This window comes from Pseudonocardia sp. ICBG601, from assembly GCF_020496245.1.
Genome location: NZ_JAHLJA010000148.1, coordinates 3,336,333 through 3,394,003, shown reverse-complemented (window position 1 = coordinate 3,394,003; position 57,671 = coordinate 3,336,333). Strand labels below are relative to the sequence as shown.

The following is a 57,671-nucleotide window of genomic DNA, read 5'->3' as shown; positions in this document are numbered from 1 at the left end:
GGGCGCGACCTGGACTCCGCCGGGTGGGTTGCCGGCCCGGACGGCATCCGGGCGAAGGACGGGAACCGGCTGTCCCTGAAGCTGATCTACATGAACACGTCGGGCCAGACCCAGAGCGCGGTCGAGGTGCTGCAGCAGCAGCTCCGCGCCGCGGGCGTCGAGCTCGTGCTCTCGGGTGGGGCGGCGCCGGACTTCCTGGCCGCCTGGCAGAGCGGCGCGTTCGACGCGGCGTGGATCGCCGGCGGCGCGTCGGACCCGGACATCCTGCGCACCGTGTACTCCGCGAGCGGCACCAACTTCTACAAGGTGAAGGACCCGACCCTCGACGGCCTGCTGACCCGCCAGCTCGCCTCCGTCGACCAGGCCGTCCGCTTCGGGGTGCTCGCGGACGTGCAGAAGCGGATCGCCGAGCAGTACTACCAGGTCCCGGTCTACGAGAACACCGGGATCGTCGCCACCGCCAGGGGTGTGCACGGCGTGGTGCTCGGCGCGGACTCGCGGCCCGACCTGCTGGTCGGCGCCTGGAAGGACCCCACCTGAGCGATCACCGGCTCCCGCCCGCACGGGAGCCGGTGATCCCCTGACGGTCACGAACTGGGAGCGCTCCGTTTGACTCGCTACGTCCTGGGCCGCCTCGGGCAGGCCCTGCTGGTGGTCTGGGCCGCCTACACCATCACCTTCGCGGTGCTCTACGTGCTGCCCGGGGACCCGGTGACCCTGATGGCGGGCACGGGCGTCGGGTTCCTCACCCCAGCCCAGCTCGACGGTCTGCGCCACGAGTACGGGTTCGACCGTCCACTCGTCGTCCAGTACGCGACCCGCCTGGGCGCCGCGGCCGTCGGGGACTGGGGGCACTCGGTCGTCAGCAACCGTCCGGTGCTCGACGTGGTCGGCGAGGCCCTGCTCTCGACACTGCAGCTGACGGCCGCCGGGCTGACGGTCGCCGTCGTCGGCGGGACCGTGCTGGCGCTGGTGACCGTCGGGACGGGTCGGCGGTGGCTCGCCCAGCTGCTCGGCGTGCTCCCGCCTCTCGGGGTCGCGGTTCCGGCCTTCTGGTTCGGGCTGCTGCTCATCCAGTGGTTCGCCTTCGGCATACCGCTGTTCCCCGCGTTCGGTGCGCAGGGCCCCGCCTCGCTGGTGCTGCCGGCGGTGGCGCTGGCCGTCCCGACCGGCGCCACGATCGCCCAGCTGCTGACCCGCAGCCTCGACGCCACGCTGGCCGAGCCCTACATCCACACCATCCGCGCCCGCGGCGCCGGAACCGGCCGGGTCCTGCTGCGGCACGCCCTGCGCAACGCCGCTCTGCCGACCGTGACCATGACCGGGCTGATCGTCGGCGGGCTGCTGTCGGGGGCGGTGGTCGTGGAGACCGTGTTCTCCCGGCCCGGTCTGGGCCGGGTCGTGGCACAGGCCGTCGAGCAGCAGGACGTGGCGGTGGTGCAGGGCGTCGTCGTCCTCGCCGCGATCGTGTTCGTGCTGACCGGGTTGGTGGTCGACCTGCTCTACCCGGTCCTCGACCCCCGGATCCGGGTCGCCGGCCGACGGCCGGCCCGTTCGGTGCCGGGAGGTGCGGCATGACGCTCGCCCTCGAGGATCCCCCCGTCACGGCACCGCAGCGACCGGCCGGGGGACGCCGTCGTCGCCGGCCGCCGATGGGCCTGGTCCTCGCCTGCGGATGGCTGCTCGCGGTCGCGGTCGCGGTGTTCGTCCCGCACCTGCTCGCTGCGGAGGACCCACTCGCCGGAGTGCCGGCGCTGAAGCTGGAACCTCCCTCGGCCGAGCACTGGCTGGGCACCGACGCGGTGGGGCGGGACCTCTACACCCGCGTGGTGCACGGCACCGGGCTCACGATGCGCACGGCGGTGCTCGCGGTGGCGATGGGCGTGCTGTTCGGCTCCGCGCTGGGGCTGCTGGCCGGGCTGGCGGGCGGGGCCGTCGACATCGTCGTCATGCGGGTGGTGGACGTCCTGTTCGCCGTGCCGGGGATCCTGCTGTCGCTCGCGCTGATCACCGTGCTCGGCGTGGGTACCGCCGCGGTCGCGTTCGCCGTCTCGCTCGGCAGCATCGCGGGCATCGCCCGGGTCCTGCGGTCGGAGGTCCTCAAGGTACGGACCTCCCCCTACATCGAGGCCGCGCAGGTCAGCGGGAACCGGCCGCTGCGGCTCACCCTGCGCCACGTCCTCCCCAACGCCGTCACCCCACTGCTCGCCCTCGCCGCCCTCGAGCTCGCCGCCGCCATCCTGTCCGTGTCCGCGCTCGGCTTCCTCGGTTACGGCGCCCAGCCCCCCGCCCCGGAGTGGGGGGCCATGGTCGCCGCCGGTCGCGACTCCCTCCGCACGGCGTGGTGGCTCACCACCTTTCCCGGCCTGGCGATCGTGGCCACCGTGCTGGCCGCGAACCGGCTGTCGCTGCTCGTCGGACGGAGACCGCGATGAACCCGGTGCTGACGGTCGAGGGTCTCGCGGTCCGCTACGGGTCCGTCGAGGCCGTGCGCGGCGTGTCCTTCCACGTCGACCCGGGTGAGACGGTCGCGCTCGTGGGCGAGTCCGGCTCGGGCAAGTCCACCCTGGCCCACGCCGCGCTCGGACTGCTGCCCCCGGGGGCGGCGGTCACCGCCGGACGGGTCGTGGTTCGCGGCACCGACCTCGCCGCGTCGGACGACCGTGAGCTGCGCCGGCTGCGGGGCCGCACCGTGGCCCTCGTCCCCCAGGACCCCGGCGCGTCGCTCGATCCCGTCATGCGGGTCGGACGGCAGGTCGCCGAGGTCCTGGAGATCCACGGTCTCGCCACGGGGCGCGCAGCCGCGGCCCTCGCCCGGGAGGGGCTCGCCCGTGCCGGACTCGATCCGGACCGGGTCGCGCACCGGTACCCGCACGAGCTGTCCGGGGGGATGCGCCAGCGGGTCCTCATCGCGGCCGCGCTGGCCGGGGGCCCGGCGCTGATCGTGGCCGACGAGCCCACCAGCGCGCTGGACGTGACGGTCCAGAAGCAGATCCTCGACCATCTCGCGGCCCTGACTGCGCAGAGCGGCACCAGCCTGCTGCTCGTCACCCACGACCTCGCGGTCGCCGCCGAGCGCGCGGACCGGGTGCTGGTGATGCGGGCCGGAGAGCTCGTCGAGTCCGGCCATCCCGCCCAGGTGTTCGACGCTCCGCGCCACCCCTACACCCGCGAGCTGGCCGCCGCCGCACCGCGGCGCGACGGCGTGAGCGAGCGTGTCGGTCGCGACGCCGACGAGCCGCCGCTCCTGGTGCTCGACGGGGTCGGCAAGACCTACCCGTCCCGCACCGGCCGGGCGGCCGAGCGACCCGCGGTCGAGGCGCTGGACCTCACCGTCTCCCGCGGGCGCACCCTTGCGCTGGTCGGCGAGTCCGGTTCCGGGAAGACGACCGTCGGACGGCTGGTGCTGCGTCTGGTCGACGCCGACACCGGCCGGATCACCCTCGACGGTCTCGACGTCACCACCACCCGTGGGCCCGAGCTGCGCGCGCTGCGCCGCCGGGTCCAGCTCGTGCAGCAGAACCCGTTCACGGCGCTGAACCCGCGCCTGACCGTCGAGGCGATCATCGCGGACCCGTTGCACGCGCACCGCATCGGCAGCTCCGCCGATCGTCGACGACGTGCGGCCGAGCTCGCCGACGTCGTGCACCTCCCCGCCGACGCCCTCCACCGGCGGGCTGCGGAGCTCTCCGGCGGTCAGCGCCAGCGGGTGGCCGTCGCGCGGGCCCTCGCCCTCGACCCCGAGCTCGTCGTCCTCGACGAACCGGTCTCGGCACTCGACGTGTCCGTCCAGGCACGCATCCTCGATCTGCTCTCCGGGCTGCAGCGTGACCGGGGCATCGGCTACCTGTTCATCACCCACGATCTCGCCGTCGCGCGCGAGATCGCCCACGACGTCGCCGTCATGCGCACCGGCCGTCTCGTCGAGCACGGGCCTGCCGCCACGGTCCTGTCCGACCCGCAGGACGCCTACACCAGGGCGTTGCTCGATGCGGTCCCCGATCCCCGTCGCCACCGGCCGGTGACGACGCCGTCCCACCCCTGAGGAGTGCACCCGTGCCCGACACAGCCGATGATGCCGCCTGGTGGGAGAAGGTCGCTCGCTCCTTCGCCGAGGACCTGCCCGACACCGACGGAGCCGCTCGTCGCCGGCACGCCGTGGCCGCACTCGCCGACAACGGCCTGACCACCCTGCTCGGTCCCGCCCGCCACGGCGGCGCGGAGCAACCGTGGCGCGTCGCGCACCGGGTCGTCCGTGAGATCGCCCGCGTCGACCCCACCATCGCCGAGCTGCTCGGACGCCACTACGTCTGGTACTGGATCGCCGAGTTCATCGGCACCGACGAGAAGATCGACCACATCGGTGAGGTCTCCACCCGGAGCAGGTGGTTCTACTGCGGCGCGTCCGACCCCTGCGCCGCGGAGCTCACCGTCGTCGACGACGGCGAGGCCATGCTCTTCGACGGCCGCATCGCACCCGCCGTGGGCGCCGACGTCTCGACGATCACCATTCTGCAGGGCGCCCGCTCCGACGTGGCGACACCGATCAGCGCTCTCGCCTACACCTCCCACCCGGGGATCAGCGTCCCGGGTCACGATGGCGCCCGCATCGAGGTCAGCGACGCGGACATCCCCTGGACCGGTGCCCTGGGACACGTGGACAAGCGGTTCGAGCCCCGCCCCTACAACGGGCTGCTGGCCCCCACCCTCGACCTCGTCCTGCTCGACATCGCCCTCGCCGCCCGCACGACCTACGGCACGACCGCCGCCACCGCCGCCGCGATACGACGGGCCGACCAGGCCGTCGAGCAGGCCCAGCGCCTGCACGACCGCCGTCGCGGTGTCACCGACGCCGAGGTCCGCGCCCAGGCCGTCCAGGTCTCCGAACTCACGGTCGCCGTCGGCGCCCTCCCCGGCCCGGCGGGCGTCCGCTCCGGAGGCCCCCGATGATTCCTCTGTCCCTGCTCGACCTCGCCCCGGTCGGTGAGGGGCAGTCCCCGGAACGGGCACTCGCCACCGCCGTCGACCTCGCCCGCCGCGCCGACCGGCTCGGCTTCACCCGGTTCTGGGTCGCCGAGCACCACGGCATGCCCGGCATCGCGAGCTCCACCCCCGAGGTACTCATCGCCGCCATCGCCGCACGGACCCGCACCCTGCGCATCGGTTCCGGAGCCGTCCTGCTCTCCGGGCGGCAGCCACGGGCCGTCGCCGAGGCGTTCGGGGTCCTCGCAGCCCTGTACCCCGGCAGGATCGATCTCGGTGTCGGGCGGGGCGGCGGCACCACGGTCTCCCTCGACGCGCAGCTCGACCAGCTCGGCGGCCATCTGACCGACCCGCTCGGATCGGCCCTGCCGCACGCGAGCGCCCCCGCCGAGGTCTGGCTCGTGGGCTCGAGCGTCGCCAGCGCACTCGTCGCCGCCGAGCGGGGTCTCCCGTACGCCTTCGCACACCACTTCTTCGGCCCCACCGACGCCGTCCGGGCGCTGGAGACCTACCGGAGCAACTTCCGTCCGGGGCCCACCCGCTCCGTCCCGCACGCCATGCTCACCGTCCACACCGTCTGCGGCGAGGACGACGCCCACGCCCGGTGGCTCGTCGCCCCTGCGCTCGCACCCGCGCTCGGTGTCGCGGGGCTCGGCCCTCGGAGCCCGTTCCCCGCTCCCGACGTGGCGGCCGCCCTGCCCTGGACCTCCGACCAGCTCGACGACGCCGCCCGGCTGCTCGACGAGCAGGCCGTCGGTTCGCCGGCGACGGTGCGACGACGCCTGCACGCACTGGCCGAGACCACCGGGGCGGACGAGCTCATGCTGACCTCCAACCTGACCGACGGCGAGGACAAGCTGGGCAGTCTCGGCCGCATCGTCGCCGCGCTCGGCGAGGGCGACCGCATCCGCTCCGCCGTGGCCGGTCCGTCGCGATGACCACGACCGTGCTCGACCCCGAGCTCCTGGGGAGCCCATCGACCACCTACCGGGCCGGACTGATCGGGTCCGGCATCACGACGTCCGCCTCACCCCTGCTGCACGAGACCGAGGCCGCCGCCCACGGCATCCGGGCGGCGTTCGCCCTCCTCGATCTCGACGAACTCGGTCACGGTGTCGAGGTCCTGGGCGGTGTCCTGCGGGAGGTCCGGGCCGCGGGCTGGCAGGGGGTGACCGTCACCCACCCGGCCAAGCAGACGATCATCCCCCTCCTCGACGCGATCACCCCCGACGCGGCCGCCATCGGCGCGGTCAACACCGTCGTCTTCGACCAGGGACACGCGATCGGTCACAACACGGACTGGTCCGGGTACGCGCGGAGCCTCCGTACCTGTCTGCCAGGGGGACTGACCGACGACGACCTGCGTTCCGTCGTGCTGGTCGGTGCCGGTGGGGCGGGCTCGGCGGTCGCCCACGCGCTGCTCTCGATCGGCGTCGCACACCTCTGGGTGGTCGACATCGACCACGACCGGGCGTCGGCGCTCGCAGCGACGCTCCGACGACGACACCGGGACCGGACCGTACGCACGGGTCGGCCCGACGACCTGCCCGCTCTGCTCACCGACGTCACCGGGATCGTGAACGCCTCGCCGGTCGGCATGACCGGCCACGAGGGACATCCGGTGCCCACGTCTGCGCTCCACCCAGGTCTGTGGGTCAGTGACATCGTCTACCGGCCACGCCGCACCGCCCTGCTGATCGGGGCCGAGCGGGCAGGCTGCCGCGTGCTGGGGGGTGGGCCGATGGTCGTGCTGCAGGCGGCGGACGGGTTCGAGGTCCTCACCGGCCGACGGGCCGACGCCGACCGCATGCTGAGGCGGTTCGAGGCGACTCACCCGTGAGAGGTCAGTGGGCCCCGTCGTAGTCGAGGCGGGACACCTGGATGTGCGTCTGGTGCCGCTTGGCCCAGTCGGTGAGCAGCGACAGGGTCTGCGCGAGCTCCCGAGCCGCCTCGGTCAACCGATACTCCGTCCTGGGCGGCACCGTCGCGTACACCGTGCGGGTCAGCAACCCGTCCCGCTCGAGGTTCCGCAACGTCAAGGTCAGCATCCGTCTGCTGATGCCCGGGATGCCGCGCTCGAGCTCGGTGAAGCGCGCGACCTCCTCCGCGCCGATGAGCGTGAGGACGCCGATCGCCCACTTCCCGCTGACCCGGTCCAGGACCTCGTTCAACGGGCACACATGGCGGACGGCGTCATGCCCGCCGGCTGGCCCGGTGCGACCGCTCTGGTCGGCCGCCACCTCGTGGTCACTACTCGACACCTCTGTAATCGTACGTAACCAAGCGGCGGATCCACAGCAGAACGAGGCAATCATGGCGATCACGACGACGTCGTCACCTACCACCTCACAGGGTCCGAATGCCCTGCTGGAGCTGACAACAGCGCCGACGCACGCATGGTCGGACGGTTCGGAATCCGGGACAGCGCAAACTGATCGTCCACGTCCCCCTCCACGAGATCGCGCCACCTGCAGAAGTGCAGGAACCCGGGTCACGTCCTGGGATCGGCGTGCATGCTGCTGCTCTCGCTCATCAGACCGGCCTGCCGAGAGTTCAAGCCGTACACCGGTAGGCGCGGCGTTCTCCCAGCGGGTGCATCCAAATGGGCGAGCGGTTGCTACACCTGGCCACCCGACTACCCTCACCGGCCACCGGGCGGTCAACGGTCATACCGCACCAGACCACTCGATAAGGTCGCGACGACGTCCAGGGGACACATGCAACTACGCCAGGAACGGCAGGCCAATCCGGTCGCGGACGACGTATCGGCCCTCATCGCCGTCACACGCCCGATCGTTGCCGGACTCCTCCACTCGGTGTCCGCGGAACAGCTCGAACCGCATGGCGGCCCCAAGGGCATCAAGCTGAAGCACCTCGGTCGCGTCCGGAAGGCCAACGATGGCGATCTCGGAGTGGCGTTCGAGTACGCCATCCACGAGGCGGTCGCCACGCATGAGCCGGTAGTCACGGAGCGCGTCACCGACGCCCTCGCGCTGTGCCGCATTCGACAGGGCGCCCCGGCATCGATCCTCTTCGCTATCGAGAAAGACGGCGCCAAGCAGATCATCGACACGAAGCGCGATCTCATCACCGCCGAGAGCTGAGTCCTGTCCGGCAAGCGCGGACAGCCGATCAAGCTCGCCCGGCATATGAACAACCTGGCAGCAGCGTTCCGACGCAAGAGCACGCACCCCGCCCTCCCCCGGAGCATCCAGGGCCTCTGGAAGGCCGATCTCTTCCTCGGGTCGCCCGAGCGCGAGCACTGGGTCGGCACCACCATCAAGATCCAGCCGCGTCGTCTCGAAACCGCGGAGGGCCTGCGCATTGCCATCGTGCCTGCGCAGGGTGAGAAGTCGGATGCGGTGCGTCTCGACGAAGGGAAGGGCCTGGTCATCTGCCCCATCCCGCACGACTACTCGTTCATGCAGACGTTCCACGAGGGCATGCGCATCGTTCAGGTGCTCATGGTGGACGACTTCAGCCCGCCCGAGGCGAAGAACCTCCCGAACCCGCAGCACCGCGAAGTCGGGCGGGCGTGGGCGGAGCGCCGAGACCTCACCGTTGAGGATGCCCTCGACTCCATGGTGGTCTTCGCACAGCCGCACCTGTTGGAGGCATCGACGGAGGAGCTCAGTGCCGACACCTTCGGCACTGTTGTCGCGGCCGCCAGCACGACGACGATGATTGGACCAGTCCCCCTGCGCAGCCCCGACGCGTAGAAGGAGACTAGGCCGCCGGTGCTTCCCCCCGTCGGCGACTGGGCCGCCCCCAAAGTGGCGATCGAACACAAGCTCGATTCGAGCCGGTGCTTCACCCGACCGAGCGGGGTCACATGCCAGCCTCGCCGGTCCCCTCCCGCTCCGCCCACGCCAGCGCCGCTACCCGCCCCGCGGACGACAACGTCATTCCACCGTACATGTTCGGGTCACCGTCGTCGCTCGCTCATCGACAGACCCATGCTCCAATTTGTTCAACTGGAGCCATCATGCTACTCGCACCGCTTGCCCTTGTGGCTTTCCGTCGCACCGGACGATGAGATAAATCGTATTAAACGAAACTCCGCCATCCCTAGATTCAGCCAGTTCGCTAACGAAGCATCGAGTCAAGCGGCGTCGCCACGACGGTGATGCGAAGTCGTCCGTCGAATCGCGTCCGGATTGCACACCAGGTCGGTTAATCAGCACTCATCCGGTGGGGCGCCGTACGCCAGTCCGGGACTTCTCCGCATTCAGCAACCGCCTTCTCCCATCGGTCTTGGAGTCCTTGGAGGAGGCGTGCGTCGACTTCGGCGGCGACGTGGGAGTAGGTCTGGGCGATCTTGTCGCAGGATCCGGTGTCGGTTCCTGGTGGGCTTGGAACGGCCGCGTCACTCTTGTCGTGGGGCAGCCCCCAGCAGCTCCACCGCGTCGAGTCAGGGCTCGACCTCTGGACGACGACGGTGCTGGACCAGGACATCGCCTCTCCCGGGCCCGACAGGCTGACCGTCGATGACCAGGTCACCGCCCTCAACCTTCCGGAGCCCCGTCCGGACTCGGCGAGTTCCGGTCTCCCGAGGACGCGAACGGCCGTCACCGTCTGGGAACCGCAGACGCTCCTCGGACGGTGGGAGGCCCGGATCCGGGTGCTGCCCGGTGACGATCCGGACGCTGTCGTCGGGATGGATCTTGCTCCCGCTACCGGTCCCACGGTGCAGGATCCGCACCCGAGTCTCGACTCACGCACCGTAACCCTGACTCAGGAATCCGACGTACCGACCGCGGGCTGGCACCACTGGGCAGTCGAGCGCACGGCATCCTCGACCCGGTTCTACCTCGACGGTCGGCTCCTCACCGACACGCCGTCGGACCCGAGCGAGGTGGGACCGGTTCAGCTCCGGTGGTGGATCCAATCGGCCGACGAGACCGCCCGGACCCCGGCGAGGGCCGAGGCCGAGTGGGTCGCCTTCTACGCCGGGGAAGGATCCTGACGTGATCGCCGTTCAGCGGCGGCGCCCCGCCCGGGCCACGAAGGAACGTCCGGAACGAGGCGTGTGGGTCGCGGCGATGGCCGTCTCGGCTGCTCTGTGTGCTGGTACCTGGCGCTGTTCCTCAGCCCCGCTCCGGGACAGCTCCCGACGACACTGGCCGCGGACACCACGGCAAGCGACGCGACGCCCCTCGCCCACACCGGCCGGCCGTTCGTCGGACCGGTCCTCGGCCCGGCTGCCACAGCCCTACCGATCCCCACCGCCGCTCCCGCCGACCCCGAGGTGCCTGCGGCGACCGCGGAGGGTTCGGTTCTCGTCGTGGACGGCTCGTCCGAGCAACGAGCGCGGATCGCCGTCGAGGTCGCCATGCGCCAGATCGGTCTCCCCTACGTCTGGGGCGGTAACGGCCCCGAGAACGGACACCGCGGTTTCGACTGCTCTGGGCTCACCACGTTCGCCTACGCCAAGGCCGGGGTCACGCTGCCGCGCACCGCACACACTCAGTTCCGCCACGGTCCCCGCCTCCCCGCCGGCGTCGAGCTGCGGCCCGGGGACCTGGTGTTCTACGGCACCTACGCGAAGGTCCACCACGTCGGCATGTTCATCGGACAAGGCCGCATGGTCAACGCCCCCACCTTCGGTCAACCGGTCCAGACCGCCTGGTACCGATGGTCAGGCGATGACTACCTCGGCGCGACCCGACCGACCGCCGAGCCCGGCACCACCGCCCCGCCCCTGCGCGAGGTCCCCGAGACACCGGATCCCTCCATCCCCGACATCACCGTGTTCCCCGCACCACCCGCACCGGCCCTGCCCCTCCCCCCGCCGATCACCCACCTGCCCGCTGTCACACCGTCGCCGACGAGCGGGCCACCGGCAGCACCATCGGGTCCGTCTATCGGACCGACGGCAGTAGCCGCTCCACCGCAGGCCCCGGGCCCGATCTCCGCGCCCCAGGCGTCGCCCTCACCGATCCCACCGACTACGTCGAACACGGCACCACCAACGCTGTCGGGCGGGCCGTCTGGCACCAGCAAAATCGGTGCGACACCCACTCCCTCAGCGATCGCGCCTGCCCCCGCCCTACCACCCGCAGTGGCGATCCTCGACGCAGGCACGCTCCGTCCACTCGACACCGTCGAGCTGGCCCCGAACCGGATCCCGACCGGACCGGGCAGCACCTCCGATCGAGGCCAGTGGCAGATCCGGCTGACCGCTCCGCTCGCGGCGAGCGCACCCGAGACCCCGATCGTCGTCCGCACAGCCCAGGGCGAGCACCACCTCACCATCGTCGCGACCGGTGAACGCGACGCCACCGAGATCGCCGCCCTGACGGAGCCGCTGGTCGTCCTCGTGCCGCTCGGCACGGATCGCTGGCAGGTGACCACCGCGACCCCGCGTGATTGGGTACCTTCACCCCGATGATCGTCCGCGGCACCGCCAAGGTCCTCGCGCTGGTGCGGCCACCCGACCCGCTGCCCGACCTCGATCCCGCACCCGACGACTGGTACGCGAACCTGCTCCGGATCCAGCGACGCAACTGCCTGCTCCTGACCCACGCCACGACGCTGTTCTCGGTGTTCCGCCCCGCCGTGACCGCCGCAGAGCTACGCCCTCTCGGCCCGTTCGTGAGCGCCGCGATCAGGACCGAACTGCTCGCCGAAGGGCTCCCACCCGACGCCCTGGGCTGCTCGGACACCACGCCGGTCCAGGTGACCCGCACCGCCAGCCGTCGCGTCCTCGGCGTGATGAACGACCACGCCTTCCACATCGAGCACTACATCGCCGCACACGGCGGCCTCGCCGGAACCGAACTACCCGCCCTGCACCTCCGCCTGCACCGGACGATCAACAGCCTCAACGGCTACGTCCCGCCGATCGACGCCGCCCGCGCCGCCTCCTCTTCCTGACCGCCGTCGGCGGCGGAACCGCACGCACATCACAAGTACGTCCTCGTGGTCCCCTGCCGAGGACACCGCGCCGGCCCAGACCCCGCCGAGCGGCGAGGCCACCACCGATTCCCGGGTCCGACCCCTTTACCCGACGCCCACACCCGATCGATCGCCCCGAGCGCGCGCTCACGGTCCGGCACCGATCTGCGCCCAACCGCAGCACACTGCGCCAGATTCACCCGAACGGCACCACAATCGTGGAGCAGAACCTTGACCCTGTTTCGCACCGTGGAGCAGCGTGCTCCACGTTTGCTCCACGATGGGACCACAATGGACTCACGCATGATCATCCAAGCCGATTATTCGACGATCACAGCAACTGACGAATCCGCAGGTCAGACGCAGAAAAGGCGGCACCACCCGAAGGTGATACCGCCTCGTTCCGACCGTCGGGACGACAGGATTTGAACCTGCGACCCCTTGACCCCCAGTCAAGTGCGCTACCAAGCTGCGCCACGTCCCGGCCACCCCTCGCGGGGCACGTAGAACCTTACCGTACCCACGGCAGCACCCCACCGGGGGTGTCGTCCGTGGCGTCGACGCTGCGCACGAGCGCGACGGCCTCCAGCTGCGACCCGACGTCGAGCTTCGCGAGCACCGCCCTGACCTGCGTGCGGACCGTCGGGAGCGACACGACGAAGTGCTCGGCGATGGCGTGCGCCCGCACCCCACCGGCGAGCAGTTCGAGGACCTCCCGCTCGCGGCGGGTCAGGGTCGCGATGCGTCCGCGGACGGCGCGCTGACGGCGGTCCCACTCGACGTAGCGCTGCACGAGCTCGTCGCGGTGGGAGGCGTGCAGCAGCGACCGCCCGACGCGGGCCTCCCGGATCGCGACGACCAGTGCGGGCATCGAGGCCGTCTTCGACACCCAGGTGAAGCCGCCCTGGTGCAGGGCCGCGCCGATGCGGGTGGGGCTGGAGCTGCCCGAGAGCACGAGAACCCGCCACCCCTGGGCGCGCAGCCCCGGGATGAGCGGGATGGTGTCGATCCGGCGGCCCTCGGCGTCGCGGCCGAGGTCGAGGTCGAGGACCAGCAGTCCGGGCTCGACCCCGGCGATCGCGCGGTGCACGTCGACGTGCGAGTGGGCGGGGCGGAACGAGGCCGGTTCGCCCTCGGCGCGCAGGGCCAGCGCCAGCGACGACCCGACGAGCTCGTGGTCGTCGATGATCAGCACCGTCCCGAGCGGCGCGACCGCCACCGGCCGGGGGTGTGACACCCGCCCGCCCCCCACTCGGGCGGGTGTCACGTCAGGGCTCCCAGCGTGAGCAGGCCACGCCCCAGGAGCGCGGTCCGGCGGTCGAGCGCCGCGACCTCGTTCTCGTACTCCATCGGCCGCGAGCGGAGCTCCCACAGCTCGAGGGCCTGCCGCCAGGCGACGTCGCGGGCCAGCACCACCGGCACGTCGGCGACGCAGCCGAGCAGCTGCTCGGACAGCGAGATCTCGCCGGGCTCCTTCCGGTCGAAGCCGTCGAGCAGGCGGACCATGTGCAGGGAGAACACGTCGTTCACGGCCCGGTAGTCGGCCCGCTCGGCCGGGCCGGGGGTACTGCGCCCGAGGACCGTGCAGGTACGCACGACCGCGGGCGCCAGATCGAAGTTGACGTGCGCGTTCACCCCGACCACCGCGTACTCCGCCGGGGAGATCCGCTCGTGGTGGCGGCGCTCCAGCAGCACCCCCCAGGACCGCGGCGGGGTCCCCCCGGTCGCCTCGGCGTGCAGGGCCCGGAAGTAGCGGCGGGCGAACTCGACGTCGAGCCGGACCAGGAAGTCCCGGTCGGCGAACAGGTCGTCGTCGAGCTGGTCGCGGATGCCGCGGGTGATGCGCAGGTAGAGCCGGTTGAACGAGGCGACGCCGTCGCCGGGGCCGTACTCGCACTCGAGGATCTCCTGGAGGTGCTCCAGGTGCGCGACGACGCCGTCGATCGTCTCCGGTGGCGTCGCGAGCAGCGCAGCGACGCGCGCCCGGCCCGCCGGGGCCGTGCCCTCACCGGAGGGCGTCTCGATGGTGGCCGTCATCGTTGCCTCCGTGTCGCTCGATCCGGTGATCAGCCTGGTCGAGCGGGCCCGGCGAAGGTATAGGGCGAATGACCTAGATGTCGGTGCGGTGCTCGCGGAGGACCGCCGCGGCGCTGGTGCGGTTGGTGACGTCGAGCTTGGCGAAGACCGAGGCGAGGTGGGCGCCGACCGTCTTCGGGGTGATGAACAGCCGGGCCGCGATCTGCTTGTTGGTGGCGCCGTCGGCGAGGACCTCCAGCACCTCCCGCTCCCGGTCGGTGAGCCGGGCCAGCGGGCCGTCCACGGCGACCGGGGCATGACCGTCCGTCGCGACCGCGGCGAGCTCGGGCACCTCGATCCGGGCCCGGTGGGCGACCTCGGCGATCTCGGTGAGCAGCGGACCGGCCCGCAGGCCCGCGGCGAGCTCGGCGGCGCGGCGCAGGTCCGCGGTGCCGTCCTCGGTGCGCCGGCCCGCCAGCAGCGCCTCGGCGCTGCGCAGCCGGGCGTAGGAGCCCGGGTAGGGCTGGCCGAGGCCGTCGAGCAGGTCGGCGACGCCCCGCCAGGTGCCCGGGTCGGACCCGGCGGTGATCCGGGCGTCCTCGGCGGAGCACATGGCCTCGTAGCTCGCGATCACCCCGCGCAGCGCGGGGGCGGAGCGGTCCCCGCGGTCGACGAGGTCGCGCCGGTGGCGGCGCAGCCGTCGCAGCCCGCTGGCGTCGGGGGGACGTCCGGCGAGGACGGCCTGGGCGTGCGCGCGGGCACCGTGCCAGAGCAGCGGCGCGACCGCGAAGACGTCGTCGATGCCGGACTCGACGACGTCGAGCCCCTTCCCGACGTGGGCGAACGCCAGCTCCGGGTTGCCCCGCCACATCTCCAGCCCGGCCCGCAGGATCAGCAGCGGCAGCCGCTGCTTGGGCAGGCCCGTCGACCCGGCGACGAGCTCGGCCGCGGTGAGGTCGACGTCGGACCCGTCGAGGTCGCCGCGGCCCATCCGCAGCCGGGCGCGGGCCAGGCGCAGCTCCAGCATCTGCGCCCCGGACGGGGCGGCCGACCACGCCGTCGCCACCTCCCGCTCGGCCTCGTCCCAGGCACCGGCGCGGAACATCCCGTTCGCCGCCACCACCCGCAGCGACACCGACGCGGTCCGGCCCAGCCCCAGCCCGGCCATCCGCTCGGCGCCCGCCCGGGCCGCGGCGACGCCGTCGTCGAGGGCGTTGAGCGGGCCGGTCAGCAGCTCCGCGCGCCGGGCCAGGCACTCCCCCAGCGTCTCCGGGTCGCCGTCGGCCTCGGCGACGGCGACGGCCTCGGTCAGCGCGTCGAGCCCGGCGGCGCCGTCGCGGGAGTGCGCGGCACCGAACCCGAGCGTCGCCAGCACCGACGCCAGTGCCCGCGGCTCCCCCACCCGGCGCGCCGCGACCAGCGCGTCCTCGGCGACGGCGCGGGCACCGGCGTAGTCGGCCCGGTCGAGCAGCGCGGCCGCGTACCCGGCGAGGACCTCGGCGCGGGCGGCGACGGCGGTGTCGGCCGGGTCGTCGCCGGCGGGCAGGGTGGCGACGGCGCGCCGGTAGGCCTCCTCGGCCTCGGCCAGCTGGCCCGCCGCGCCGAGGTAGCGCCCGAGCCGGGAACGCAGCACCGCCTGCTCCGTGCCGGGGGGCGCGTCGGGCTCGCCGAGCCGTTCGGCGAGCAGCGCCACGGCCGAGCCGTGGTCGCCCGCCAGGGCCGCCGCGGACGCGGCCTGCTCCAGGTAGCGGCTGCGGTCGCGGACGGCGTCGGGGACCGGCAGCGTCGCCGCGCGCAGCCAGTGCCGGTGCGCCTCGGCGTAGCCGCGCAGCCGTTCGGCCTCCTGCGCGGCGTCGAGGGTCGCCTCCAGCGCCTCGTCCGGGCGCCCGGCGAGCTGCCAGTGGTGCGCGAGGCGGGCCGCCGACCCGGGGACACGGTGGCCGCCGTGCAGCGCGGTGGCGTAGCGGCCGTGCAGCTCGACCCGCTCGGCGGGGAGCAGGTCCGCGGAGACGACCTCGGTCATCAGGCCGTGCCGCAGCGTGTAGCCGTCGGCACCGGCGACGACGACGAACCCGGCGTCGGCCGCCTCCCGCACGGCCGCGGCCAGCTCCGGCCCGTCGACGTCGACGACGGCGGCCAGCAGCGTGTGCTCGACCTCCCCGACCCCGGCCGCCACGGCCCGCACGACCTCCACCGCCCCCGTCGACAGCCCGGCGGCGCCCGCGCGCACCAGCTCGCGGACGGTCTGCGGCACGCCGCGCGGGTCCCCGTCGAGCACGGCACGGACGGTCTCGCGGGCCAGGAACACGTTCCCGCCGGAGTGCCGCCACACCAGGTCCTCGACGTCGTGGCGCTCCGGTGCCCACTGCGCGACCAGCTCGGCCAGCTCGTGCCGGGGCAGCGGCTCCACCCGGGCGAAGCGCACGCCGCGGTGGCGGCGCAGCTCCCCGGTGAGCCCGAGCAGGTCGATCGGGACGCCACCGGCCGGGTCGTCGCGGTAGGTGCCGACCAGCAGCACCGGCGACGACGACAGCGCCGCCAGCAGGTAGGCGAACAGGTCGCGGGTGGAGCGGTCGGCGCGGTGCAGGTCGTCGACGACGAGCACCACCGGTGCCCGGCGGGCCGCCCGCTCGACGACGGCGGCCAGCTCGCCCAGCATCTCGACCCGCCCGGCCGGCCCGTCGGCGCGGTCCAGCCGGGACAGCGCGGCCGCGCACTCCCGGCCCAGCGCGCCGCGGGTGCGGGACTGCTCGCGCAGCGCGGACACGACCGGCCAGAACGGCGGGGCGTCGGCGATGTCCAACGCGCGGCCGGACAGCACGACCGCGCCGCCGCTCGTCGCGGTGCGGCCGAACTCCGACACCAGCCGGGTCTTGCCGACCCCCGCGTCGCCGCCGAGGAGCACGGCCGAGGCCCCGCCGGCGACGGCGTCACGCAGCGCGCCGGCGAGCAGGTCCAGCTCCGCGACTCGGCCGTGGAACACCTCGGCCGGGGTCTCCCTCACGCCCGGCCACGATAGTGACGGTGTCGTCACCGTTCCAGGGGTCCCGCGGCGACGGTGCGCCGGGCGAGCAGGATCGACAGCCAGGCGTGGATGCGGGCGTCGGGTTCGCAGCCCCGGCCGTCCCACGGGTGCAGCAGGTCGGCGTACCAGGAGGCCTCGGTGCGGGCGTCGTCGACGAGCTCGTCGCCGCCGCACAGGGCCAGCGCCATCTCGCAGGCGGCGCGCACACGCCACACCCAGAGCCGCTCGAACACCGTCACCTCGACACCGTCACGCCCGGGCACTCGTCGGGGCGGCGCCGGTGGTTACAGGCGCGGCGTCACGATCCGGCGACCTCGATCACGACCTTGCCGACGGCCCCGCCGGAGCGCAGGTGCGCGACGGCGCCGGGGGCGTCGTCCAGCGACACGACCCGGTCGACGGTGGCACACACCCGGCCGTCGCCGACCAGGCCGAGGACCGGCGTCAGCGCGGCGGCGACGGCGGCCCGCTCGTCGGCGGTGCGGACGCTGAAGGTGGTGCCGATCAGGCGGAGCCTGCGGAAGGACAGGGTGTTCAGGTCCAGTGTCGCCGTCGGCCCGGCGAGCCGGCCGATCTGCACGACGGTCCCGCCGATCCGCACGGCGGGCAGGGCGGCGGCCAGGTGGTCGCCGCCGACGAGGTCCAGCACGACGTCGACGGGCCTGTCGAGGTCGCCCAGCGCGTCGACCCCGACGAGCGGGACCGCCCCGGCGTCGATGAGCGCGGCGCGCTTGGCGGGCGAGGTCGTCGTCGCGAGGACCGGCGAGGCGCCCAGCGCGGCGGCGAGCCGGATCGCGACCTGGCCGACCCCGGTGCTGCCCCCGAGCACGAGGACGGCGCCGCCGTCGGCGCCGAACCCGGCCTGGGTGACCAGCGCGTCGTGCGCGGTCTCCAGCGCGACCGGCAGCGCGGCGGCGTCGGTCCAGGTCAGCCCGGACGGGACGGGCAGTGCGCGGCGGGCGTCGACGACGGCGTACTCGGCGAACGCGGCGGGCGCGGACGCGAACACCCGGTCCCCCGGCCCGCGGCCCGGGGCGCCGGTGACGCCCGGACCGGCGGCGACGACCTCACCGGCGAGCTCCATGCCCGCGGTGAAGGAACCGTCGTCGTCGGCGTGCGGGACGGGATAGCCGCCACCCAGCGCGAGCAGGTCGGCCCGGTTCACCCCGGCCGCCCGGACCCGCACGAGCAGCTCCCCCGGGCCCGGGACCGGGGTGTCGATCTCGTCGACCTCCCAGGTCCGGGCACCGGGACGGCCGCGCAGGGCCCGCATCACTTCTTCCGGGAGCGCTTCTCGCGGACCCGGACCGAGACGCGGATCGGCGTGCCGCCGAACCCGAACTCCTCGCGCAGCCGGCGCTCGACGAAGCGCCGGTAGCCCGCCTCGAGGAAGCCGCTGGTGAACAGCACGAACGTCGGCGGGCGGGTCTGCGCCTGCGTCGCGAACATGATCTTCGGCTGCTTGCCGCCGCGGACCGGCGGCGGGGTCGCGGCGACGAGGTCGTTGAGCCACTGGTTGAGCCGCCCGGTCGGCACCCGGGTGTCCCAGGACTCCAGCGCGCGGTTCAGCGCGGGCGCGATCCGCTGGGTCGACCGCCCGGTCAGCGCGGAGACGTTGACCCGCTCCGCCCAGCGCACGCTGATCAGGTCGCGCTCCAGCTCACGGGTGAGCTGGTGGCGGCGCTCCTCGTCGACCTTGTCCCACTTGTTGAACAGGATGACCAGGGCGCGCCCGGACTCCACCACCATCGTCAGGACCCGCTGGTCCTGCTCGGCGATCGGCTCGGAGGCGTCGATCAGCACCAGTGCGACCTCGGCGGACTCGATCGCGGAGCTGGTCCGCAGCGAGGCGTAGTACTCCATGCCCGAGGCCATCTTGACCCGCTTGCGCAGGCCGGCGGTGTCGACGAAGCGGAACACCTGGCCGTCGAGCTCGACCAGGGAGTCGACCGGGTCGACGGTGGTGCCCGCGACGTCGTGGACGACCGACCGCTCCTCGCCCGCCAGCTTGTTCAGCAGGCTGGACTTGCCGACGTTCGGCTTGCCGACGAGCGCGACGCGGCGCGGGCCGCCCCCGGAGGCACCGAAGTCGTCGCGCGGGGTCTCGGGGAGGATCTCCAGGATCGCGTCGAGCAGGTCACCGGAGCCGCGGCCGTGCAGGCCGGACACCGGGTGCGGCTCGCCGAGCCCGAGCCGCCACAGGTCGGCGGTGTCGGAGGTGAGCCGGTCGTCGTCGACCTTGGTGGCGCACAGCATCACCGGCACGTCGGCGCGGCGCAGGACCCGCGCGACGGCCTGGTCGGTCGCGGTGGCGCCGACCGAGGCGTCGACGACGAGCAGCACCGCGTCGGCGATGCGCATCGCGGTCTCGGCCTGGCGGGCGACGAAGCCCTGCAGGCCGGCGGCGTCGGGCTCCCAGCCACCGGTGTCCATCAGCTTGAACCGGCGGCCGTTCCACAGCGCGTCGTAGACGACGCGGTCGCGGGTCACCCCCGGCACGTCCTGCACGACCGCCTCGCGGCGGCCCAGCATCCGGTTGACCAGGGTGGACTTGCCGACGTTCGGGCGGCCGACGACGGCCAGGGTCGGGGTCGCCAGGATCTCGTCGGGGTCGATCCCGGCGGTGACGACACCGTCCTCGTCGACGGCGACGAACTCGGTCGGGTCCAGCCCGAGCCGGTCCATCTCGGCCCGGTCGGCCGCGTCACCGATCTCGACGCCGCTGTTGTACTCGCTCACTGCTCTCTCACGTCCCCGGCCGCGTCGGGCCGTGTCACTTGCCTGTGTTCGTTGTCCAGTTCGCGGACCAGTGTCCGCAGGGCCTCCGTGACCTCGGTGGTCGCGGCGGCCAGGCCGTCCCGTCCCGGCGCCGTCGGCGCCGGCAGCGGGTCGCCGACCAGCACGTCCACCCGGGGGCGGAGGCGGCGGGCCGCACCCGCCGGGCGGTGCGTGCCGCGCACCGCCACCGGGAGCAGCGGCGCCGATGCCGAGCGGGCCAGCCAGGCCGCGCCCTGCCGGGCCGCGGTGATCTCGCCGGTGCCGCGGGTGCCCTCCGGGAAGACGGCGACCATGCCGCCGTCGCGCAGGACCTCCAGCAGGGTCGTCAGCGGCCGCCGGTCGACGACGTCACGCCGCACCGGCACCTGCCCCAACCACCGCAGCAGCGTCCCCACGATCCCGGAGAACATCTCCGCCTTCACCAGGAACACCACACGGCGCCCGAACATGCCGAACAGCAGAGGTCCGTCGACGAACGCGCTGTGGTTCGCGACGAGCACCACCGGACCGGTCGCCGGGATCCGCTCCCGGTGCCGGATCCGCACCCGGAAGAACGGGACCCACAGCCAGGTGCCGATCCAGCGGCCGAGGTCGTGCAGCCACCCGAGAGCGTGCTCCGGCAGCGCACGCGCCCGGCTCACCCGTCCAGCCCCCGCGCGGCGACGAGCTCGCGCAGCTTCGCCAGCACCGCGTCCGCCGACAGGTGGTCGGTGTCGAGCACCAGCGCGTCCGCCGCCGCGTAGAGCGGGGAGACCCGGCGCGACGAGTCGAGCCGGTCCCGGCGTTCGACGTCGGCGAGGGTGACGTGCAGGTCGGCCTTGCGGCCCGCCTTCTCGTCCTGCCGCCCGCGCCGCGCCGCGCGGACCTCCGGCGACGCCGTCAGGTAGACCTTGAGCGGCGCGTCCGGCACCACCACGGTACCGATGTCGCGCCCCTCGACGACCATCCCGCCGCCGCTCTCGACGGCCGCGCGGATCAGGGCGTGCTGGCGGGCGACCATCTCGGCCCGGACCTGCGGCACCGCGGAGACGGCCGAGACGAACCCGGTCACCTCGGGGCCGCGGATCGGGCCGGAGACGTCCTCGCCGTCCAGGGTGATCGTCGGGGCGGCCGGGTCGGTGCCCGACTCCAGACGGGCCCCGACGGCGGCGCGGGCGATCTCGTCCTCCGCCGCCCCCTCGCCCAGGCCGGCGCGCAGCGCGGCCAGCGTCGCGGCGCGGTACATGGCACCGGTGTCCAGATAGGCCGCCGAGCAGGCCTGCGCCAGCCGTCGGGAGACGGTCGACTTGCCCGTCCCGGACGGACCGTCCATCGCGACGACGCCCCGCAAGGCCACCTTGTTCCCCCACCGTGTTCGAGTTGCTGCGTCCGGCATTGTCGCCGGTCGGCCCCCGCCACGACGGGGCGGGGTGTCCTACTGGGGCAGATCGGTGCGCAGCGCCCGCGCCCCGTGCAGGTAGACGTGCCGCATCGCCGAGCGCGGCTTCGGGGTGTCGACGTGGGCGAGCAGCCGCAGCACCCGCGGCAGCGCGCCGGGCACCGACATCTCGGTGGCGCACATCAGCGGCACGTCGGTCAGCCCGAGCAGCCGTGCCGCGTACGCCGGGAACTCGGCGGTGAGGTCCGGGGTGGCGGTGAACCAGATCGAGATGATGTCGTCGGACACCAGCTCGTTGCGCTCCAGCACCGCGGTGACCAGCTCGGCGGAGCGGTCGAGGATCTGCTGGCGGTCGTCGGCGTCGACCTGGGTCGCGCCCCGCAGGGCCCGTACGGCCATCAGAGACCCACCGCCTTGTAGAGGGAGCCCACCTCGACGCGGTCGAGGGGACGCAGCTTGCCGGGACGCTGGTTGCCCAGGGCCACGGTCCCGACGTGGGTCCGGACCAGGCGCTGCACCGGGTGGCCGACCTCGGCGAGCATCCGGCGCACGATGTGCTTGCGGCCCTCGTGCAGGACCAGTTCCACCGTGGCCCGGCCGGGGAGGGCGTCGACGAGCTTGAACGAGTCGACGCGGGCGAGGCCGTCCTCCAGCTCGATGCCGTCGCGCAGCCGTCGCCCGAGGTCGCGGGCGATCTTGCCCTCGATCTCGGCGAGGTAGGTCTTGGGCACCTCGTAGGACGGGTGCATCAGCCGGTGGCCGAGCTCGCCGTCGTTGGTGAGCAGCAGCAGCCCCTCGGTCTCGGCGTCGAGCCGGCCGACGTGGAACAGCCGCTGCGCGGTGTTCATGATCTCGACGCGGTCGGCGAGCAGGTCCCCGACGCAGGGCCTGCCCAGGTCGTCGGACATCGTGGAGTGCAGCCCGAACGGCTTGTTCAGCGCCAGGTAGACCTGGTCGTCGCGCAGGGTGACCCGGGCGCCGTCGACGTGGACGACCGCGGTGTCCGGGTCGATCCGGCGGCCCTGCTCGCGGACGGTCTCGCCGTCGACCTGCACGCGTCCCTGCGCGATGAGGTCCTCGGCCGCGCGCCGGGAGGCGACGCCCGCGCGGGCCAGCACCTTCTGGAGCCGGACGCCGTCGGGGTCGTGTGTGTTGCTCATGGTGCCTAGCTTTCCAGGTCGTCGATCGCGTCGATGTCGGGCAGCAGCGGTGCCAGCGGGGGCAGCTCGGCCACGGAGGAGATCCCGAGCCGTTCGAGGAACAGCTCGGTCGTCCGGAACAGTGTCCCCCCTGTGTGTTCCTCGGTGCCGGCCTCCTCCACCAGTCCCCGGGTGAGCAGGGTGCGGAGCACGCCGTCGCAGTTGACGCCGCGGACCGCGGAGACCCGTGCACGGGTGACCGGCTGGCGGTAGGCGACGACGGCGAGGGTCTCCAGCGCGGCCCGGGTCAGCCGGGCGCGCTGGCCGTCCATCAGCATCTTCTCGACGTAGGGGGCGTAGCGGTCGCGGGTGTAGAACCGCCAGCCCTCCCCCGCGCGGCGCAGGTCGATGCCGCGCCGGTCGGCGGTGTAGGCCAGCGACATCCGGTGCAGCGTCTGCCGGATCCGCGACGGCGTCTGGTGCAGCGCCGTGGCCAGGGACGGCTCGTCGACGGGGGCGTCGACGACGAGCAGCAGCGCCTCCAGGGCGTGCTCGAGCTCGGTGTCGTCGGCGAGCTCGTGGAACTCGGGCTCCTCGGGTTCCGGCTCGTCCTGGGTTCCGGGTTCCTCTGTTCCAGGTTCCTCCGCTGGGGGGTCCTCGGCTCGGGGGTCCTCGGCTCGGGGGTCCTCGACTCCGCGGGCCTTCAGGCCGGCCGGGCCCTCCGGCTCGGCTGCGTTCTCCGCCTCGGCCACGTTCTCCGGCCCGACCGCGGCGCCGGTCGTTCCGGTCCTCCCGGCTGCCGCCGTGTCACCGGTCCCCGGCCCCGGAGGCTCGGTCGCCGGGTCGAGGTGGCCGGAGCCGCGCCCGCCGGGGCGCTCGGACCGGTCGTCCTGGGCGGCGAGCGTTGCGAATGCGTCGTCGCGAGCACCGTTTCGCAGCGCTCGATGGTCCGCCGACGTGTCGGCGGTCGCGGCATCGCCGACGGCGGGGTCTCCGATCCCATCGAGATGCACGTTTCCGCCCTCGGCAGGGCCGGAACGTGCGTCTCGATGGCCCGGGCGGGGCGCCACCGGTGTGGCGGTGGCGGGCTCGGGCTGCTCCGAGGTGTGCGGCTCGGTCGCCCCGGTGGCCGCCGACTCCGTGCGGGCCGGGTCGGCCGCCCCAGGCTCGGCGTCGGCTGCGGGACCGGCGTCGGCGGCGGGCTCGGCACCCGCAGAGGGCTCGGCGCCGGTATCGGTGTGATGCGCCCCGGCTCGATCAACAGCGACGCCGTCGGCAGCCGCGCGATCGGCAACGACGCCATCGGCAACGACGCCATCCGCCGCGGCGCCATCGCTGTCGGCCGACGGGTCCATGTCGTCGGCGGGCTCCGCGGTCCGGGCGAGCTCGGCGTCGGCGGTGGTCGCGTCCTCGTCGGCCGCCGCGGGCGGGCCCTGCGGCTCCGGGGCGGCTCGGTCCTCCGCGCCCGGCGCGACCTGCGGCGACGCGGTGGCGTGCGGGCTGCGCGGCACCGTGCGGCCGATCAGGCGCAGCAGCTCGGACGGGTCCTCCGGGTCGTCGGAGCCCGGCCGGTCGTCCGGCTCAGTCACCGGTGGTTCCGGTCCTCTCGTCGTCGGGGTCGGGATGGAGCACGTACAGACCGTCAAGGTCCGCGTCCGGGCCGACCGGATCCAGGTCCGGGTCGTCCGGGCGGTCGAGGTCGGAGTCCGGACCGCCGAGGTCGTCGAGGTCCGCGTCCGGGTCGTCCAGGTCCGTATCCGGATCGTCCAGGTCGGTATCCGGGTCGTCCAGGTCCGCGTCCCGAGCCTCCTGGGCCGCTCCGGAATCGGAGTCGGGATCGGAGTCGGCGGCGGGATCGGAGTCGGCGGCGGGGTCAGGGGCGGAGCCGGGGCCGGACGCGACCGACTCGTCGACGCGGTTCCTCTTCCGGCGGCGCCGGTTGCGCGCCCGGACCGCCTCCTCGGCGGCGGCGGCCTCGTCCTCCAGCGCGGCGGCGTAGGCGACCGGGTCGTCCTCGCGGTCCGCGGTCCAGGTGACCGTCAGGTCGGCGAACGCCTCCGGCTGCTCCAGTGCCACCGAGCGCTCCCGGTACAGCTCCAGCAGCGCCATGAACCGGGCGATGACCTCCAGCGTCGCGACGCAGTCGGCGGTCAGGTCGGCGAAGGTGGCCGTCCCGGCGAGCGCGAGGCGCTCCCGCAGGATCGCCGCGTGCTCGGGCACCGACACGTGCACCGCGTGCAGGTGGTCGACGCCGACCTCGTCGGGCGGGCGGGGCCGGAACACCGCGGCGGCGAGCTCGGCGAAGGCCTGCGCGTCGACGCCGAGCAGCACCTCGGGCAGCAGGTCGGCGTAGCGGTCCTCGATCGCGACCGAGCGCGGGAAGCGGCGCATCGCACCGTTCTCCAGCTCGACGAACAGCGCCGCGGCCTCCTTGTAGGCGCGGTACTGCAGCAGCCGGGCGAACAGCAGGTCACGGGCCTCGAGCAGGGCGAGGTCGTCCTCGTCGTCGACCTCGGCGCCGGGCACGAGCCGCGCGGCCTTCAGGTCCAGCAGGGTCGCCGCGACGACCAGGAACTCGGTGATCTCGTCGAGGTCGGCATCGTCGCCGAGGTCGGTGAGATGGGCGATGAAGTCGTCGGTGACCTTGTGCAGGGCCATCTCGGTGAGGTCGAGCTCGTGCTTGCCGATCAGCTGCAGCAGCAGGTCGAACGGGCCCTCGAAGTTGTACAGCCGGACGGTGAAGCGCCGGGTCCGCGGCGCGGCGACGTCGTTGTCGTCGAGACCGTCGCCCAGACCTTCGGGTGCACCGTCGGCGAGCAGCGTCACCGGGCGATGACCTCGCGGGCGAGCATCCGGTAGGCCTCCGCGGCGTACGACGTGGGCGCCCACGTCGTGATCGGCTCCCCGGCGACCGTGGTCTCCGGGAACTTGATCGTCCGGTTGATGACGGCGTCGAACACCTTGTCCCCGAACGCCTCCACCACGCGGTCGTGGACCTCACGGGTGTGCAGCGTGCGGGTGTCGAACATCGTCGGGAGCACGCCGAGCAGGCGCAGGTCCGGGTTGAGCCGCTCGGTGACCTTGTCGATGGTGTCCATCAGCAGCGCCACGCCGCGCAGCGAGAAGAACTCGCAGGCCAGCGGGATGAGGACCTCGTCGGCGCAGGCGAGCGCGTTGATCGTCAGCAGGCCCAGCGACGGCTGGCAGTCGATGAGGACGATGTCGTAGTCGGGCAGGAACCGCTTAAGGGCGCGGCCGAGTGCCTGCTCCCGGCCGACCTCGGTGACGAGCTGGACCTCGGCCGCCGACAGGTCGATGTTCGACGGCAGCAGGTCGAGGTTCTCGACGCCGGTGTCCTGGAGCACCTCGTCGGCCTCGACGCCGCGTTCCATCAGCAGGTTGTAGACGGTGGACTCCAGCTGGTGGGGCTGCACGCCGAGCCCCACCGACAGCGCGCCCTGCGGGTCGAAGTCGACGAGCAGGACCCTGCGGCCGTACTCGGCGAGCGCGGCCCCGAGGTTGATCGTCGACGTCGTCTTCCCGACGCCGCCCTTCTGGTTCGCCACCGCGATCACGCGCGCCGGGCCGTGCACCGACAGCGGCGCGGGCTCGGGAGCGCGCGCGCTGGTGGTCTGGGTGCCTCGCCCGTGATCCGGCGCCGGCTCGTCGCTCGGGTCGTCGAGCCTGCCCTGGGCCTCCGGCCGCGTCGGGTTCATGCGGTCTCCGGTCTCGTCGCGGGTACCGTGCCGGGTCTCGGGTCCCGGTCAGGGCCTGAGACCGCACTGCAGGAGATGTCCCCACGTGCGGCGACGTCCCCGTCGGGCCACGTCGCGGTATGGATTTCCAGGTCACCCTACCTGCGGGCGGGCGCCGTCCGGCCGACGGTGCGCCCCGGCGTGTCGCGCCTCAGCCGGCGGGCAGGACCGAGACCCCGCCCGCGCTGCTCTTCGCGGTGATCCGGTGGTCGGCACCGGGCTGGTCGGGGACCCCGACCTCGGTCGATCCGGCGGAGGTCTGGGCGTTCACCTCGTAGGCCGGACCCACCGGGACCCGGATCTCGATGCCGCCGGCGCTGGACTCCGCGGTCACGTCCGCGGCCGCCGCGGCGAAGGTCAGCTCGACCGCGCCGGCGCTGGACTTCGCCCGCACGTCGCCCGGTCCGGCACCGGTGACGCTGACCTCGCCCGCCGACGACGTCAGGTCCAGTGCCCCGGTCAGTCCCTGGACCTCGATGCCGCCCGCACGCAGGTCGACCAGCGCCGACGACGCGGCGGGCGCGGTCACCACGAGACCGGCCTGGCAGCGGTCGCTGCCCTGGTCCGGGCAGCGGACGGTGACCCGCAGGACGCCGCCGTCGACCTTCTGCTCGACCTGCGGGCGGGCGTCGCCGGTCCACCGCAGGTCCTGTTCGACCGACGCCTTCTCCCCCGCGACGAGGCGCAGCGCCCCGGCGTCGGAGTCGACCTCGACCCGGGTGACCGCCCCGTCGACGGGCTCGTTCACCGCCTGCTGCTGCTCCTGCCCGGCGGCGACACCACCGCATCCGGCCAGGAGGAGTCCCGCCACGACCGCCGTCACCCACGCTCCGTACCGCATGGGCCCCGGAACGTAGTCGTTCGTCGTCCCACGCCGAGCGCCGCCCCCGTGATCACCGCCGGGCGCGGGGGTGCGCGGTGGCGTAGACCTCGCGCAGCGTGTCGACGGTGACGTGGGTGTAGATCTGCGTGGTCGCGACGCTCGCGTGCCCGAGCAGCTCCTGCACCACCCGGACGTCGGCGCCGCCGGAGAGCAGGTGGGTGGCGAAGCAGTGCCGCAGGGTGTGCGGGGAGACCGCGGCGACGACGTCGCCGGGCAGCCCGGACGCCTCGGCGGCGGCGCGCAGGACATGCCAGGCGCTCTGCCGGGACAGCCGGTTGCCGCGGGCGTTGAGCAGCAGCGCCGGGCTGCCCGTGCCGCGTCCGGCGAGGTCGGGCCGGGCCCGGACCCGGTAGGCGTCGACGGCCGCCAGCGCGGGGCGCCCGACCGGCACGATCCGCTGCTTGTTCCCCTTGCCGTGCAGCAGGATCGTCCGCGCGTCCGGGTCCAGGTCGTCGAGGTCGGCGCCGACGACCTCGGAGATCCGGGCGCCGGTGGAGTACAGCAGCTCCAGCAGGGCCCGGTCGCGCAGCCCGACCGGGCCGTCGGACACGCAGCCGGCGAGGAGCTGGTCGACCTGGTCGACCGTCAGCGCGGACGGCAGCCGCGAGCCCAGCGCGGGCGGCGCCACCCCGGCCGCGACGTCGGTCGGGGTCAGCCCCTCGTGCAGCGCGAACCGGTGCAGCCCGCGCACCGCGGCCAGCGCCCGCGCCGCCGAGGACGCGGCCAGCGGGCGCTCCCCCGTGCGCAGCGCCGTGACGAACGCGGCGACGTCGGCCTCGGTCACCTGGGTCAGCTCCGCGCGTCCCAGGTGGTCGAGGTGGTCGAGGTAGCGCCCGAGGTCGAGCCGGTAGGAGCGCAGGGTGTTCTGCGCCCGCCCCCGCTCGACGGCCAGGTGGTCGAGGTAGTCCTCGGCCACCCGGCGCACGGTCGGCACCGGTCAGTCCCGCAGGGCCGGGACGACCTCGCGCTCGAACAGCTCGATGCCCGACCGGTCGTAGGCGGCCTCGGGGAAGTAGAAGATGCCGTAGCTCATGCCGACGGCCTGCAGCGCGGACAGCTTCTCCACGATCTGCTCCGGGGTCCCGACGCCGGGCATCCCGCGGAACGCACCCAGTGCGCGCTGAGCCTTCTCCGCGCCGACGATCGGCTCCAGCCGGGCGACGAGCGAGGCGAGCCGCTCCTCCACCTCGGCCTCGGTGTGCCCGATCGCGACGTTGTAGTTGGCCGAGCGGACGATGGCGTCGTAGTCGGTGCCGACGTCGCGGCAGTGGTCGGCGAGCAGCGCCGACTTGTGTCGGAAGCCGTCGAAGGTGCCGTCGAAGTTGGTGTACTGCGCGTACTTCGCGGCGATCTTCAGGGTGACCTTCTCGCCGCCGCCCGCGATCCACAGCGGGATGCCGACGTCCTGGAGCGGGCGGGGCGCGACGATGGCGTCGTCGACGGTGTAGTGCTTCCCGTGCAGGGTGGCCCGGCCCTCGCGCCAGGCCTGGGCGAAGATCTGCACGCCCTCGTCGAGCATGCCGAGCCGCTCGCCGGGCCGGGGGAAGCCGTAGCCGTAGGCGCGCCACTCGTGCTCGTACCAGCCGCCGCCGATGCCCATCTCGACGCGGCCCTTGGAGATGACGTCGGTGGTCGCGGCGACCTTCGCCAGGTAGGCGGGGTTGCGGTAGGCCATGCAGGTGCACATCTGGCCGAGCCGCACCCGCTCGGTCGTCGCGGCGAAGGCGGCCATCAGGCTCCACGCCTCGTGGCAGGCCTCGTCGGTGGGCGCGGGGACGGTGTGGAAGTGGTCGTAGACCCAGACCGACTCCCAGTGCTCGCCGCGGTCGGCGTGCTCGGCGAGGCCGCGCATCACGTCCCACTGGGCGGCGGGGTCGATGCCGACGAGGTCGAGACGCCAGCCCTGGGGCACGAAGAGTCCGAAACGCATGCGCAGAGCCTAGGACGGCCGTCGCGGGGCGGCCCGTAAGGGCGGTCTGCACAGTGGCCGGCCCCGGGCCGGGCACATCGCCCCGTGACCGGGCTCTGACCTGCACCTACCGTTCTCGCAACCAGCCGAGAGGAGACCGAGATGAGCGGTGGGGTCGGTACGGACGACTACGCCCTGACCAGGGTTCCGGAGCACGCCCGGTACTCGTGGTGGAGCGTGGCGGTACAGCGGTTCGGGCAGGTGTCGGCCCTGAGCCAGTTCCTGCTCGGCTCGACGCTCGGGTTCGGGATGGGGTTCTGGGACGCCTTCCTCGCCTTCACCCTCGGCGCGGTGATCCTGGAGCTGGTCTCGATCGGCGTCGGGATCATCGGCTGCAAGGAGGGGCTGAACACCTCGCTGCTGGCCCGCTGGACCGGCTTCGGCCACGGCGGCAGCGCGCTGATCGGCGTCGCGATCGGGGTGAGCCTCGTCGGCTGGTTCGGCGTGCAGTCCGGGGTCTCGGCCGAGGGCCTGGTCACGCTGATCGGCGGGCTGCCGGTCTGGGCGTGGTCGCTGGTGTTCGGCCTGGTCGTCACCATGATCGTGCTGTGGGGCTTCGGCTCGATGCAGTGGGTCGCCTACATCACCGTGCCGGCGTTCCTGGTGCTGGTCGGCTGGTCGATCGGCAGCGCCCTGCTCGGCCACGACGTCGGCGCGCTCATGGCGAGCCCGCCGCCGGGGCCGTCGATCTCGCTGGTCGAGGGCACGACGCTGGTCGCGGGCGGCTTCATCGTCGGGGCGATCATCACCCCGGACATGACCCGGTTCAACCGGACCTCCGCCGACGTGGTCAAGCAGACCGTCGTCGGGTTCACCCTCGGCGAGTACGTGATCGGCATGTCCGGTGTGCTGCTGGCGCACGCCATCCGCTCCGACGACATCATCACCATCGTCACGTCGTCGGTCGGCTGGGTCGGGACACTGATCATCATCCTCGGCACACTCAAGATCAACGACTGGAACCTCTACTCGTCCGGGCTGGGCGTGGTGAACTTCGCGGGCACCGTGCTCGGGCGCACCGTGAGCCGCCCGATGGTCACCCTCGCGCTCGGCGTGGTCGGCTCGCTGCTGGCCGCGGGCGGCATCCTGGACCTGTTCACCGGGTTCCTGTCGGTGCTGGGCGTGGTGTTCCCGCCGATCGCCGGGATCATGGTCGCCGAGTACTTCGTGGTGAAGCGCTGGCGCGGTGACCTGGAGGCGGCGCGGGCCACCGGTGCGCTGCCCGCCACCTCGCCGACCTGGGTCCCGGCGACGCTGGTCATCTGGGCCGCGGCGGCCCTGCTCGGCGGTCTCGTCGACGCCGGTCTGCCCAGCGTGAACTCGATCGTGGCGGCCTTCGTGCTCTACGTCGTCGCCGGGCGGCTCGGGCTGCTCCGCGGGATCGGCGTCAGCCGCACCGAGCAGCCGGACCGGCCCGCGGCCCCCGCCGTCACGTCCTGACCCGCACTCCGCGCCGCCCGCCCGTCACGTCACGGGCGGGCGGCGCGGCACCACCGAAGGAGCACTCCATGCGCATCGGCATCGACGTCGGCGGCACCAACACCGACGCCGTCCTGCTCGACGACGCCCCGTCCGGCGGTGTCCGGGTGCTGGCCGCCGTCAAGTCCGCGACCACCGACGACGTCACCTCCGGCATCGTCGGCGCGCTCACCGGGCTGCAGGCCGACCACCCGTTCTCCCCCGCCGACGTCGACGCCGTGATGATCGGGACGACGCACTTCGTCAACGCCCTGGTCGAGGCCCGCCGGCTCGCCCCCACCGCCGCGCTGCGCCTGGGCCTGCCCGCCACCGCGGCGCTGCCGCCGATGGTCGACTGGCCGCAGCGGCTGGTCGACGCGATCGCCGGGCGCGGCTACATCGCCCACGGCGGCCACGAGTTCGACGGCCGCCGCATCTCCCCGCTCGACCCGGACGAGCTGCGCCGCCACGCCGCGGACATGGCCGCGCACGGCGTCCGCTCGGTCGCGATCTCCTCGGTGTTCTCCCCGGTGACCAGCGAGTGCGAGCTGGCCGCCGCGGAGATCATCGCCGAGGAGCTGGGCCCGGACGTGCCGATCTCGCTGTCCCACGAGATCGGGCGGGTCGGGCTGCTGGAGCGGGAGAACGCGACGATCGTCAACGCCGCGCTGCGCGAGCTCGCCGCGCACATCGTCGACGCGCTCGCCGGGGCGGTGCAGGGCCAGGGCATCACCGCGCCGCTGTACCTGTCGCAGAACGACGGCACCCTGATGGACGTCGGCTACACCCGTCGCTACCCGGTGGCGACGTTCGCCTCCGGTCCGACGAACTCGATGCGCGGCGCCGCCGTGCTGTCCGGGCTGGGCACCTGCGCGGTCGTCGACGTCGGCGGCACCACCTCCGACGTGGGCGTGCTGACCGCGGGCTTCCCGCGCGAGGCCGCCGTCGAGGTCAGCGTGGCCGGGGTGCGCACCAACTTCCGGATGCCCGACGTGCTCAGCGTCGGCATCGGCGGCGGCTCCCTGGTCCGCACCGGCTCCCCCGAGCGGTCCGGCGGGCCCACCGTCGGGCCGGACTCGGTCGGCTACCGGCTCACCGAGCGGGCGCTGGTGTTCGGCGGCGACACCCTGACCGCGACCGACATCGCCGTCGCGGCGGGCCGGGCCGACATCGGCGACGGCTCCCTGGTCGCCGGGCTGTCCCGGGAACTCGTGACCGCGGCGCTGGACCGGATCGCCTCCGACGTCGCCGACGTCGTGGACCGGATGCGGATCTCCGCCGACCCGCTGCCGGTGGTCGCCGTCGGCGGTGGGTCGGTGCTGCTGCCCGAGGCGTTCCCCGGGCTGGGCGCGGTGCACCGCCCGGAGAACTTCGCCGTCGCCAACGCCATCGGCGCGGCGATCGCGCAGGTCGGCGGCGAGGTCGACCGGGTGTACGCGATCGAGCCCGGCCGCCGCGACGCCGTCGTCGACGCCGCCAAGCAGGAGGCCGTGGACCGTGCGGTCGCCTCCGGCGCGGACCCTGACTCGGTCGCGCTCGTCGACTTCGACGAGGTCCCCATCCCCTACCTGCCCGGCAACGCGACCCGCATCCGCGCCAAGGCGGTCGGCGACCTGCGCCTGGAGCGGACGGTGACCCGGTGACGGCGATGCTGACCGCCGACGACCTGCCCGCACTGGCCCGCGGCGCGGCGCTGCTGGGGACCGGTGGTGGCGGCGACCCCTACCTGGGACGGCTGCTGGCCGAGCGGGCGCTGCGCGAGCACGGTCCCGTGCCGCTCGTCGACCCCGCCGACCTGCCCGACGACGCCGCCGTGTTCGTCGTCGCACAGATGGGGGCGCCGACGGTGAGCGTGGAGAAGCTGCCCGCCTACGACGAGATCGGCCGCGCGGTCACCGCGCTCGCCGCGCACCTGGGGGTCACGCCCACCCACCTGGCGTGCGTCGAGGCCGGTGGCATCAACTCCACGATCCCGGTGGCCGGTGCGGCGATGCTCGGGCTGCCGCTGGTCGACGGCGACGGCATGGGCCGCGCGTTCCCCGAGCTGCAGATGGTGCTGCCCGGCATCGCCGGCGTCCCCGCCACCCCGATGTCGATCACCGACGAGCAGGGCAACACCGGCATCCTGCACTGCCCGACCGCGAAGTGGGCCGAGGACCTCGCCCGCTGCATGACCATCACCATGGGCTGCACCGCGATCATCTCGAACTACCCGATGACCGGCGCCCGGGCGCGGGAGACGATGATCCGCGGCACCCTCGGGCTCTGCGTGCGGATCGGGCGCGCCATCGCCGGTGCCCGGGCCGGGTTCACCGACCCGGTCGCGGCGGCCGCCGCCGAGGTCGGCGGGCGCGTCGTGCACACCGGGAAGGTCGTCGACGTCGAGCGGCGCACCACCACCGGGTTCGCCCGTGGGACGGCGACGCTGTCCGGCGGCTGCGTCCTGCGGTTCCAGAACGAACACCTGATCGCCGAGGTCGACGGCACGACCGTCGTCACCACCCCGGACCTGATCATGGTGCTCGACACCGCGACCGGGGAGCCGGTGACCACCGAGGCGCTGCGCTTCGGGCACCGGGTCAGCGTGCTCGCCGCCCCCGCGGACCCGCGCTGGCACACCCCGGAGGCGATCGCCGTCGTCGGACCGCGGTACTTCGGCTACGACACCGACCCCGTGCGGGTCCACGACACCGTGACGGACGGAGCGCCGGTATGAGCTGGACCCTGACCCCGGACGACCTGCCCGACCTCGCCCGCGGCGCCGCGCTGCTCGGCACCGGCGGCGGCGGGGACCCCTACATCGGGCGGCTCATGGTGGAGCAGGCGATGCGCGATCACGGACCGGTCACCGTGCTCGACCCGGCCGACCCCGCCGACCTGCCCGACGACCTGTTCGTCATCGCGACGGCGATGATGGGCGCGCCCACGGTGATGATCGAGAAGATCCCCCGCGGCGACGAGCCGGTGCTCGCCCTGCGCCGCCTCGAGCAGCACCTCGGGCGCACCGCCGACGCGACCATCCCGATGGAGTGCGGCGGCATCAACTCGATGATCCCGCTGCTCGTCGCGGCCCGGACCGGGCTTCCGGTGATCGACGGCGACGGGATGGGCCGGGCGTTCCCGGAGCTGCAGATGGAGACCTTCGGGGTGTACGGCGTGTCCGGGTCCCCGATGGTCGTCGCCGGGGACCACGGCGAGTCGGTGCTCATCGACACCGGCACCGACAACCACCGCATGGAGCACTTGGCGCGCGGCGCCGCCATCCGGATGGGCGGCTCGGCGCTGATCGCGGAGTACCCGATGTCCGGCGCGGACGTGCGCCGCACCGCGATCCCGCACACCCTCACCCTGGCGCTGCGGCTGGGCCGGGCGATCCGGGAGGCCCGCGAGCAGCTGGGCGACCCGGTCGCGGCGATCGCCGACACCCTCGCCCCGACCCTGTACCGGCACCTGCGGGTGCTGTTCGCCGGCAAGGTCTCCGACGTCGAGCGGCGCACCGTCGACGGGTTCGCCCGCGGCACCGCGCGGTTCACCGCGTTCGACGGCGGCTCCGAGCTCCGCACCGTCTTCCAGAACGAGACCCTGGTCGCGACCGTCGACGACACCACCGTCGCGGTCGTCCCGGACCTCATCTGCGTGCTGGAGGCCGAGTCCGGGGAGCCGATCACCACCGAGGCGCTGCGCTACGGCCAGCGCGTCGTCGTGGTCGGGATCTCGACGCCGAACATGATGCGCACGCCGGAGGCCCTCGCGGTGTTCGGGCCGGCCTGCTTCGGGCTGGACGTGCCGTTCGTGCCGCTGGAGACCGCCGTCCCGCGGGGAGCGGGCGTCGCGGGCCGGGTCTGACCTGGCAGCATCCCCGCCGTGGAGGTGACCGCAGGCGACGTCGACGCCCTCGTCACCGGGGTGCTGCTGCTGGGCTCCGGCGGGGGTGGCGACGCCCGGGTGTACGCCCACGTGCTGCGCTCGGTGCTGGCGGCGGGCCCGGTCCGGCTGCACTCCCCCGCCGAGCTCGGCGACGCCCCGGTGCTGCCGGTCGGGATGCTCGGCGGCACCCGGGTGCTGGGCGAGAAGCTGCCCTCGGGCGACGAGCTGCCCGCGGCCGTGCGCGCGCTGGTCCGCTGGACCGGGGTCGAGCCGGCCGCGGTCATGCCGTTCGAGGCGGCCGGCCTGAACGGGGTGCTCCCGCTGCCGCTGGCCCACCAGCTGGGGCTGCCGCTGGTCGACGCCGACCTGATGGGGCGCGCGCTGCCCCGGGTCGACCAGCTGACCCGGGTCGTCGCCGGGGGTGCGGTGACGCCGATGGCGCTGGCCGAGCCGGCCGGGCAGACCGTCGTCGTCGACGGCGGGGACCCGGTGTCGACCGAGCTGACCGTGCGGGCGTTCGTCGCCCAGGCGGGCGGCTGGGCCGGGGCCGTGATGGCGCCCGCACCGGCCTCGGCCGCGCTCGGCGACGCCTGCCTGGGCACGCTGGGCCGCGCGCTGGGGCTGGGCCGCGCGCACGCCGGGCTCGGTGACACCCCGGCACCGGCCCGGGTCGCCGACGCGCTCGGCGGGCACCCGGTCGGCGGCGGCCGGGTGGTGGACGTGCGCCGCTCCCCCGTCGGCCGGTTCGGGCGGGCCGCGGTCACCGTCGACGCGCCCGGCACCGGCGTCCTGCGGATCGAGGCGGAGAACGAGTACCTGCTGGTGCTGGCCGACGGGGAGCCGGTGGCCGCGTCGCCGGAGGTGATCGTGCTGCTGGACCGTCGCTCGGCCGCGCCGATCGCCGCCGACGCCGTCCGCTCCGGCGACGACGTGCTGGTCCTGGTGCTGCCCGCCCCGCCGTGGTGGGCGTCCCGTCCCGACGCCGCCGTCCACGTCGGCCCGCAGGCGTTCGGCCTGGGTCCGGCTGCGACGGCTCCGCACGCGGCGCCGTCCGTCCCCGCGCCGTCCGTCCCCGCGGCGGCCCACTGCGGACCGGAAGCACGACGGTGACCGGCGGCCTGCGGCTGTCCGGGCTGCTCGCCCACCCCGACTGGGCCGCGGTGACCACCCTGGGCGGGCCCGCACCGGACGGGGCGGGCATCGAGCGGGTGGTGACCGTCGCCGACCTGCACGCCGACCCGGGCGACGCACGGGCGGCGCTGCTGACGGTCGCGGTGTCCGCGCCGCGCGAGGACTGGCACCTGGACGTGCTGCTGCGCCGCGCCGTCGCGGCCGGGGCCGCCGCGGTGCTGCTCGCCGGGGACGATCCGCTGCACCCGGCGAGCCGGCTGCTCGCCGGGCGGATCGGGCTGCCGGTGCTCGGCGCCCCGGACGCGCTGGCCGCCGCGCTGACCGCGACCCGGCTGCTGCAGGAACCCGACCAGGTGGTCGCGGCACTCGTCGGGCGGACGGCGACCGTGTGCGGGGTCCCGCACGGCGGCGTCGACGACCTCGTCGCGGACCTCGCCCGGACCTGGCGACGCCCGGTGTGGCTGCTCGACCCGGGCGGCTCGGTCGTCGCGGGTGCGGACGCGACGGGCTCGGCGACCCCGCCGCCCGTTCCCGGGGCGGCACTGCTGGAGGTGGCGTTCGGGCCGGGCCCGCCGGACGGCCGCCTGGCCGTCGCGGAGCCGGAGGGTGTGCCCGCCGAGACCGCCGCGCTGCGGGCGGCGCTGGCGGTCGCCGCGAACTCGGTGCGGCAGCGCCTCGCCGAGCAGCGGCTCACCGTGGAGCGCGACGCGCGGCTGCGCACGGCGCTGCTCGCCGAGATCCTGCAGGCCGGGGACCCGCTCCCCGCCGGGCTGCGGCGGCGCGCGCTCGACGCGGGCTGGTCGCTGGACGGCTGGCACGCTGGCCTGCGGATCGACGTGCCGTCCTCGGTGGACGTCGTCGCCGCCCGGGAGCAGGTGCTGCGGGCGGTGGAGACGGCGCGGCTGCGGGCGGTCGTCGTCGAGCAGGGGCCGGGGTGGAGCGCCTGGACGACGTTCGACCACGAGCCCACCGCCGGTGAGCTGCAGCAGCACGCGACGGCCGCGCGGCGCACCCAGTGGCTGCTGCGCGAGTCCCTGCCGACCTCGACCGGGGTGGGCCGGGTGCACCGCGGTGCGGGCGGGCTGGCCCGCACCCTCGGCGAGGCCGGGGACGCGGCCCGGCTGGCGGCCGAACGCACCACCAGCGGCCGGTTCGTCCACGTCGACCGGCTCGGCCTGGGGGCGCTGCTGCTGGCCTGGACCCGTACCGACACGTTCCTGCCCGCCGCCCGGTCGATGCTGGAACCGTTGCAGGGCAGGCCCGGGGACCTGCTGACGACGCTGACCGCCTACCTGGACGCCGAGTCGTCGCTGACCGAGACCGCGGCGGTGCTCGGGGTGCACCGCAACACCGTCGCGACCCGGATCGAACGGGTACGCCACGTGCTCGGCGTCGACCTCGCCGACCCGGACGAGCGCCTCGCCCTGCATCTCGCGTGTCGCAGCGTGCTGTTCCACAGCTGAACGCGGCTACGGTCGGGGTATGAGCGCGGACCCGATCGGCTACGCCGAGCAGGAGGAGACGGTGCGGGCGCTGTCCCGCCACTACACGGGCGGGGCGCTGGACGTCGACGCGTTCGACGCGCGGGTGCGCCGGGCCCGGGCGGCGACGACGCGGTCGGAGCTGGCGGCCCTGTTCACCGACCTGCCCGAGCCGCACCCGGCGTCGCTCACCGGGGTGCCGACGGGCCCGTCCGCCGCCGGCGACGACCCGAGCGGTGGTCCCGCCGGTGCGGATCCCGCGACCACCGGTCCCACCGCCACCGGTCCGACCGCGGCGGATGCCGCCGCCCCAGGTCCGGCCACCACCGGCGCGACCGCGCGCACCGGGACGTCCACCGGCACCGGCTCCCCGGGCGCCCACGACGACGGGCACGACGGTGACGCCGAGCGCACCGCGCGCTTCGCGGTCCCCGGCCCGACCCGGGCCACCCCGTACCCGGATCCGTCGGGTCACCCCGCGGCGGGCCCCTACCCGGACCCGTCGCCGACGACCGCGGGGCCCCGCCCGCCGTGGCCGGCCCCCGGGACGCCCGGCTACCCGGGCGCGGGGTACCCCGGCGGGACGTACCCGTCCGGGCCGTACCCGGACGTCGGCCCCGCGGGCATGTCCCCCGGCGGCTGGTTCCCCGGCGGGCCGGCGTGGGCCGCCGGGGCGCCGAGCTGGGCGTCCGGGCAGCAGCACCCGGGCGCGGCCTACCCGCCGCACCCCGGGCCCCCGTCCTACGGGCCCTACGGCTACGACCCGTCCGCGCCGTACGGCCGCGAGCCCTACTCGGGGCTGCCGTACTCGGACAAGCAGAAGATCGTCGCGGGGCTGCTGCAGCTGTTCCTGCCGTTCGGCATCGGCCGGTTCTACTCGGGACACACCGGTCTGGCCGTCGCGCAGCTGCTGGTCACGTTCCTGACATTCGGGATCGGTGCGATCTGGTCGTTCGTCGACGGGATCGTGGTGCTCGCCGGGTCGCCCCGGGACCCGGAGGGACGCCCGCTGCGGCCCTGACCACCGTCCGGCGCGGTCGCCCGTCGGCGCGGCTCACGGTCGCCCGTCGCCGCGGCGGAGGATCACTCGTCGGCGCGGCGGGCGAAGCGGAACGGGCGGTCGGCCCACTCGGCGTCGACCGGGCGCGGGTCGAACTCCCCGGCCAGCACCGCGCGGGCCGCGAGCAGCCCGGCGCAGGACACCGCGTTGACGATCTCGCCGGAGAACACCATCCCGACGGCCTCGGCGATCGGGATCCAGCGCAGCTCCAGGTCGGCCTCCTCGTCGTCGCCCAGGTCGGGGCGGGGCTTCTCGACGAGCTCGCGCGCCAGGAAGATGCGGACCGACTCGTCGGAGAACCCGGGCGAGGGCACGACGTCGAGCAGCACCGACCAGTCCGACGCGGACAGCCCGGCCTCCTCGGTCAGCTCCCGGTCGGCGGTGACCGCGGGGTCCTCCCCCGCCACGTCGAGCAGGCCGGCGGGGAGCTCCCACAGCCGTCGCCGGACGGCGTGGCGGTACTGGTGCAGCATCCGGACCCGCCCGGCCTCGTCCACCGCGACGACGGCGACCGCCCCCGGGTGCTCCAGGATCTCGCGGGTCGCGACCCGGCCGCCGGGCATGACGACGCGGTCCGACCGCAGCGCCATGACGCGGCCGGAGTAGATGTCGGTGGCCGAGCGGACCGGGAAGTCGTGCTCACCGGGGCGGGTCACCGGGTCACCGCCCGGCGGGTGCGCAGTTCGATCACCCGTCGGACAGTAGTCGCCGGGCCAGGCCCGTGCGGGGCGCGCGGGCCGTGCGGGCCGCGTGCCGCGCCCGGCGGCAGGGCCCCGGGCCGCCGTGCCGGACCGGGCCACCGTCGGCGGCCCGGTCCGGTCGGGGTCAGCGGGCGGAGGTGCTCTCGGCCCGGGCCACGCCGTTGCCGCCCGCAGCGACGGCGACGTCGTCGCCCTCGACCGTCTCGGCGTCGTCGGCGTCGGTGTTGTCCCGGCCGGGCAGGTGCACCGGCAGCCGGTCCTCGGCCCGGTAGCGCAGCGCCGCCTTCACGAACGCCGCGAACAGCGGGTGCGGCCGGGTCGGGCGGCTCTTGAGCTCGGGGTGCGCCTGGGTCCCGACGAAGAACGGGTGCTGCGACGACGGCAGCTCCACGAACTCGACCAGCGTCCCGTCCGGGGAGGTCCCGAACACCAGGCCCGCCTCGGTGAGCTGCTGGCGGTAGGCGTTGTTGACCTCGAAGCGGTGCCGGTGCCGCTCGGAGATCTCGCGCGACCCGTAGGCCTTCGCCGCGACCGAGCCGGGCTGCAGCACCGCCGGGTAGGCACCCAGGCGCATGGTGCCGCCCATGTCCCGCTCGCCCGCGACGACGTCGCGCTGGGTCGCCATCGTCGAGATCACCGGGTGCGCGGTCTCCGGGTCGAACTCGGTCGAGCTGGCGTCCTCCAGGCCGGCGACGGTGCGCGCGGTCTCGATGACCATGCACTGCAGGCCCAGGCACAGCCCCAGGGTGGGGATGCGCCGGGTGCGGGCGTGGGTGATCGCGCCGAGCTTGCCCTCGATGCCGCGGATGCCGAAGCCGCCGGGGATGAGCACTCCGTCGACGCCGTCGAGCGCCTCGGCCGCACCGGCCGGGGTCTCGCAGGAGTCCGAGGGCACCCAGCGGATCGCGACCTTGGCGTGGTGGGCGAAGCCGCCGGCCCGCAGCGCCTCGGTGACCGAGAGGTAGGCGTCGGGCAGGTCGACGTACTTGCCGACCAGCGCGATCGTCGCGGTCTCCCGCGGGTGGTGGACGCGGTCGAGCAGGTCACCCCACACGGTCCAGTCGACGTCGCGGAACGGCAGCCCGAGCCGGCGCACGACGTAGGCGTCGAGGCCCTCGCCGTGCAGCACCTTCGGGATGTCGTAGATCGACGGGGCGTCCGGGCACGCGGCGACGCCGTCGAGCTCGATGTCGCACATCAGCGAGATCTTGCGCTTCATGCCCTCGGGGATCTCCCGGTCGGCACGCAGGACCACCGCGTCGGGCTGGATGCCGATGTTGCGCAGCGCCGCGACGGAGTGCTGGGTCGGCTTGGTCTTCAGCTCGCCCGACGGCGCCAGGTACGGCACCAGCGACACGTGCAGGAAGAAGCAGTTGTCCCGGCCGACCTCGTGGCGGACCTGGCGGGCGGCCTCGACGAACGGCAGCGACTCGATGTCGCCGATGGTGCCGCCGACCTCGGTGATGACGACGTCGGGGGCCAGGCCCTCGGCGTCGGGCTCGGCCATCGCGAGGACGCGGTCCTTGATCTCGTTGGTGATGTGCGGGATGACCTGGACGGTGTCACCGAGGTACTCGCCGCGGCGCTCCTTGGCGATGACCTCGGAGTAGACCTGGCCGGTGGTGACGTTGGCCCGCCCGGCGAGGTCGCGGTCCAGGAACCGCTCGTAGTGGCCGACGTCGAGGTCGGTCTCGGCACCGTCCTCGGTGACGAAGACCTCGCCGTGCTGGAACGGGTTCATCGTCCCGGGGTCGACGTTCAAGTAGGGGTCGAGCTTCTGCATGGTGACGCGAAGCCCGCGCGCGGTGAGCAACTGACCGAGACTGGAGGCGGTCAGGCCCTTACCCAGCGAGGACGCGACCCCACCGGTGACGAAGAGATGACGGGTGGCGCGAGTCTGCACGGAGTTTCAGCCTACCGATCGGTCAAGGGGCGGCGGGAACCGGCCCCACCGTTCCGGCCCCGGAACCGTAGCGGCCGGTGCCTCCTGCCTGTCGTTCGGCGAGCGCGAGCACGGTCGCGACCCGCCCGGCACCGGTGCCGACGCCGTCGACGGTGGCGAGCCGGCCCACCGGACCGGCCCCGGCCGCGCGGGCGGCGGCGACGGCCGAACCGTCCGCGGCGTCCCGCCCGGCCAGCACGGCCCCCGCACCACGACGGTCCAGCTCGGCGGCCAGTGCCGCGGCGGTGGCCGCCGAGGCGCCGGCGTCCACACCGGAGTACGCGGCCCCGGTGACGACGACGGCCACCCGTCCGGCCGCGGGCCTGCCCTGCGGGGCCTCGGCGAAGCCGCCACCGGCGAGCCCGGCGAGCACCGCGCCGGCCCCGTCCGGGTCGGGTGCGGGGCCGTCGGGCGGGGCCAGCAGCGCGGAGCCGAGCAGCCCCCCGGCGAGCGCACCGGCGTCGGTGGCCGTGGGGAGCTGCGCCCCCGACGGCAGCAGCCGCGCGGACAGGTCGCGCAGCTGGTCGGCGCGGGCCGGGTCGGTGACGGCCGGGGTGAGCACGACCTCCCCCGCGACGCTGCCCCCCGCGGCGACGACGAGCTCGGCGACCGCGCGCGTGTCGGCCGGGTCGGCACCGAGCGCGACGACGGTCACGGGCACCCCGGTGAGCTTCCCGCGCACCAGGTCCGGCCCGACGCGGCCCGCGAACTCGTCACTGGCGTGCAGCTGCGCGGCCAGGGTGTCGCGTTCGACGCTCAGCCGGGCGGTCTCGCCCGTGTCCGTCCCCGAGGCCGCGACGTCGGCGATGCGCTGCGGCAGACCGACGACGGCGAGGACGAACCCGGCCGCGAGGGCCAGCACGAACACCGCGACCAGGGCGATGCGGTGGTGGCGCCGCGAGATCACGCCGGGAACCATCCGGCGACCAGGGCCCGCACGCTCTCCAGCACGCCACGCATCCACTCCAGCACCGCGGGGCCGCCGCCGGACACGAGCACGGCGACGACGACCGCGACCACCGCGGCCGCGATGAGCAGCAGCAGCGGCGCGAACGAGGTCCGGCTCCGGTACATCTGGGCGATCATCGCGCCGTCGACGACGCTGCCCCCGGCCTGCAGCCGGGTCAGGAACGTCGAGGCGTTGCTGCCGGACCGCCCGCGGTCGAGGAACTCCCCCATCGACGCCGACAGCCCGACCGTGACGATCATCGAGGCGCCGCAGTGGTGGGCGAGCAGCAGGGCGAGGTCCTCGGGGTTGGCCATCGACGGGAACGTGACGGCGCTGGCACCCAGGTCCTGCACCCGGTGCAGCCCCGGGGCGTGCCCGTCGGGGAAGGCCGGGACGACGACGTCGGCGCCGCTGGTCAGCGCCTGGTTCGACACCTCGGACGGGTCGGCGACGATGAGGTCCGGGCGGTGGCGCGCGTTGAGCAGCGCGTCCGCTCCCGCCCCGACGCCGACGAGCACCGGCCGGTACTCCTTGATGTAGGCCTTGAGCCGCTTCAGCACGGCGAGGTGCTCGAACCCGGCGGCGACGACGAGCACCGGCCGCCCGTCGAGGGCGACGTCGACCTCGGGGACGCCGTGCCCGTCGAGGAGCAGCGAGCGCTCGCGGCGCATGAACTCGATGGTGTTCGCGGCGAACGCCTCGAGCTGGTGGGTCAGGCCCTGCTTGGCCTCGTCCAGGGCGTCGGCGACGGTGTCCTCGGTCTGCTCGCGGCCCTCGCACAGCGGCTGCTCGCCGGTGTAGAGGACGCCGTCGTGCAGCCGCACCCGGATGCCGTCCTTGACCGCGCGCAGGGTGTCGGGACCGCAGTCGTCGACGAGCGGGATGCCCGCCTCGACGAGCACCTGCGGGCCGAGGTTCGGGAACCGGCCGGAGATCGACGGGGCGGCGTTGACGACGGCGGCGACCCGGGCGGCGACGAGCGCGTCCGCGGTCGCCCGGTCCAGGTCGACCTGGTCGATCACGGCGATGTCGCCGGGGCGCAGGCGCCGGAGCACCGACTCGATACGGCGGTCGGCGCGGGCCGGGCCGGTCAGGCCCGGCAGCTCCGGTCGGGAACGGTGCAGCAGGCCGGACAGCTTCATGTGGCGCACTGTGACAGGTGGGGCGTCCGTGACCACGCAGGCACGCCGCGCGAGACCGGGACGTCACCGGCCCGGACGATCCCCCGTCGCGCCCCGGGTGGCGGTGCCCGGAGCACCGCGCCGCTCACCCACAGCGACGGCACGCCGCCCGGGCGGCCGTCGGCCGGGCCCGCTCAGCCGGCCCGGGCGACCCGGCGGCGCCGCGACGCGGCGGCGGGACGGTCCGCGGCGCCGTCCGGGTCGGCGCTGTGGGACTCGGTGCCGCGGGAGTCGGTGCCGCGCGACCCGGGGACCGCCCCCTCCGCCGCCGCGGTCGCGACGCCGGTCTCCGTGTCCTGCGCGGTCCGGCCGCGCCGGGACTGCGCGCGACGCGACCGGGCCTCGGCCAGGTCCGCGGGCCGGGTCGCCGCGCGGTCGGCCTCCCGGTGCGCGGTCGCGGCGCTGAGCAGCTCCTCGGCGTGCGCGCGGCCGGTGTCGGTGTCGTCCATCCCGGCCAGCATCCGTGCCAGCTCCCCGGTGCGCTCCTCCTCGGTGAGCCGCCGCACGCTGGAGCGGGTGACTCCCGACCCGGACGCCTTCTGCACAACGAGGTGCCGGTCGGCGTACGCCGCGACCTGCGGGAGGTGCGTGACGACGATGACCTGGTGGCGGGCCGCCAGCTGCGCGAGCCGGCGGCCGATCTCCACCGCGGCCCGGCCGCCGACGCCGGCGTCGACCTCGTCGAACACCATGGTCGGCACCGGGTCGGCACCGGCGAGCGCGACCTCCAGGGCCAGCATGACCCGGGACAGCTCGCCGCCGGAGGCGCCCTTGTGCAGCGGCTGGGCCACCGCCCCGGCGTGCGGGACGAGCCGGATCTCGACCTCGTCGACGCCGCTCGACCCGGCCTGGCAGCGCCGCCCGCCGACCTCGAGCACCGGCCCGGTGTCGGCGGCGGGCCGCGGCTGCACGCCGACCTGCAACGTCGCGTCCTTCATGGCGAGCCCGGCGAGCTCCGCCGTGGTCGCCTCGGCCAGCCGGGACGCGGCGGCGGTGCGCGCCGCGGTGATCGCGGCGGCGTGACCGGCCAGCTCACCGGCGAGCGCGTCACGGCGGGCCGACAGCTCGGCGAGCGCCTCGTCGGAGGTGTCGAGCCCGGACAGCCGGTCGCGGGCGGTGGCGGCCCAGGCCAGCACGCCGTCGGTGTCCGCGGCGTACTTGCGGGTGAGTGCCTTGAGCTCGGCCTGGCGGGTCAGGACGCGCGACAGCAGCTCGGGGTCGGCGTCGAGCCGGTCGAGGTAGCCGGACAGCTCGGCCGCGGCGTCGGCGAGCACCGCGATGGCCTCGGTCAGGCGCGGGCCGAGCTCCTCCAGCGCGGGGTCACCACTGCCCTCGGCGAGCCCCTTGGCCTGCCCGGCGAGCCCGACGGCGCCGGGGGCCTCGCCGTCGTCCGAGCCGGACAGTGCGAGGTGTGCGCTCTCGGCGGCGGCCCGCAGGTCGTCGGCCTCGGCCATCCGGCGGGCCTGTTCGACGAGCTCGCGGTCCTCACCGGGCTGCGGGTCGGCGGCCTCGATCTCGGCCAGACCGTGGCGCAGCAGGTCCGCCTCCTGGGCGAGCCGGCGGGCGTTGTCCCGCCGCTCGGCGAGCTCGGTGACCACCTGCAGCCACTCGGTGCGCACCGCCCGGTAGGCGGCCAGCGGGACCGCGACGGGGTCCCCGGCGAAGCGGTCGAGCAGGGCCCGCTGGTCGGAGCCGCGCAGCAGCCGCAGCTGGTCGTTCTGGCCGTGCACGGCGAGCTGGGTCTCGGCGAGCCTGCCCAGCACCCCGTTGGGCACCGACCGCCCGCCCAGGTGGGCCCGGGAGCGCCCGTCGGCCGACACGGTGCGGGCCGCGATCAGCGACCCGTCGTCGTCGGCCTCGGCGCCCACCTCCTCGGCCAGCTCCAGCGCCCCCGGCGAGGCCGCGAACCGGCCCTCGACGACGGCGCGCTTCGCCCCGGCCGACACCCGCGAGGACTCCGCGCGGCCACCGCCGAGGAGGTTCAGCCCGGTCACGACCATGGTCTTCCCGGCGCCGGTCTCGCCGGTCAGCACGGTCAGGCCCGGGTCGAGCTCCAGGGTCGCGTCGTCGATCACGCCGAGGCCCTGGATCCGCATCTCGGACAACATGCGTGGGACCATACGTTCGAACACCGACAGCGTTCGAGCCCCGACACGCGAACGGCACCGAACGGATGTTCCCGTGCGCCGAACGGTCGATCAGGTGTTCGAACCCGGGGGCTGGGTCCGGGCCCCGCGCCAGCCCCGGACGGGCAGGTCGAACTTGCGGACGAGCCGGTCGGCGAAGGGCTGCGCGGCCAGGCGCACCATCCGCACGGGCTCCGACGCGCGCCGCAGCTCCACCCGGGCCCCGGGCGGCACCGCGACGGTGCGACGGCCGTCGCAGTCCAGCACGGCGGACGGGCCGTCGGCGGACACCTCGATCGCGACGGTGCTCTCCGGCGCGATCACCATCGGCCGGGCGAACAGGGCGTGTGCGTTGCTGGGGACCACCAGCAACGCCTGCACCTGCGGCCAGATGAGCGGCCCGCCCGCGGAGAAGGCGTAGGCGGTGGAGCCGGTCGGGGTGGAGCAGAGCACCCCGTCGCAGCCGAAGGAGGACACCGGGCGGCCGTCGACCTCGAGGACGACCTCGAGGATGCGGCCGCGGGTGGTCTTCTCGACGACGGCCTCGTTCAGCGCCCAGGCCCGGCCGAGCACCTGTCCGGCGGCGGTGACGACGGCCTCGAGGGTGGTGCGTTCCTCGACCTCGTAGTCGCCGTCGGCGAGCTTCTGCAGCGCCTCGGGCAGGGTGTCCTCCTCGGCCTCGGCGAGGAAGCCGACGTGGCCGAGGTTGACGCCCAGCAGCGGTACGCCGGCGTGGCGGGCGAGGTCGGCGGCGCGCAGCAGGGTGCCGTCACCGCCGAGGACCAGGACCGCCTCGGCGCCGCGGGCGCACTCGGGGCTACCGGGGACCGGGACGGGCTCGTAGCCGACAGGGACGTCGGGGTCCGCGGCGAGCTCGGCCCACTCGTCGGCGAGCACCCGGGTGCGCAGGCCGAGGCGCCCGAGCTCGCCCATCACGTGCAGCGCGGTCTTGCGGTTGGTGGGCCGCCCGGTGTGCAGGACCAGCAGGATGTCCCTCATGCGGGGCCGTCCGCGACCGCGGTGGCCAGCATCGGCGCGAGCTCGGGCTGCTCGGGGGCGACGCCGGCCGGGCCGTCGGCGGGCCGGCGCAGGTGCAGGAAGTACTCGACGTTGCCCGACGGGCCGGGCAGCGGGCTCGCGGTCGCGCCGAGGACGTGCAGCCCGGCCGCGGCGGCGGCGGTCGCGACCCCGTGCAGCGCCTCGGTGCGCAGGCCCGGGTCCCGCACGACCCCGCCGGAGCCGAGCCGGTCCTTCCCGACCTCGAACTGTGGTTTCACCATGGGCAGCAGGTCGCCTCCGGGCGCGGTGCAGGCGGCGAGGGCCGGCAGCACGGTGCGCAGCGAGATGAACGACAGGTCGGCGACGGTCAGGTCGACCGTCCCGCCGATCTGCTCCGGTTCGAGGGCCCGGACGTTGGTGCGGTCGTGCACGTGGACGCGCTCGTCGGACTGCAGCCGCCACACCAGCTGGCCGTACCCGACGTCGACGGCGACGACCTCGGCCGCCCCGCGGGTGAGCAGCACGTCGGTGAAGCCGCCGGTGGAGGCGCCCGCGTCGAGGCAGCGCCGTCCGGCGGGGTCGACGCCGGTGAACGCGTCGAGGGCGCCGAGCAGCTTCTTGGCGCCGCGGGAGGCCCAGTCGGGTTCGCCGTCGTCGTCCGGGCGGACGAGGACGGGTGCGTCCCGGTCCACCACGGTGGCGGGCTTCGCCGCCGGCATGCCGTTGACGACGACCCGGCCCGCGGCGATCAGCTCGGCGGCCTGGCCGCGGGAGCGGGCGAGCTTGCGGCGGACGAGCTCGGCGTCCAGCCGGGCACGGGTGGGACCCATCGTCACTCCCGTTCCGAGCCGGCGCTCAGCGCGCGGCCGAGCGCGGCGTGCACCCGCTCGAACGCGGCCGGGTGCTCGGAGACCGGACGGTCGTCCAGCGCGTCGAGCGCCGCGACGGCCGCGTCGACCTCGGCACGCAGGGCCGCGACCGGGCGGTCCTGCTCGGGCCGCGGGTCGCCCGGACGGGGTCCGGGTGCGGGAACGCTCATGGATGATCTCCGGGGACGGGGTTCTGACGCCACGGTAGCCGACGGTCCCGACTGCGGCCGCGACGCGGCGTCACCGCCCTGGCCGCTCCGCCAGGCCGAGGTCCGCCAGCGCCGCGGCCGCGGCCGCACCGTCGGCACGGACGTCCTGGACGCCCTGCTCCCAGGCCACCGCACACAGGGCACGCAGCGCGTCCACCGTGGGTTCGGGGCCGTCGCCGTCGCCGGACAGCACGAGCGTGCCGCCGTCGGCGCGGACGTCCCAGCCGGGCCGCGGCCCGGGGGCCAGCTCGTCCGGTGGCCGGGTGAGCGCGGCGAGGTCGGCGCCGATGTGGGTGGGCCGCAGCTCCGGGGCGGCGGCGAGCAGCTCCGCCGCGCCGCTGACCCCGGTCAGGACCATCAGCGACGGGGCACCCATGGCGTTGGCACCCTCGATGTCGGTGTCGAGCCGGTCCCCGATGACGAGCGGGGCCTGCGCGTCGCCGCACCCCTCGCGGAGCAGCCGGTCGGCGGGCTTGCCCGCCACCTGCGGCCGTGCGCCGGTCGCCGTGCGCACGACCTGGACCATCGAGCCGTTGCCGGGCAGCGGCCCGCGTTCGGTCGGCAGGGTGGGGTCGACGTTGGAGGCGACCCACAGCGCTCCGGCCCGGACGGCGACGACCGCCTCGGCCAGGATCCGCCACCCGGTGTCGGGCGAGTGCCCCTGGACGACGGCGTCCGCGCCCTCGGCGTCACCGACGACGGCGAGCCCGCGGGCCCGGACCTCGTCGGCCAGCGCCGACGTGCCGACGACCAGCACCCGCGCGCCCGGCGGGAGCTGCTCGGCGAGCATCGCGGCCGCGGCCTGCGAGCTGGTGCGGACGTCCTCGACGCGCGCCGGGAAGCCGAGCTCGGCGAGGTGCGCCGCGACGTCGGCGGGGCTGCGCGAGGCGTTGTTGGTGACGTACACCGTGGGCACGCCGCGGTCCGCCGCCCCACGCACCGCCTCGACGGCCCCCGGGACGACCTCGGGGCCCCGGTACAGGGTGCCGTCGAGGTCGGCCAGGAGGACGTCGTGGCGGGAGAGCAGGTCGTCGGTCACCGGTCGCCGGCCCCGGTGTCCGGGCCCTGCCGGTGGTCCGCGGAGGGAGCCGCCCCGGAGGCGTCCGGCTCCTCGGCCACGGCGTCCCCGTCGGTGTCGCCGCGGACGTCGCCCGTCCCGCCCTCGTCGGTCCCGTCGACGCCCGGGGCCTCGGTCCCGGACGCGTCGTCGGCGCCGGGGTCGCCGGCGGCGTCGACAGCAGCGTCGGTTGCGGCGTCGGTTGCGGCGTCGGTTGCGTGGTCGACGTCGGCTGCGTCGTCGGCGTCGGCGTCGGCGTCGGCGTCGATCCGAGCGGACGGTGCCGGGGCGTCGGTGTACGGCGCCTCGGCGTGGTCGTCGACGGCCGGGGGCTCGTCCTCCCAGCCGACGGAGAGCTCGTCGTCGGCGCCCTCGAGCTCGTCACCGGTCAGCTCGGCGATCCGCGCGGCGGCGTCGGTCTCCCGGTGCTGGTCGGCGTCGTGGGCGTGGACGAACCACTGCACCGCTTCCGACTCCCGGCCGGCGGCGAGCAGGTTGTCGGCGTAGGCGTAGAACAGCCGCGCGCTCCACGGGTCGCGGCGGACCGCGTCGAGCTCCGGGACCTGGAGCCCGACGACGGCGGCGTCGGCCTCACCCAGGTCGCGCCGGGCTCCCGCGGCGACGATGAGCAGCTCGATCCGCTCCTCGTGGCCGAGGTCGCGGGCCTCCGGGCTGCGGGCCAGGTCGAGAGCACGCTCGGGACGGCCGAGGGCGCGCTCGATGTCGGCCATGACGTGCACGTGCCCCGGTCCGCCGCCCATCCGGCGGGCGGCGCGGAACTCGCCGAGGGCCTCGTTCCACTCCCCCGCGTGGTAGGCGACGATGCCGGCGGCCTCCCGGACGACGGCGATCCGCGACGCCCGGCGCCGCGCGTAGCGCACGTGCTCGAGCGCCTGCACGGCGTCCTCGTCGACGAGCAGCCCCGCGGCGACGAGGTGCCGCGCCACGACCTCGGCGGTCTCCTTCTGGAGGCCGCGCAGGTCCCGGCGCACGCTCGGGTCGAGCTCGGCGGCCGTCACCGAGTCCGGCAGGTCCGGCTCGGCGACGAAGGTCCGCTCGGCCGACTCCGGGATCGCCCGTCGCGGACGGGCGTCGCGGTCACGGCGGTCGTCGCGGCCACGGTCGTCGCGCCCACGGTCGTTCCGGCCCCGGTCGTCGCGCCTGCGGTCGTCACGGCCGGAGCGCGGGCCCCGGTCGTCCCGGCCGCCACGCGGGCCACGGTCGTCGCGCTCCCGGCGCGGGCCACGGTCGTCACGGTCACGGAGCGGGCGACGCTCGTCGCGCCCGACGGGACGCTCGGCACGGTCCGTGCGCGGGCCGTCGGCGGTGTCGCCCTCGGACCCGGTCGTGCCCGGGGCGGTCCCGGCGTGGTCGACGGCGTCGGCCTCGGTACCGGCCCCACGGGAATCGGTCACGGGGGTGCCGGTCCGGTCCCCGCTGTCGGTCCGGGGGGCGTCGGGCGCGGTGCTGTCCGTGCTGCCCGCGTCGTCGGTGCGCTCGTCGCGGGTGACCGGCGCGCCGGCCGCCTCCGCGGGCGAGGTCTCCGGAACCCGGGTGTCGGAGGCGGTGCCGCCGGTCGCGGCGGCCGACTCCGGCGTGTCGGTCGTCGACGGCGTCACGGCAGGCGCGTCACCGGCCGGCTCGGCCCGCACAGCGTCCGACTGCGCGACGTCCTCGGGCTCGACGGCCGCGGACCGCTCGGACGGGCGGTCGTGCGACGGGCGCTCCTCCCGGGCACGGTACGGGCGGTCGTCACGGTCCCGGGACGGGCTGCGCCGGTCGTCGCCGCGGTCGTCGCGACCGCGGGGCGCGCGGTCGTCACGGTCCCGGTGGGGACGGGCACCACGATCGTCGTCGCGCTGGGGACGGGGCCCACGGTCGTCACGGTCCCGGAACGAGCCGCGCCGGTCGTCACCGCGGTCGTCCCGGCCGCGCGGCGCACGGTCGTCGCGATCGCGGTAGGGACGGGCACCACGGTCGTCGCGGCTGCCCGAGGAACGGCCGCCGCGGTCGTCACGGTCCCGGGACGGGCGGCCGGCCCGGTCGTCGCGATCACGGAACGAACGGCCGCCACGGTCGTCGTCGCGCTGCGGACGGGCGCCACGGTCGTCACGGTCCCGGAAGGAGCGAGCACCGCGGTCACCGGACGGACGTCCCCCGCGATCGTCACGGTCGCGGAACGAACGGCCACCGCGGTCGTCGTCGCGCTGCGGACGAGGGGCACGGTCGTCACGGCCGCCGAAGGAACGGCCGCCGCGGTCGTCGCGGTCGCGGAAGGAGCGGGCACCGCGGTCGTCACGGTCGTCACGGTCGCCGGAGGGGCGACCGCCGCGGTCGTCACCGCCGCGGAACGGACGGCCGCCACGGTCGTCACGATCACGGGCGGGCCGTCGGTCGTCACGGCCACCGAAGGAACGGCCGCCACGGTCGTCACGGTCCCCGGACGGGCGTCCCCCGCGGTCGTCGCGACCGGGGAAGGAGCGACCGCCACGGTCGTCACGACCGGAGAACGATCGGCCACCTCGGTCGTCACGGCCGGAGGAGGGACGACCGGCGCGGTCGTCGCGGTCCCGGAACGAGCGTCCGCCGCGGTCGTCGTCGCGCTGCGGACGGGGGCCACGGTCGTCGCGGTCACGGTAGGGACGGCGGTCGTCACGGCCCGCGGAGGGCCGGCCACCGCGGTCCTCGCGTCCACCCCGGAACGAGTCACGCCGGCCGGTGCCACCGGAACGGCGGTCGTCGTCACGGGCGGGGCGACGGTCGTCGTCGCGACGCGGCCCGCGGTCGGAGCGGTCGTCGCCGCGGAAGCCGCTGTCGCGCCGGCCGGTGTCGCGTCCGCCCCGGTCGGACCAGGTGCGGCCCTCGGTGCGGCGCTCGCCCGGACGTCCCCGGTCGTCGCGCGCACGGTCGCCGCCGCTGCGGTTGCCCCGGTCGTCACGACGCGTGCGGTCGTCGCCGTCGCGGCGCCGTCCCCGCTGGTCATCGCCGCGCGACCATCCCGACCCGCTGCGCGAGCCGCGCTCCTCGCCTGCCCGGCCGTTGCCGGGACGTTCCCCGTCCGTCACGTGGTCAGGGTACAAACGAACACCGTCACTTCCGCGGTCGGCGACCGCACTGGGCGAACCGGTCCGCGCAGCGAGGCGGACACGGCTGCAGACATACGAAAAAAGGGGAGTCCACAGCGGCTTCTACACCGTTGCGGACTCCCCTTTCAGAGGTTGAATGTCGGCGGCGACCTACTCTCCCACACCCTGGCGAGTGCAGTACCATCGGCGCTGGAAGGCTTAGCTACCGGGTTCGGAATGGGACCGGGCGTTTCCCTACCGCAATGACCACCGACAACACTATCCAACTATCACCCCACCCCCGAAAACCTAGGGGCAGGGGTCGAGCACACAAGCCGACTCACAACCCCCCGACTCACCGGGGGATGTGGATGGTTGTGGACTCAGGGTCACACAGTGGATGCGAACAACTCGTTGTGGCAAGCCCTCGGCCTATTAGTACCGGTCAACTCCACCCCTCACAGGGCTTCCATCTCCGGCCTATCAACCCAGTCATCTACTGGGAGCCTTACCCACTCGAAGGTGGTGGGAGACCTCATCTTGGAACAGGCTTCCCGCTTAGATGCCTTCAGCGGTTATCCCTCCCGAACATAGCCAACCAGCCGTGCCCCTGGCGGGACAACTGGCACACCAGAGGTTCGTCCGTCCCGGTCCTCTCGTACTAGGGACAGCCTTCCTCAAGTCTCCAACGCGCGCGGCGGATAGGGACCGAACTGTCTCACGACGTTCTAAACCCAGCTCGCGTACCGCTTTAATGGGCGAACAGCCCAACCCTTGGGACCTACTCCAGCCCCAGGATGCGACGAGCCGACATCGAGGTGCCAAACCATGCCGTCGATATGGACTCTTGGGCAAGATCAGCCTGTTATCCCCGGGGTACCTTTTATCCGTTGAGCGACACCCCTTCCACAAGGTGGTGCCGGATCACTAGTCCCGACTTTCGTCCCTGCTCGACCCGTCAGTCTCACAGTCAAGCTCCCTTGTGCACTTACACTCAACACCTGATTGCCAACCAGGCTGAGGGAACCTTTGGGCGCCTCCGTTACTCTTTGGGAGGCAACCGCCCCAGTTAAACTACCCACCAGGCACTGTCCCTGAACCAGATCATGGCCCGAGGTTAAGACACCCAATTCGACCAGAGTGGTATTTCAACAACGACTCCACCACCACTGGCGTGGCGATTTCACAGTCTCCCACCTATCCTACACAAGCCGAACCGAGCACCAATACCAAGCTATAGTAAAGGTCCCGGGGTCTTTCCGTCCTGCCGCGCGTAACGAGCATCTTTACTCGTAGTGCAATTTCGCCGAGTCTGTGGTCGAGACAGCGCCCAAGTCGTTACGCCATTCGTGCAGGTCGGAACTTACCCGACAAGGAATTTCGCTACCTTAGGATGGTTATAGTTACCACCGCCGTTTACTGGCGCTTAAATTCTCCGCTTCGCCCCGAAGAGCTAACAGGTCCTCTTAACGTTCCAGCACCGGGCAGGCGTCAGTCCGTATACATCGTCTTGCGACTTCGCACGGACCTGTGTTTTTAGTAAACAGTCGCTTGGGCCTGGTCTCTGCGACCGGCCGTCCCTAGCCCGCAAGGAGCCTCAAGACAACCGGCCCTCCTTCTCCCGAAGTTACGGAGGTATTTTGCCGAATTCCTTAACCACAGTTCGCTCGATCGCCTCGGTATTCTCTACCTGACCACCTGTGTCGGTTTGGGGTACGGGCCGCAACAGCACTCGCTAGAGGCTTTTCTCGACAGCATGGGATCACCCTCTTCGCCTCAATCGGCTACGCATCACCTCTCACCCTTTGATGAGCCCCGGATTTACCTAGGACTCGGGCTACAGGCTTACACCACGACAACCACCGCGTGGCGGAGCTACCCTCCTGCGTCACCCCATCACTTGCCTACTACCAGATCGGATCCCACGCTCCCCCACAAACACAACTCCCGAAGGAGCCGAGGTGGGTTCGGATGGTTAGCATCACCGGCCTTGGCATGGACGCACTGTCACGAGCACGGGAATATCAACCCGTTGTCCATCGACTACGCCTGACGGCCTCGCCTTAGGTCCCGGCTCACCCTGGGCGGAACAACCTGGCCCAGGAACCCTTGGTCATCCGGCGGCAGAGATTCTCACTCTGCATTCGCTACTCATGCCTGCATTCTCACTCCCACACCCTCCACCCGTAAATCACTCCCGGGCTTCACCAGATGCAGGACGCTCCCCTACCCAACAACACCTAAAGATGTCATTGCCACGGCTTCGGCGGTGCGCTTGAGCCCCGCTACATTGTCGGCGCAGGACCACTTGACCAGTGAGCTATTACGCACTCTTTCAAGGGTGGCTGCTTCTAAGCCAACCTCCTGGTTGTCCGGGCGATCCCACATCCTTTCCCACTTAGCGCACGCTTAGGGGCCTTAGCCGGTGATCTGGGCTGTTTCCCTCTCGACCACGAAGCTTATCCCCCGCAGTCTCACTGCCGCGCTCTCACTCACCGGCATTCGGAGTTTGGCTGACTTCGGTAAGCTTGTCGGCCCCCTAGGCCATCCAGTGCTCTACCTCCGGTGAGAAACACACGACGCTGCACCTAAATGCATTTCGGGGAGAACCAGCTATCACGAAGTTTGATTGGCCTTTCACCCCTACCCACAGCTCATCCCCCAGGTTTTCAACCCTGGTGGGTTCGGGCCTCCACGACGTCTTACCGACGCTTCACCCTGGCCATGGGTAGATCACTCCGCTTCGGGTCTACACCCCGCGACTACAGCGCCCTATTCGGACTCGCTTTCGCTACGGCTACCCCACACAGGTTAACCTCGCCACGAAGCATAACTCGCAGGCTCATTCTTCAAAAGGCACGCCATCACCCTGTACCACGAAAGCACTGCAGGCTCTGACGGCTTGTAAGCACACGGTTTCAGGTACTATTTCACTCCCCTCCCGGGGTACTTTTCACCTTTCCCTCACGGTACTTGTCCGCTATCGGTCATCAGGTAGTATTTAGGCTTGACGGGTGGTCCCGCCAGATTCACAGCGAATTTCACGGGCTCGCTGCTACTCGAGAACACGCCCACAACAGAACCCAGTGTTTTCGCGTACGGGGCTATCACCCACTACGGCCGACCATCCCAGAGTCGTTCCGCTAACACAGGCTCTTGCTGTCCCATCCTCGGCAGAAGATGAACGACACGTCTCACAACCCCGCACCCGCAACGCCTGCCGGCTTGACACGGACACGGTTTAGCCTCTTCCGCTTTCGCTCGCCACTACTCACGGAATCACTATTGTTTTCTCTTCCTGTGGGTACTGAGATGTTTCACTTCCCCACGTTCCCTCCACGCACCCTATGAATTCAGGTACGGGTAACGCCCCATGACGGGCGCTGGGTTTCCCCATTCGGACACCCTCGGATCACAGCTCGGTTGACAGCTCCCCGAGGCCTATCGCGGCCTCCCACGTCCTTCATCGGCTCCTGATGCCCAGGCATCCACCATGTGCTCTTAACAACTTGACCACAACAAGATGCTCGCATCCACTATGCAACACTCAACCCACAACCACACCAGACCGAGAAGAAGCCACCACACCCGAAACCAACCGGGGCGTTAGGACAACCCTCAACCTGAGCGGCCAAAGAAAACAACCCACAGGGTGTCTTCTCAGGACCCAACAGTGTGCCAAGCCGATACGGTTCGACGTGCTGCGTTCCACCCAACGCACCCAACCCACGAACGGGGCCGCTGATGCGATTCAATGAAGGAACCACAGACACCCAAAATGAGCACAACTCACTTACGAGCGTGTGGTGCCCCATCACATGATGGGACTCCTTAGAAAGGAGGTGATCCAGCCGCACCTTCCGGTACGGCTACCTTGTTACGACTTCGTCCCAATCGCCAGTCCCACCTTCGACAGCTCCCTCCACAAGGGTTGGGCCGCCGGCTTCGGGTGTTACCAACTTTCGTGACGTGACGGGCGGTGTGTACAAGGCCCGGGAACGTATTCACCGCAGCGTTGCTGATCTGCGATTACTAGCGACTCCAACTTCACGGGGTCGAGTTGCAGACCCCGATCCGAACTGAGACTCACTTTAAGGGATTCGCTCCACCTCACGGTCTCGCAGCCCTCTGTATGAGCCATTGTAGCATGTGTGAAGCCCTGGACATAAGGGGCATGATGACTTGACGTCATCCCCACCTTCCTCCGAGTTGACCCCGGCAGTCTCCCATGAGTCCCCACCATTACGTGCTGGCAACATGGAACAAGGGTTGCGCTCGTTGCGGGACTTAACCCAACATCTCACGACACGAGCTGACGACAGCCATGCACCACCTGCACACCAACCACAAGGGAAGCCCTATCTCTAGGGATGTCTGGTGCATGTCAAACCCAGGTAAGGTTCTTCGCGTTGCATCGAATTAATCCACATGCTCCGCCGCTTGTGCGGGCCCCCGTCAATTCCTTTGAGTTTTAGCCTTGCGGCCGTACTCCCCAGGCGGGGCGCTTAATGCGTTAGCTGCGGCACAGAAACCGTGGAATGGTCCCCACACCTAGCGCCCAACGTTTACGGCGTGGACTACCAGGGTATCTAATCCTGTTCGCTCCCCACGCTTTCGCTCCTCAGCGTCAGTATCGGCCCAGAGACCCGCCTTCGCCACCGGTGTTCCTCCTGATATCTGCGCATTTCACCGCTACACCAGGAATTCCAGTCTCCCCTGCCGAACTCAAGTGATGCCCGTATCGACCGCACGCTCAGAGTTAAGCCCCAAGTTTTCACGGCCGACGCGACACACCGCCTACGAGCTCTTTACGCCCAATAATTCCGGACAACGCTCGCACCCTACGTGTTACCGCGGCTGCTGGCACGTAGTTGGCCGGTGCTTCTTCTCCAGGTACCGTCAATTGCTCTTCGTCCCTGGCGAAAGAGGTTTACAACCCGAAGGCCGTCATCCCCCACGCGGCGTCGCTGCGTCAGGCTTCCGCCCATTGCGCAATATTCCCCACTGCTGCCTCCCGTAGGAGTCTGGGCCGTGTCTCAGTCCCAGTGTGGCCGGTCGCCCTCTCAGGCCGGCTACCCGTCACCGCCTTGGTAGGCCATCACCCCACCAACAAGCTGATAGGCCGCGGGCCCATCCCCCACCGAAAAAACTTTCCACCACCAACCATGCGATCAGTGGTCCTATCCGGTATTAGACCCAGTTTCCCAGGCTTATCCCAGAGTGGAGGGCAGGTCACCCACGTGTTACTCACCCGTTCGCCGCTCGTGTACCCCCGAAAGGGCCTTACCGCTCGACTTGCATGTGTTAAGCACGCCGCCAGCGTTCGTCCTGAGCCAGGATCAAACTCTCCAACAAAACCCTGACTTGCAACAAACAACTGGCCACAACACCCGACGGGATCGAATGCTGCAACCAAACAAACAATTTGGCACAAAACGCCAAACCGAATAAATAGCTCGACACACTGTTGAGTTCTCAAAAGACACCCGCACTCGAGGACCGGGCCTGATGGCCGTCGCCCCGGGGCGTCAGAGTCGGCCCCGCTAGGAGGCAACTTTCTTATGCTACGTGTACCGGAGAGCAGCGTCAAGCCTTACTCCGGGCGGCCGGATCTCCACCGAGGTGGAGTTCGTGGGCCGTCGCCTCCGGGCCGGATCAGCGTCCCTGGCCTCTCGGCCAGTCTCGCTCTCGTCCGTCCCGTCCCGGCGACAACGAGAAAGTTACAGGACGGCCCGGAGGCGATTCACAGGGGGGTACCTTTTCGGCGTTCCCGCAGGTCAGCGGCCGATCACGCCGATCCGACCCGCACACCGGCCAGGTTGCGCTTCCCCCGCCGCACCACCAGCCAGCCGCCGTCGAGGACGTCCCCGGCACCCGGGACCCACTCCTCGTCGACGACCTTCACGTTGTTGACGTACGCGCCGCCCTCCTTCACGGCGCGGCGCGCGGCCCCCTTGCTGTCGGTCAGGCCGGTGGCGACGAGCAGGTCGACGATCGTGTCGGCCGGGCCGGCGTCGGCCGTCGGCACCTCGGCGAGCGCGGCGCCGAGGGTGGCCGCGTCCAGGTCGGTGAGCTCCGCGCGGCCGAACAGGGCCTGGCTCGCCGTCGTCACCTGCCTCGTCTGCTCCTCGCCGTGCACCAGCGTCGTCAGCTCGGCGGCGAGACGTCGTTGCGCGCCACGCAGATGCGGCTTCTCGGCGAGCTCGGTCTCCAGCGCCTCGATCTCGGCGCGGTCGAGGAAGGTGAAGAGCTTGAGGTAGGTGATCGCGTCGGCGTCGGCGACGTTCACGAAGTACTGGTACCAGGCGTACGGCGAGGTGCGGTCCGGGTCGAGCCAGACGTTGCCGCCCCCGGTGGACTTGCCGAACTTCCGGCCCTCGGAGTCGGTGACCAGCTGCAGGGTCAGCGCGTGGACGTGGTCACCGGTCACCCGGCGGACGAGGTCGACACCGCCGACGATGTTGCCCCACTGGTCGGACCCGCCGATCTGGAGCCGCACCCCGAGCTCGCGGTACAGGTGCAGGTAGTCCTGGGCCTGGAGCAGCAGGTAGCTGAACTCGGTGTAGGACATCCCGTCGCCGGCGAGGCGGCGCTTCACCGTGTCCCGCGAGATCATCGTGCTGACCGGGAAGTGCTTGCCGAGGTCGCGGAGGAACTCCAGGACCGTCTGCTGCCCGGTCCAGTCCAGGTTGTTGACGGCGACGGCGCCGGTCGGCCCGTCGTCGAAGGACACGAACCGCTCCAGCTGGCCCC

At 73.1% G+C, this 57,671-nt stretch carries 46 protein-coding genes, 1 tRNA gene, 3 rRNA genes and 1 pseudogene (2 of these 51 cut by a window edge); 19 read left to right on the top strand and 32 right to left on the bottom strand.

All coding sequences use genetic code 11. The annotated features are described in order from the left end of the window. The 7 genes from KPL57_RS45525 to KPL57_RS45495 form a co-directional block, all read left to right on the top strand. Positions 1-540: the 3' end of an ABC transporter substrate-binding protein gene (locus tag KPL57_RS45525; protein WP_226356548.1), read on the top strand. The gene continues 1,083 nt to the left of window position 1, outside the view; the window shows 540 of its 1,623 coding nt (coding positions 1,084-1,623); its start codon lies off the left edge, out of view; it ends in the stop codon at positions 538-540. Positions 541-609: 69 nt separating this feature from the next. Beyond that, positions 610-1,578, top strand: coding sequence for an ABC transporter permease (locus KPL57_RS45520; RefSeq protein WP_226356547.1), 969 nt, complete (start codon positions 610-612; stop codon positions 1,576-1,578). Next, positions 1,575-2,435, top strand: a complete 861-nt coding sequence (locus KPL57_RS45515) for an ABC transporter permease (RefSeq protein WP_226356546.1) — start codon at positions 1,575-1,577, stop codon at positions 2,433-2,435. Before KPL57_RS45520 ends, KPL57_RS45515 begins: the two co-directional genes overlap by 4 nt. Beyond that, on the top strand, positions 2,432-4,045 hold the full coding sequence (locus tag KPL57_RS45510) for an ABC transporter ATP-binding protein (protein ID WP_226356545.1): 1,614 nt from the start codon (positions 2,432-2,434) through the stop codon (positions 4,043-4,045). The genes KPL57_RS45515 and KPL57_RS45510 overlap by 4 nt, the downstream gene beginning before the upstream one ends. A gap of 11 nt (positions 4,046-4,056) precedes the next feature. After that, the gene (locus tag KPL57_RS45505; RefSeq protein WP_226356544.1) at positions 4,057-4,950 is read left to right on the top strand and encodes a hypothetical protein; all 894 of its coding nucleotides are present in this window, start codon (positions 4,057-4,059) and stop codon (positions 4,948-4,950) included. Further along, positions 4,947-5,921: an MsnO8 family LLM class oxidoreductase gene (locus KPL57_RS45500; RefSeq protein ID WP_226356543.1), complete on the top strand. Its 975-nt coding sequence runs from the start codon at positions 4,947-4,949 to the stop codon at positions 5,919-5,921. Before KPL57_RS45505 ends, KPL57_RS45500 begins: the two co-directional genes overlap by 4 nt. Continuing rightward, positions 5,918-6,823 carry a shikimate dehydrogenase gene (locus KPL57_RS45495; protein WP_226356542.1) on the top strand — a complete coding sequence of 302 codons (906 nt, stop codon included), beginning with the start codon at positions 5,918-5,920 and terminating at the stop codon, positions 6,821-6,823. Before KPL57_RS45500 ends, KPL57_RS45495 begins: the two co-directional genes overlap by 4 nt. Before the next feature lie 4 nt (positions 6,824-6,827). Here the strand turns inward: KPL57_RS45495 and KPL57_RS45490 are convergent, their stop codons facing one another. Further along, the gene (locus KPL57_RS45490) at positions 6,828-7,223 is read right to left on the bottom strand and encodes a winged helix-turn-helix transcriptional regulator (RefSeq protein WP_374203852.1); all 396 of its coding nucleotides are present in this window, start codon (positions 7,221-7,223) and stop codon (positions 6,828-6,830) included. Positions 7,224-7,700: 477 nt separating this feature from the next. Between KPL57_RS45490 and KPL57_RS45485 the strand changes: the two genes are divergently transcribed. From KPL57_RS45485 to KPL57_RS45465, 5 genes are all read left to right on the top strand, one after another. Next, positions 7,701-8,087: a hypothetical protein gene (locus KPL57_RS45485; RefSeq protein ID WP_226356541.1), complete on the top strand. Its 387-nt coding sequence runs from the start codon at positions 7,701-7,703 to the stop codon at positions 8,085-8,087. A 45-nt stretch (positions 8,088-8,132) separates the two neighbouring features. Beyond that, the gene (locus KPL57_RS45480; RefSeq protein ID WP_226356540.1) at positions 8,133-8,702 is read left to right on the top strand and encodes a hypothetical protein; all 570 of its coding nucleotides are present in this window, start codon (positions 8,133-8,135) and stop codon (positions 8,700-8,702) included. Positions 8,703-9,316: 614 nt separating this feature from the next. Continuing rightward, a complete protein-coding gene (locus tag KPL57_RS45475; RefSeq protein WP_226356539.1) occupies positions 9,317-9,949 on the top strand; it encodes a hypothetical protein in 633 nt (210 codons plus the stop codon). A gap of 318 nt (positions 9,950-10,267) precedes the next feature. Continuing rightward, positions 10,268-11,374, top strand: a complete 1,107-nt coding sequence (locus tag KPL57_RS72945) for an NlpC/P60 family protein (RefSeq protein WP_374203851.1) — start codon at positions 10,268-10,270, stop codon at positions 11,372-11,374. After that, complete coding sequence (locus KPL57_RS45465; RefSeq protein ID WP_226356538.1) at positions 11,371-11,859, top strand: hypothetical protein; 489 nt, start codon at positions 11,371-11,373, stop codon at positions 11,857-11,859. The genes KPL57_RS72945 and KPL57_RS45465 overlap by 4 nt, the downstream gene beginning before the upstream one ends. 431 nt (positions 11,860-12,290) lie before the next feature. Here the strand turns inward: KPL57_RS45465 and KPL57_RS45460 are convergent. The 17 genes and pseudogenes from KPL57_RS45460 to KPL57_RS45380 all read right to left on the bottom strand — a co-directional run bounded on the left by KPL57_RS45460 (position 12,291) and on the right by KPL57_RS45380 (position 28,784). Next, positions 12,291-12,364, bottom strand: a tRNA-Pro gene (locus tag KPL57_RS45460). Positions 12,365-12,391: 27 nt separating this feature from the next. After that, positions 12,392-13,099, bottom strand: a complete 708-nt coding sequence (locus KPL57_RS45455) for a response regulator transcription factor (protein ID WP_226356537.1) — start codon at positions 13,097-13,099, stop codon at positions 12,392-12,394. A 44-nt stretch (positions 13,100-13,143) separates the two neighbouring features. Further along, positions 13,144-13,917, bottom strand: a complete 774-nt coding sequence (locus tag KPL57_RS45450) for a DUF5995 family protein (RefSeq protein ID WP_226356536.1) — start codon at positions 13,915-13,917, stop codon at positions 13,144-13,146. Between the two features lie 73 nt (positions 13,918-13,990). Further along, positions 13,991-16,900, bottom strand: a complete 2,910-nt coding sequence (locus tag KPL57_RS45445) for a LuxR family transcriptional regulator (protein WP_226356535.1) — start codon at positions 16,898-16,900, stop codon at positions 13,991-13,993. Between the two features lie 26 nt (positions 16,901-16,926). Beyond that, entirely contained in the window at positions 16,927-17,160 is a 234-nt protein-coding gene (locus KPL57_RS45440; protein WP_226356534.1) for a hypothetical protein, read from the bottom strand. 59 nt (positions 17,161-17,219) lie between these two features. After that, the gene (locus KPL57_RS45435) at positions 17,220-18,194 is read right to left on the bottom strand and encodes a zinc-binding dehydrogenase (protein WP_226356533.1); all 975 of its coding nucleotides are present in this window, start codon (positions 18,192-18,194) and stop codon (positions 17,220-17,222) included. Further along, complete coding sequence (der, locus tag KPL57_RS45430; RefSeq protein WP_226356727.1) at positions 18,194-19,606, bottom strand: ribosome biogenesis GTPase Der; 1,413 nt, start codon at positions 19,604-19,606, stop codon at positions 18,194-18,196. The genes KPL57_RS45435 and der overlap by 1 nt, the downstream gene beginning before the upstream one ends. Positions 19,607-19,656: 50 nt before the next feature. Continuing rightward, positions 19,657-20,340: a 1-acyl-sn-glycerol-3-phosphate acyltransferase gene (locus KPL57_RS45425; protein ID WP_226356532.1), complete on the bottom strand. Its 684-nt coding sequence runs from the start codon at positions 20,338-20,340 to the stop codon at positions 19,657-19,659. After that, positions 20,337-21,011 carry a (d)CMP kinase gene (gene cmk / locus KPL57_RS45420; protein ID WP_226366053.1) on the bottom strand — a complete coding sequence of 225 codons (675 nt, stop codon included), beginning with the start codon at positions 21,009-21,011 and terminating at the stop codon, positions 20,337-20,339. Before cmk ends, KPL57_RS45425 begins: the two co-directional genes overlap by 4 nt. A gap of 102 nt (positions 21,012-21,113) precedes the next feature. After that, positions 21,114-21,476, bottom strand: a complete 363-nt coding sequence (gene aroH / locus KPL57_RS45415) for a chorismate mutase (RefSeq protein WP_020622138.1) — start codon at positions 21,474-21,476, stop codon at positions 21,114-21,116. Further along, on the bottom strand, positions 21,476-22,237 hold the full coding sequence (locus KPL57_RS45410; RefSeq protein ID WP_226356530.1) for a pseudouridine synthase: 762 nt from the start codon (positions 22,235-22,237) through the stop codon (positions 21,476-21,478). Before KPL57_RS45410 ends, aroH begins: the two co-directional genes overlap by 1 nt. A gap of 5 nt (positions 22,238-22,242) precedes the next feature. Continuing rightward, a complete protein-coding gene (scpB, locus tag KPL57_RS72940) occupies positions 22,243-23,805 on the bottom strand; it encodes an SMC-Scp complex subunit ScpB (protein WP_374203850.1) in 1,563 nt (520 codons plus the stop codon). A 367-nt stretch (positions 23,806-24,172) separates the two neighbouring features. Further along, positions 24,173-25,036 (bottom strand): annotated as a pseudogene (locus KPL57_RS45400) (ScpA family protein); the annotation flags it as partial. A gap of 2 nt (positions 25,037-25,038) precedes the next feature. Continuing rightward, a complete protein-coding gene (locus tag KPL57_RS45395; protein WP_226356529.1) occupies positions 25,039-25,932 on the bottom strand; it encodes a ParA family protein in 894 nt (297 codons plus the stop codon). Between the two features lie 190 nt (positions 25,933-26,122). Then, positions 26,123-26,794, bottom strand: a complete 672-nt coding sequence (locus KPL57_RS45390) for a DUF4097 family beta strand repeat-containing protein (RefSeq protein WP_226356528.1) — start codon at positions 26,792-26,794, stop codon at positions 26,123-26,125. Between the two features lie 70 nt (positions 26,795-26,864). Continuing rightward, positions 26,865-27,788 (bottom strand): site-specific tyrosine recombinase XerD, encoded by a 924-nt coding sequence (locus KPL57_RS45385; RefSeq protein WP_226356527.1) that lies wholly within the window; start codon positions 27,786-27,788, stop codon positions 26,865-26,867. A gap of 3 nt (positions 27,789-27,791) precedes the next feature. Next, on the bottom strand, positions 27,792-28,784 hold the full coding sequence (locus tag KPL57_RS45380; protein WP_226356526.1) for an LLM class F420-dependent oxidoreductase: 993 nt from the start codon (positions 28,782-28,784) through the stop codon (positions 27,792-27,794). Positions 28,785-28,925: 141 nt separating this feature from the next. On the opposite strand from KPL57_RS45380, the gene KPL57_RS45375 reads away from it, so the two are divergent. From KPL57_RS45375 to KPL57_RS45345, 7 genes are all read left to right on the top strand, one after another. Continuing rightward, a complete protein-coding gene (locus KPL57_RS45375) occupies positions 28,926-30,263 on the top strand; it encodes a cytosine permease (RefSeq protein WP_226356525.1) in 1,338 nt (445 codons plus the stop codon). 68 nt (positions 30,264-30,331) lie between these two features. Next, entirely contained in the window at positions 30,332-31,924 is a 1,593-nt protein-coding gene (locus KPL57_RS45370) for a hydantoinase/oxoprolinase family protein (RefSeq protein WP_226356524.1), read from the top strand. Positions 31,925-31,929: 5 nt separating this feature from the next. Continuing rightward, entirely contained in the window at positions 31,930-32,997 is a 1,068-nt protein-coding gene (locus tag KPL57_RS45365; RefSeq protein WP_226356725.1) for a DUF917 domain-containing protein, read from the top strand. Continuing rightward, entirely contained in the window at positions 32,994-34,127 is a 1,134-nt protein-coding gene (locus tag KPL57_RS45360; RefSeq protein WP_226356523.1) for a DUF917 domain-containing protein, read from the top strand. The genes KPL57_RS45365 and KPL57_RS45360 overlap by 4 nt, the downstream gene beginning before the upstream one ends. Before the next feature lie 18 nt (positions 34,128-34,145). Beyond that, positions 34,146-35,258: a DUF917 domain-containing protein gene (locus KPL57_RS45355; RefSeq protein WP_226356522.1), complete on the top strand. Its 1,113-nt coding sequence runs from the start codon at positions 34,146-34,148 to the stop codon at positions 35,256-35,258. Continuing rightward, on the top strand, positions 35,255-36,742 hold the full coding sequence (locus KPL57_RS70765; RefSeq protein WP_226356521.1) for a CdaR family transcriptional regulator: 1,488 nt from the start codon (positions 35,255-35,257) through the stop codon (positions 36,740-36,742). The genes KPL57_RS45355 and KPL57_RS70765 overlap by 4 nt, the downstream gene beginning before the upstream one ends. 19 nt (positions 36,743-36,761) lie before the next feature. Continuing rightward, positions 36,762-37,781 (top strand): DUF1707 domain-containing protein, encoded by a 1,020-nt coding sequence (locus KPL57_RS45345; RefSeq protein ID WP_226356520.1) that lies wholly within the window; start codon positions 36,762-36,764, stop codon positions 37,779-37,781. A gap of 62 nt (positions 37,782-37,843) precedes the next feature. Here KPL57_RS45345 and KPL57_RS45340 read toward each other — a convergent pair whose 3' ends face one another. From KPL57_RS45340 to tyrS, 14 genes are all read right to left on the bottom strand, one after another. Then, positions 37,844-38,476 (bottom strand): NUDIX domain-containing protein, encoded by a 633-nt coding sequence (locus tag KPL57_RS45340; RefSeq protein ID WP_073575225.1) that lies wholly within the window; start codon positions 38,474-38,476, stop codon positions 37,844-37,846. Positions 38,477-38,645: 169 nt separating this feature from the next. Next, complete coding sequence (locus tag KPL57_RS45335) at positions 38,646-40,424, bottom strand: CTP synthase (protein ID WP_226356519.1); 1,779 nt, start codon at positions 40,422-40,424, stop codon at positions 38,646-38,648. A gap of 22 nt (positions 40,425-40,446) precedes the next feature. After that, positions 40,447-41,370, bottom strand: a complete 924-nt coding sequence (locus tag KPL57_RS45330; RefSeq protein WP_226356518.1) for a copper transporter — start codon at positions 41,368-41,370, stop codon at positions 40,447-40,449. Next, complete coding sequence (gene steA, locus KPL57_RS45325) at positions 41,367-42,554, bottom strand: putative cytokinetic ring protein SteA (RefSeq protein WP_226356517.1); 1,188 nt, start codon at positions 42,552-42,554, stop codon at positions 41,367-41,369. The genes KPL57_RS45330 and steA overlap by 4 nt, the downstream gene beginning before the upstream one ends. A gap of 173 nt (positions 42,555-42,727) precedes the next feature. Continuing rightward, on the bottom strand, positions 42,728-44,701 hold the full coding sequence (gene recN / locus KPL57_RS45320; RefSeq protein WP_226356516.1) for a DNA repair protein RecN: 1,974 nt from the start codon (positions 44,699-44,701) through the stop codon (positions 42,728-42,730). Positions 44,702-44,791: 90 nt separating this feature from the next. Beyond that, a complete protein-coding gene (locus tag KPL57_RS45315) occupies positions 44,792-45,718 on the bottom strand; it encodes an NAD kinase (protein ID WP_226356515.1) in 927 nt (308 codons plus the stop codon). Beyond that, positions 45,715-46,548 (bottom strand): TlyA family RNA methyltransferase, encoded by an 834-nt coding sequence (locus tag KPL57_RS45310; protein WP_226356514.1) that lies wholly within the window; start codon positions 46,546-46,548, stop codon positions 45,715-45,717. Before KPL57_RS45310 ends, KPL57_RS45315 begins: the two co-directional genes overlap by 4 nt. A 2-nt stretch (positions 46,549-46,550) precedes the next feature. Next, positions 46,551-46,757, bottom strand: coding sequence for a hypothetical protein (locus KPL57_RS45305; protein ID WP_062402852.1), 207 nt, complete (start codon positions 46,755-46,757; stop codon positions 46,551-46,553). 70 nt (positions 46,758-46,827) lie between these two features. Next, positions 46,828-47,835 carry an HAD-IIA family hydrolase gene (locus KPL57_RS45300; protein ID WP_226356513.1) on the bottom strand — a complete coding sequence of 336 codons (1,008 nt, stop codon included), beginning with the start codon at positions 47,833-47,835 and terminating at the stop codon, positions 46,828-46,830. Further along, complete coding sequence (locus KPL57_RS45295) at positions 47,832-50,918, bottom strand: hypothetical protein (protein WP_226356512.1); 3,087 nt, start codon at positions 50,916-50,918, stop codon at positions 47,832-47,834. Before KPL57_RS45295 ends, KPL57_RS45300 begins: the two co-directional genes overlap by 4 nt. Positions 50,919-51,076: 158 nt before the next feature. Next, a 5S ribosomal RNA gene (gene rrf / locus KPL57_RS45290) occupies positions 51,077-51,193 on the bottom strand. A gap of 140 nt (positions 51,194-51,333) precedes the next feature. Continuing rightward, positions 51,334-54,433 (bottom strand): 23S ribosomal RNA (locus KPL57_RS45285). 320 nt (positions 54,434-54,753) lie between these two features. Then, positions 54,754-56,273: ribosomal RNA gene (locus KPL57_RS45280) — 16S ribosomal RNA — on the bottom strand. Together the 16S, 23S and 5S rRNA genes form the textbook arrangement of a ribosomal RNA operon. A gap of 433 nt (positions 56,274-56,706) precedes the next feature. Then, a protein-coding gene (gene tyrS / locus KPL57_RS45275; protein ID WP_226356511.1) for a tyrosine--tRNA ligase crosses the window boundary here: on the bottom strand, positions 56,707-57,671 show its 3' portion. Its footprint extends 310 nt past the window's final position; 965 of the gene's 1,275 nt are visible here — the last part of the coding sequence; the start codon falls outside the window, past its right edge; it ends in the stop codon at positions 56,707-56,709.

What these genes read in the sequence shown, in the direction of transcription:
- KPL57_RS45310 (WP_226356514.1), bottom strand. Translation starts at nt 46,548, where the DNA reads ATGGGTCCCACCCGTGCCCGGCTGGACGCCGAGCTCGTCCGCCGCAAG.
- KPL57_RS45375 (WP_226356525.1), top strand. Translation starts at nt 28,926, where the DNA reads ATGAGCGGTGGGGTCGGTACGGACGACTACGCCCTGACCAGGGTTCCG.
- KPL57_RS45510 (WP_226356545.1), top strand. Translation starts at nt 2,432, where the DNA reads ATGAACCCGGTGCTGACGGTCGAGGGTCTCGCGGTCCGCTACGGGTCC.
- der (WP_226356727.1), bottom strand. Translation starts at nt 19,606, where the DNA reads ATGGACCGGCTCGGGCTGGACCCGACCGAGTTCGTCGCCGTCGACGAG.
- steA (WP_226356517.1), bottom strand. Translation starts at nt 42,554, where the DNA reads ATGAAGCTGTCCGGCCTGCTGCACCGTTCCCGACCGGAGCTGCCGGGC.
- cmk (WP_226366053.1), bottom strand. Translation starts at nt 21,011, where the DNA reads ATGGACGGTCCGTCCGGGACGGGCAAGTCGACCGTCTCCCGACGGCTG.
- KPL57_RS45315 (WP_226356515.1), bottom strand. Translation starts at nt 45,718, where the DNA reads ATGAGGGACATCCTGCTGGTCCTGCACACCGGGCGGCCCACCAACCGC.
- KPL57_RS45465 (WP_226356538.1), top strand. Translation starts at nt 11,371, where the DNA reads ATGATCGTCCGCGGCACCGCCAAGGTCCTCGCGCTGGTGCGGCCACCC.
- KPL57_RS45450 (WP_226356536.1), bottom strand. Translation starts at nt 13,917, where the DNA reads ATGACGGCCACCATCGAGACGCCCTCCGGTGAGGGCACGGCCCCGGCG.
- KPL57_RS45365 (WP_226356725.1), top strand. Translation starts at nt 31,930, where the DNA reads ATGCTGACCGCCGACGACCTGCCCGCACTGGCCCGCGGCGCGGCGCTG.
- KPL57_RS45495 (WP_226356542.1), top strand. Translation starts at nt 5,918, where the DNA reads ATGACCACGACCGTGCTCGACCCCGAGCTCCTGGGGAGCCCATCGACC.
- KPL57_RS45515 (WP_226356546.1), top strand. Translation starts at nt 1,575, where the DNA reads ATGACGCTCGCCCTCGAGGATCCCCCCGTCACGGCACCGCAGCGACCG.
- KPL57_RS45380 (WP_226356526.1), bottom strand. Translation starts at nt 28,784, where the DNA reads ATGCGTTTCGGACTCTTCGTGCCCCAGGGCTGGCGTCTCGACCTCGTC.
- KPL57_RS45480 (WP_226356540.1), top strand. Translation starts at nt 8,133, where the DNA reads ATGAACAACCTGGCAGCAGCGTTCCGACGCAAGAGCACGCACCCCGCC.
- aroH (WP_020622138.1), bottom strand. Translation starts at nt 21,476, where the DNA reads ATGGCCGTACGGGCCCTGCGGGGCGCGACCCAGGTCGACGCCGACGAC.
- KPL57_RS45370 (WP_226356524.1), top strand. Translation starts at nt 30,332, where the DNA reads ATGCGCATCGGCATCGACGTCGGCGGCACCAACACCGACGCCGTCCTG.
- KPL57_RS45305 (WP_062402852.1), bottom strand. Translation starts at nt 46,757, where the DNA reads ATGAGCGTTCCCGCACCCGGACCCCGTCCGGGCGACCCGCGGCCCGAG.
- KPL57_RS45395 (WP_226356529.1), bottom strand. Translation starts at nt 25,932, where the DNA reads ATGAACCCGACGCGGCCGGAGGCCCAGGGCAGGCTCGACGACCCGAGC.
- KPL57_RS45345 (WP_226356520.1), top strand. Translation starts at nt 36,762, where the DNA reads ATGAGCGCGGACCCGATCGGCTACGCCGAGCAGGAGGAGACGGTGCGG.
- recN (WP_226356516.1), bottom strand. Translation starts at nt 44,701, where the DNA reads ATGTTGTCCGAGATGCGGATCCAGGGCCTCGGCGTGATCGACGACGCG.
- KPL57_RS45485 (WP_226356541.1), top strand. Translation starts at nt 7,701, where the DNA reads ATGCAACTACGCCAGGAACGGCAGGCCAATCCGGTCGCGGACGACGTA.
- KPL57_RS45500 (WP_226356543.1), top strand. Translation starts at nt 4,947, where the DNA reads ATGATTCCTCTGTCCCTGCTCGACCTCGCCCCGGTCGGTGAGGGGCAG.
- KPL57_RS45360 (WP_226356523.1), top strand. Translation starts at nt 32,994, where the DNA reads ATGAGCTGGACCCTGACCCCGGACGACCTGCCCGACCTCGCCCGCGGC.
- KPL57_RS45435 (WP_226356533.1), bottom strand. Translation starts at nt 18,194, where the DNA reads ATGCGGGCCCTGCGCGGCCGTCCCGGTGCCCGGACCTGGGAGGTCGAC.
- KPL57_RS45410 (WP_226356530.1), bottom strand. Translation starts at nt 22,237, where the DNA reads ATGAGCAACACACACGACCCCGACGGCGTCCGGCTCCAGAAGGTGCTG.